Here is a 57671-nt window from a genome sequence, read left to right as displayed (position 1 = left end):
AATATTAACTTTAATTTTGTTGAATCATTAGAAATTCTAAAAAATTTAAAAAAAATTAATAGTGATTTTAATTTGAAAAATTTTTCTTTATTGTTAAAAATATATAAAATCTCTGATAATAATTTTTGATGTACTATTCATTATCATAACAATATTTTAAATAACAAAAATTATGAATTAAATAAATTAGAAGATATAAAAGATCTTAAAAATCTTAATTCTAGATTTTTCTCTTCACTTGTTGTTAATATAAATGAAAATATTTTAGATATTGAAAATAATTATGAATTAAATCAAATTTATTTTAATATTTTGTCTTTTCTAAAAATTTCTAGTAGAAAAGTTATTCTTACTAAATATGAAAATATACTATTAATTATTTTTAATAGAAATACTTTATTATCTTTAAAAGAAACCAGTAGAAAATTAATCAAAAAATTAAATCATTTAAATAGCAAATTTATTTTTAATGAATATATTGAAAGTGTTTCTATTATTGAAGAAAATAAATTTTTTAATAATAATGATGTAAATAATTTTATATCCAAAATATGTTTTTTAAATGCTAATTTAAGCAATTCTTTAACTAATAAAAATTATTTTTATTGGGGTATTAATGATTATGAATTCAAAAAAGAATTTGATGAATTTAACATTAAAATAGATGAATTTGAAAAAAGAAATAAAAATGAAGATTTTATTTCAGAAATAATTCCTATAAATATTATTAATAAAAGTAATAAACATATTTCAAACTTAAAACTATTAAAAATTCATCTTAATAGTTTTAATAAAAATGACTTTAATTTTTTTAAAAATGTTCCTTATTTAAAAAATAGATATGAATATTCTTGGGTAAAATATTTATTACAAAACATAAATAAAAATGATGTTACATTAATTAAATCTTCAAATTTAGATTTTTCAAAATTTAAATTTGATAATACTTCAAATCTTACTTTTTTAATTGCTAATGTAGAAAAAGATTTTAATATCAAAAAAATTTACAAAACAATTAATGAACTAAGCAAAAATGAAATTGGTATAGGTTTATATTTAAATGAAATTTCTAATAGAATGATTAGCTTTATTAAAACTACTAAACTATTCAATTTAATAATGATTGGTAATAATTTATCTAAAAACTTAACTTCAAATTCAGAAACATATTTAAGATTATTAAATTTAAGGAATGGTATAAGTAAAAATATAGAAATTATTTATGAAAATTTGCCTAATAACATTGATCCATACATTATTGAAAAATTAGACATAAAATACACTGTTAACAATAAATAAACTATAATAAATTACATATATGAAGGAGAAATTATGAAAAAACTTGGTATTATTTTAGATTCATTTTCTTGTATAGATAAAAAAACTGCTGATGAATATGAAATTGGTTTTTTGTCTTTGCAAAGTATTATAGATAACAAAACATATTTAGATGGTGTTGATATTTCATATGAAGAATTAATTAATCAAATTGAAGGTGCTAAAGAAATTAGAACTTCATTACCCATTTTAAGTCATATTGAAGAAACTATAGAATCAATGTCAAAAAAATATGAACATGTTATTTATTTAGGAATAAATGAAAATCTTTCTTCTTCAACAACAACTGCAAGTACTATTGCAAAAAACTATCCTAATGTTCACATTGTTCAAAATAATTTTTGTGGAAAAATGTTTTTAGACATTGCTCTATATATCCAAAATTTTTATGAAGTAAATAATGATATTAACTTAACATTAAAAGAATTAGATAAATATATTAAACAAACCACTATTTTTATTACTCCTTTTTCTTCTGAATACCTTGTACATGGTGGAAGAATGAAAGGATTGAAAAAATTCCTTATATCGGGTTTACAAAAACTTAGAATTTTTCCTATTGTAAAATATGAAGGCAAAGTTTCTTTTGCTGGACTTGCAACAAGTAAACAACATTCTATCAATAAAATTATTCAAAAGATTCTTCTTTTTATAGGGGGAAAAGAAAATATTGATAAATATGATTTTAGATTAATCCATGGAACAGATGAAACAAATAATAATATAGCAAGAGAAATAGCACAAAAAAATAACATCAATTTTACTTCTGAAGATTTTTCTAGTGGAATTATTGCTATTCATACAGGTCCTAAAGCTTTGGCTATTGGAGTTTCATTAAAAATTAATAAATAATAAAAATATTAGGCTCATTATTCGCCTAATATTTTTTAAAGCAATTCTTTATATCTCTTGATATAAAGATATTTTATTAATGATATAAATCCAATATAAATAAATAATAATAATGCTAATCAAGCATAAAAGATTGCTGGTAAAGGAGAAAGATGTAAAGCATTATTTAAAACCGGTATATAAGGTAAAGTATTTATAATTGCAATCCCTAATAAGGAAAACAAAGTAACTGGTCAAGAAGCTCTAGATTGAATAAAAGGAATTTTTTGAGTCCTAATAAAATGAATTACTAAACTTTGAGTTCACATTGAAATTACTAATCATCCTGCTCAAAAAGTTTGTTTAAATAATTGAGAATCAACATCAGTAATTATAGTTGGAATAATTGCGTATCTTAAAATAATAAAAGCTAAAATATCCACTATTGAAGAAACTGGAGCAAATCAAAACATAAAATTACGTACTGATTTTGGTTGCCATTTTCTTGGTTTTAGAATTTGTTCTTCATCAACTTTATCTCATGGTATGGCTCCACAAGTAAAATCATATATTAAATTCATTATCAATAATTGAACTGCTAACATTGGAATAAAAGGCAATAAAATAGTTGCTACTACCATGCTAAAAATATTACCTAAATTACTACTTGCTGTCATTTTGACATATTTATTCATATTTGAATATGTTTTTCTACCTTCAATGATTCCAGTAGCAAGAACACTCAAATCTTTTTCCAGCAAAATAATATTAGCTGATTCTTTTGCTATATCAACAGCTGTATCAACAGAAATTGATACATCTGCTACTTTCATAGCAGGAGCATCATTAATTCCATCCCCCATATAACCAACAACATTACCTTGTTTTCTTAAAGATAAAATTATTCTTGATTTTTGATCAGGACTTAATTTAGCAAAAATATTTGTATGTTTAACTGCTTCATCTAATTGTTCATCATTCATTTCCAAAATGTCTTTACCTAATAAAATATTATCTGAAACAATTCCTACTTTTTTACAAATTGCTTTAGTTACTCTGGCATTATCTCCGGTTAAAATTTTTACTTCTACTCCAAGATTGTGTAAATTTTCAATAGCTTTTTTAGTAGATTCTTTTGGAGGATCAAGAAACGCTAAATAACCAATTAATACCATTCCATGTTCATCTTTAACTCCAAATTTACCTTCACCTGAAGGATTAGATTTTCTAGCCACAGCTATTACTCTCATTCCTTCATCATTTAAGTTATCAACTTTTTCTAAAACTTCTTTTATATAATTTTCATTAATTGGTTGAACATCGCCTTCTTTTAATTCAATACGATCACAAATGGATAAAACTTCTTCTACTGCTCCTTTTGTTATCATTTGTAATTTTTTTGATTTTCCCCTTACTAATACAGACATTCTTTTTCTTTCAAAATCAAAAGGTATTTCATCTATTTTTTCATAATTTAAATCTAAATTTCTTAAATCTTTTTCTAAATCTGAAAGTTCTTCTGTTTTTTCAATAATAGATTTATCAAGTAAATTTTTTAATCCTGTTTGATATCAACTATTTAAAAAGGCATATTTTAAAACTCTTGAATCTTCTTTGCCCTGAATATTTAAATGTTTTTCTAAAACAACTTTATCTAAAGTTAAGGTTCCTGTTTTATCAGTGCAAAAAATATTCATTGCTCCAAAGTTTTGTATTGAATTAATATTTTTAACAATTGTTTGTTTCTTTGACATAGAAACAGCACCTTTTGCTAAAGTAGAAGTAATAATCATTGGCAACATTTCAGGGGTAAGTCCAATTGCAATACTAATTGCAAAGAAAATAGCATCTAATCAATAATTTATATCTTTAACATTTGCATGATTTTTTAAAATAAAAGGTTTTAAAATAGAAATTAATAAAACTAAAGGTACCATAACACACATTAATTTAATTAATAGTCATGAAATTGAACTAATACCTTTTTCAAAATCAGTTTTAATAGGTTTTTCATTTATTTTGTTAGCTATTTGACCTATGTAAGTACTATTACCAGTTACTATAACCATTGCTTGAGCTGATCCTGAAATAATATTGCTACCCATAAATGCTAAATTATTTCTATCCGTAATATTATCGAAATTACTTCTAGTATCAAGATAAGCATATTTTTCTATAGCATCAGATTCACCGGTTAAAGAAGATTGAGAAACAAACAAATCTTTTGCACTTAAAATTTTTACATCAGCAGGAATTATATCTCCTGCCGCTAATTCAACTATATCTCCAACTACAACTTCATTTAAAGGAATCTCATAGGCAATACCATTTCTTTTAATTCTAGTTGTTGTTTCAATCATTTTAACTAACTTTTCAGCACTAGAATTACTTTTTGATTCCTGAACAAAATGTACTATTCCAGAAATAATGACCATAGACATAATAATAATTAATGTAATTGGATCAGGAGATTTATCTTTAGGTTTTGCTATTATGGGATATAAAACATCTAAAGCAAAAGAAACTAAAGAAAGAATAATTAGAATAAGAGAAAAAGGATTAAAAAATGAACTAATTATTCTTTTTCAAACACCATTTTTACTTTTTTTGTCTAATTTATTAGACCCATATTTTTCTTTATTTTCTTCAATAATCTCATCTGTTAAAATACCATTAAGATTAGAATTATATAAAGAAAATAATTCTTCATTAGTAGCATTAGAAGCATTAATTAATCTATTTTTTATTTCATTTGTATTAATGATTGTTTTTTTCATAATTCTCTCCTTAATACAAATGGATTGGCAAATTATTTCTTTTTCAAAACTATGAATTGCATAATTTTTGAAAAATATTTAAGCTTTAACAAGCTATAATCACTACAATCCATATGTCTCCTAATATTAAATAAATATTTATATTTATTTTATATTAATTAAACTAAATTAGCCAATAAAATAACAAAAAAATGACCATCTTATATTTAATTAAATGGTCATTTTTTTGTTAACATTCATATTTATCTGGATGTTCTTTTTTCATTTTTTCTAAAAATTTTTCTTTTGGTAATTTACCATATTTATTCATTAATTCAATACATTCTTCTAATTCTTTATTAGATCATTCTAAACCTTCAAAACCTTCTACTTTTGTAATTCCAGGTTTTTTTCAATCTTTATAATGTGAAAAGAAATGTTCTACTGAATTAATTCATTCTTTTGGTAAATCTTCTAATTTTTCAATTTTATCTAAACGGTAATCATCAGCATGAACTGCTATTAATTTAGTGTCAGTTTCACCAGAATCAATCATTTTCATAGCACCAATAATTTTTGCTTTTAAAATAACTCCAGGTTGAAATTGTTCTTCAGTATAGAGAAGCACATCTAACTCATCACCATCTCAATCTAAAGCATTAGGTACGAAACCATACACACAAGGGTAAACAAAATCTCCTCTTAATATTCTGTCTACTTCAATATTTCCAGTAGCTCTATTATATTCATATTTAATTCTAGAATTCTTTTGAATTTCTACTTTCATTTCTACAATATTTTTCATATCCTTAAAATAATATCATTATATTTTTAAAATTTTATAAAACCTAAATGAGCAAAAACTAATATTTTTGATAAAAAATAAAAAAATTCCCAAAATTAAAATTAATTAAATTTTTTTAACTTATTTGCAAAAAATAGACATATTATAATCATTTTCTTCTGTTTTGTAATAACGTAAATCATCTTCATCACAATTTTTATGTTGATCTTTATCATTTAAAATTTTTGATAAGTCTTTTTCATTATATGCTAAATATTTAGCCATAATATCTCCTTCGAATTGAAGCTATATTAATTTTAATTAATAAATTAAAAATATGGGTATTGCTACCCATATTCATTTTTTATTAGTTTATTGTGCTAATTGTTCTTTTTTGTATTGATCATAAGCAGCAACTGAACCATATTTCTTTTTAGCATAAAGATCTTCAAATACAGTTGGTAAGAATGATAATCCAGCAAAGATTAATAATGTAATAATAAGCATTACTCTTGGAACTACAAGCTCTTTAACTAACACAGATTTATCAGCGCCTGCTAATAAGAATAAATCGATAACAGGAACTAAGATAGTAATAGCCATTGATACAAATACTGTGATAACAGAAATTCAAGCCATTGGTAAGAAGTAAGATTTTTTATCTTTAACTTCAACAAAGTTTTTCTTTCTATTAATAATTCCACCTAAAATAGCAGCTGCTATAAATCCAAAGGTGAATACAGCAGTTCAGTTAGCCATTAAGTCAGCAAAATTATATAGTTTAGCCATTCCTATTGAACCATAGTTAACTAAATAACTTTCTTTACCAACATAACCTAAAGCACCAATTAAAGTAAAGATAATAACAACTGGAACAGTAATTGCTAATGAGTAAATAACACCAACAATTGGGAAGTTAGCATTTAATTTACCTTTTACTTTTCTTCAGAAAGGTAATTCACCTTCTGCTAATAAATCTTCTACATAACGAGGAGCTCACATTGAAAAACCATTAATAATTCCTAATACCCCAATAGCAATCATTAAGTTCATAATACCTAATGTAATATTAGCAGCTTTTTTATCTTTAAATAATTTTTCTAAGTTTTCAGCCATACCGAAAACATCACCACCATTAATTGATAATGAAATAGCAATTAATAAGTAAATAATAGTAGTAATTCCTAAACCTATAAATAAAGCAATAGGAGTTTTTTTAGGTTCTTTCATTTCTGATTGAATACCAGAAGCAACATAGAAACCGTCATAAGCAAAGAAGATAGCAGCAACTGCAAGGAACATACCTAAACCTGCTCCTAAACCATAAATTTCTGCAATTCCTTTACCTTGTTTAATTGAATCAGCAAAAGAAGTTTTATCAGTAGTAATTTTTCCTCATGATAAATCTTTTGCGTTACTGTTTCCTGAAAAAGCAATTGCTAATCCTAAAACAATAACTAAAACAATAGGGATAAATTTAATTCCTAAAATTACTTTATTATGTCAATCCCCAACTTTTGATCATAAAGTAGGAATTGTTAAAAAGTAAATTGACATAGCTAAACAAATAACTGATCAAATAATTCAGTCAATATTAGTACCATTTACAACAGCACCAAAGGTATTTTTACCACTTGGAACTAATGAAGCTAATGCATCTTGAAGAGACATAAGCACATATAATGGCATAAATAAATAAGTTAATGGTAAATATACATAAACCATAAAGTTTTTAGAAGCCTTAGCTATGAAACGACTATTAAAAACTTTGTTTCATCCAATTAATGATAAGTTATCATTACGAACAGATGAGATTTCAATCAATGCTAAAGCCATTGCAATAACGGCAACTGAAGCAATGATTCAACATAGAATAGCTAAAAGCATACTACCTTGTGAATTTTCTTGAACAGCAGCAGCTTTAAAGAAAATTCCAGCACCAATAGATCCACCAATAACAATTAATAAGGCAGAAATAAAGGAAATTTTCTTTTTACTATCCATGTTAGATTGAACTTGTTTTTGTTCTTCTTCCATGTTTTTTCTCCTTGATTTTTAAATAGTTAATTACTATTTAGCAACAACTCTTGTTCCACTTTTTCCTGCAACCGCTTCTGCAAGTTTGTCTAAACTAGCAATAATAGCAATGTTTTTAGGATTTTCTTTTACAAAGTTGATAGCAGCTTGAACCTTAGGAAGCATACTTCCAGGAGCAAATTGTTTTTCTTCAATGTATTGTTCTAATTCTTTGATTGAAACTGTTTCTAGTTTCTTTTGATTTGGTTTATTGTAGTTAACATAAGCATATTCAACTGCGGTTAATACAATAAAGATATTAGCGTTAACTTTTGAAGCTAATTTTGATAAAGCAAAGTCTTTATCAATAACTCCATCAACACCTTGAATTTGATTATTTTCTACAATGGTAGGAATTCCACCACCACCACCTACAATCACAATGGTACCATTATCAAAATTCCTTTTAATAGAATTAATTCCTACAAAGTCTAATGGTAATGGAGAAGGAACAACTTTTCTAAATCCTCTTCCAGCATCTTCAATAATAGTTGAATTTGGATTATTTAATTCTGCTTCTTCTTTTGTGGTATAGAAAGGTCCAACAGGTTTAGTTGGGTTTTTAAAAGCTTTATCATTTTTATCAACTATAGTTTGAGTTAATAAATAGATAACATCTTTATCAATTTTATTATTTGTAAATTCATTAGTTAAAGCTGTTAACATATGATATCCAATATAACCTTGTGACATCCCACCAGCTTCAGCAAAAGGAACCATTGGAGTTTTAGCATTAATTTTTTTAGCGTCAGCAAATGCATTGTAAATCATTCCAACTTGTGGTCCATTACCATGACCTACTAAAACTTCATGTCCTTCTTTAACTAATTGAGCAATTTTTTGAGCAGGTAATTTTACTAATTCTTTTTGTTCTTGTGGGTTATTACCTAAAGCATTCCCACCTAATGCAACAACAATTTTAGCCATATTTCTCTTTTCTTAGATTATTAGTATCCTAAGGTAGCAAGAATAACTGCTTTAATTGAGTGCATTCTATTTCCTGCTTGTTCTATAGATTTATTATATTTTGATTGGAATACTTCATCTGTTACTTCCATAGCACCGGTAGCAACAACTGGATATTTTTTACCAAATTTTTCTTTAATTTCAGCTGAAAATTGAGTATGGTCATCATGGAAAGCTGGTAAACAATGCAAGAATAATACATCATCTTTAGCAGCTTTAATCATTTCCATATCAACTTGATATGCACCTAATTCTTTAATTCTTGGTTCAAACAATGAAAAGTCTTCACCTAATGATACTCAAACATCGGTATAAATGGCATCAGCATCTTTAGCAGCTTTAATTTTGTCATCTGAAAAGCTTACTGAACCACCATTTTGTTTAAATAGTTTTTGACAAGCATCATAAACTTCTTTATAACCTTTTCCGGTTTTTACTAATTCAGCTTGTGCTTTTGGTCCACATAATACTACATGCATACCTGTAAATGCTGCACCAATCATAATTGAACGAGCAACATTATTTTTAATATCACCAGCAAAAACAATTTTTTTGCCTTTTAGGTCGCCTTTAAATTCTTTAATGGTCATGTAATCAGCTAACATTTGGGTTGGATGTTCATCATCTGTTAAACCATTTCATACAGGAACACCAGAATATTTTACAAGGGCATCAACATCAGATTGTTTAAATCCTCTAAATTCAATACCATCATAAAATTGTCCTAAAACCATAGCAGTATCTTCTATTGATTCTTTTTTACCAAAGTTAGAACCTGCAGGCCCTATATATGTACAACTTGCTCCTAAATCAGCAGCAGCCACTTCAAAAGAACAACGAGTTCTTGTTGAATCTTTTTGGAACATAATAGCAATATTTTTTCCTACTAAAGGTCTATTGTTAGTATGTAATCCTTGCATTTTAGATTTTTTTAATTCTAAAGCTAAATCAATTAAGTAGTTAATTTCATCAGTTGTAAAGTTTAAAGCTGAATCTAAACTACGTCCTTTTAAATTTCTTGGCATAATTCTCCTTTGTTAATAAAAAAAATGAAATTTAATTTAAATTTTTAATTAAATAATTTTGTTTTATTCTAAATCTTCTCTTACTAAAGGCATAGACATACATCTTGCTGATCCCATACCTAAAGAAAGTTGGTTACCTTTGAAAGAAAGAACTTTTACACCAGCTTTTTCTAGAGCTTTTTCAGTTAATACATTTCTTGAATAACCAACTACAACACCTGGTTCAATGGTTAAATAATTTGTACCATCAAAGTGTGTTTCAATATCGATGCTTAATTGTGAAGCACCTTCACCAGCAATAGGAATTAAGATAGGATCTAATCCTGTAATACTTTTTAGCATTTCTGGTAAAGATTTTTCACATTCAACCATTTCAATATCTTTGGTTAAATCAATTTCTCAGAATTTCAATACTTTCATCATATTTGGTGAATATAAGAATTTATCTTTATCCATCATTGTCAATCAAGTATCTAAATGCATTAAGTTAGGCATTGGAGGAACATTAATAGCAACTATTCTTTCAAATTTTGCTTGATCATTATTTTTAATTTTGTTAGCAATTGTTAAAATAGCTTCTTTATTTGTTCTTTCACTAACACCTAATACTAAGGTTTTTTTATTGTAAATAAATACATCACCACCTTCAATATTTCCATTATCTAATCTATCAAATCAGTGTGGAGTATCTTTGTAATTGGGATGTATCTTAAAAACAAATTCAGAGAAAATAGTTTCTCTTTTTCTTGTTACATATTTCATATTATTTAATGAAATACCATTTCCAGCTGAAGCAAATGGATCACGAGTAAAGTATAAGTTAGGCATTGGATCAACAACTAAATCACGGTCTAATTCAACTCCTAATTCAGTTTTTAAAATACCTGCCATCATTATTCTGATCATTTTTTTGGTAGTTTTTTGTGAAAGTAAAAATGCTTTTACTTTTTTACGAAGTTCATCAGTTAAAACTGGTTCTGCTTCATCTAATCATTTTTCAATAAAAGCATCTCTTTGTTCTTCAGTAGCTTTTTTTCAAGTTTCAACAACTAAATCATCTAGCTGAATAACTTTAATACCTTTATCTAATAAAATTTGAACAAATCTTTTGTGTTCTTCTATAGCTTCATCAGCTTCCAAAATAGCTGAGAAAAGCAATTCATCTAAACGAGCCGGCGCAACACGCCTGATTTCGTCTCCAGGGGTGTGAACTAGGACTTCTTTAAGTTTACCTATTTCACTATAAACATTAATTTTATTCATATTTAAGTACCTTTCAAAATAAATAAATATATAGATAACATATTAAATAAATTAATAAGTTATCTTAATTAATATTATATATTCATATGCTAATAAGGAAAATGGAAACATTACCAAATTTATATTTTAATTGTTAAAATGGAAATGTTTCACATATATAGAGTAAAATTTATATGGTGTAAAAAAGTTAAAGCTATGAAAGAAAAATATGAAATACACAACTAAAAAATGAATAGAAAACATCATCTTTTGTTTTGTTATGGTGTTTGCTATTATTTTTTATGTGAATGCTATTCAAATTTAGTGAAACCAAAAAATACAATTTAAAATTTATATTTATAAGCATCGCTATAGACCGAGTATATGAAAGTACATATTTAATTTTTGGTTTTAGTTTTTATTATTGATTTATTTGAATTTCCAATATTTCAAAAACTAATAAAATAAATATTTCTATATTTATATCCTTAAATTTGATATGAAAATTATCTTGATTTTTAATATTTATTATTGTGGAAAAAACAAATTATATTGAAGTAATTAACACAGGTAATATGTGTTTATTTATGTCTCACTTTCATTTACTAGTAATAATTTATGATTTTTATTACAAAATAAAAGAAATTATTTTATACAAACAAAATTCTAAATATTTTGAAATAAAAAATTAAATTAATTCTTCATTTTGAATTATTTAGTAACAAAACAAATTTCTTTCTATATGTCTCTTCATTTTCAAAAAATAAAGATATTGCAAATTTAGAAATATTAAACAAAATAAAATGCCTAACATCGTCATAAATTTAAAGATTTAAAAATCAATATGCCTACTTTACTAGATATATTGATTTTTAATAAAATTAAATATAAAAGTTTTTAAAAAATTCCTCTAATTTATTTAAAACATTTTGTTTTTTGATTGCTCTATCTTCACCTGCACCAGAAAATCTTGAAATTGGAGGCAAAATGTTTGCTATTTCTGTACCTGTTCTTTTTATTTCCCCTCTTTCAAAAGAATCCTGCATAAATTTTAATGTTAATTCTTTATTCAATTTTTCGGTATCAATAATTTCATTTAATTTTTCTTCTTTTTCTTCTGTATAAAATGCTTTCCATTCATCTAAAACATTAACTTCTTTATTATCAATACGTTTAATAAAATTTAAAATTAATTGTTTTTTACTTCTTAATTCAGGTGAAGAAGAAATAGCAAATCATATGTCTTTTTCTAAAATTTCTACATCTTTAGTATTTTTGTCATGCATTTCTTCAATTAACATCAAAATATAGTCTATATTAACTTCCATTTGTTTCAATAATTCAGTTTCAAAAACAACATCTTCATTAATGGTAACTAATTCACTTTTTTCATAATTTTTAATTTCATCTTTTATATCTTGATATTTACTTGAATAATCTTGAAATTCTCTCATAGTCAAAATTTCTTTACCTTCAAATTCATCAAAAGATAAAAGAATATTTCTTAATTTTAAAATTTGACTAAACAAATGAATAAAATTCTTATTTTCTGTTTCACTTTTAATTTTAAGATTTCAATTAGATAAAGGAAATTTTTTAGTTAATTGAGATATATATTCTTTATAACCAGTATGATAAACTTTAAGTAAATCATAATATCCGTTGTAATATTCTTTAAAATTTCTTATTAAAATAAGACCACTTGCTTCACTATCTCCAAAAATGGATATAGCATCTTTGGTATTTTTTTCTAAGTTTCTAAAACAAACAATATTCCCATGTGTTTTAATAGAATTTAAAATTCTATTAGTTCTGGAAAAAGCTTGAATAAGACCATGTTCTTTTAAATTTTTATCTACTCATAAAGTATTTAAAACTTGAGCATCAAACCCTGTTAAAAACATATTTACTACTATGAGAATATCAAGTTCTTTATTTTTTAATCTTAATGAAACATCTTTATAGTAGTTTTGAAATCTTTCAGCAGAAGTATCATATGAAGTATTAAACATTTTATTGTAATCTTTGATTGCTTCATCTAAAAATTCTCTACTTGATTTATCTAAAGCTTCGGTATCATCACTATTTTCTTCATCTAAAAGACCATCAAAATCTTCTTCATTAACTCCATATGAATAAATTAATCCTACTTTTAGATTATGTTCTGAATTGGCTGCAATTTGTTTTTTAAATTCTAAATAATATTTTTTTGCCATTTCAATAGAAGAAACTGCAAAAATAGAATTAAATCCATTGATATTTTTGTGTTCTTTAATTTCTTTAAAATTGTAATTAGATTTATTTGCAACCACTGAATTAATGCTACTTAATACCAAATGTCTATAAATTCTAGTTTTATCATTTCTATATGTTTTTTGATTAAAATGTTCCAATATATATTTGGTAACTAATTCAATTCTTCTTGGATCTAAAAACACACTTTCTCTATCAATATCTCAAACCATTTCATCTTTAATATAACTTGGTAAATCAATGGTTTTTACATAGTCAAATTTAAAAGGTAAAACATTTTTATCTTGAATTGCATTTACTATTGTATAAGTATGTAATTTTTGCCCAAAAGTTTGTTCTGTTGTTTTGGTTATACCTTTATTATGACTTTTATTAATGGCAAAAATAGGTGTACCTGTAAAACCAAAAATATAATAATTTTTAAAATTTTTAACTATAGCATCATGCATAACCCCAAATTGTGAACGATGACATTCATCAAAAATAAGTACAATATGTTTAGCAAAAGTACTATGACCTTTGTTTTTATTTATAAATAAAGATAATTTTTGAATAGTAGTAATAATAATTTTGCTTTTATCATCTTTTAATTGTTTTTCTAACACATGAATTGATTTATTAGAATTAGCTGCGCCTTTTTCAAATTTGTCATATTCTCTCATTGTTTGATAATCTAAATCTTTTCTATCAACTACAAAAATAACTTTATCAATAAAAGATAATGAAGTTGCTAATTTAGCTGTTTTAAAAGAAGTTAAAGTTTTACCACTTCCAGTTGTATGTCATACATATCCGCCAGCTTCAATAGAACCATATTTTTTATAATTATTAGCAATTTTTATCTTGTTAATAACTTTTTCTGTTGCAACAATTTGATAAGGTCTCATAACCAATAACATTTTTTCAGAAGTAAAAACACAATATTTACTCAAAATATTTAAAATTGTGTGTTTTGAGAAAAAAGTTCTTGTGAAATCAATTAAATCAGAAATAATTATATTTTTTGCATCAGCCCAAAAATTAGTAAATTCAAAAGAATTACTTTTTTTAGTGTTATTACTTGTATTATAGGTTTTTTTAATATGATAAAATCTTGTGGTATTTGAATAATATTTTGTATGAGTTCCATTTGAAATTACAAATATTTGGACATAATCATATAGACCATTACTTGCTCAAAATGAATCATTTTGGTATCTATTTATTTGATTAAAAGCTTCTTTAATTGCTATTCCTCTTCTTTTTAATTCAACATGGACTAGAGGTAAACCATTTACCAAAATGGTTACATCATATCTATTTTTGTATTTTCCATTTTCTTCTTCATATTGATTTATAACTTGAAGTTTATTATTATGAATATTAGTTTTATCAATTAAAGTAATATTTTTAATTGATCCATCTTCTCTTTCTAAAAGTTGACGGTAATCTTCCTGAATAATTCTTGTTTTTTCTTCAATTGAAAAATTAGGGTTAGCAATTTTATTATGAAAAAATACTTTTCATTCTTTATCACTAAACTTCATTTTATTTAATTGTTCTAGTTGTTTTCTTAAATTCAAAATTAAGTCTTCTTCATTATGAATATTCACATATTCATATGATTGTTCTTTTAACATTTTTATAAATTCTTTTTCTAAATCTTGTTCAGATTGATATGCGGTAGATTTGTTTAGAAGTGGTTTATATTCTGAAACAACTGTTTCATCATTAGTTTCTGCTATAACACTAAAATCTTTCATTTTTCTCCTCTACTAATATTCATCAATTTGTTCATAATAATAAGAATAATCAATGCCTTTCATTATTATTTCTCTATTATTTGTATCATTAGATAATGATAATTTAATTAAATTTAATATTTTAGTTGGATTATTTGGGCTAGTTATCATAGCATCAAAATAATCTTGTTTATTTATTTTGCTTCAATCTACACAAAGATTTAAATTCTTTTTTAATATTTGATCCAATCAAATTCTTGTACTTCTGCCATTTCCTTCCATAAATGGATGTACTATATTCATTTCAATATATTTATTTATTATTTGTTCTAGTGAGTTTTCAGACATTTTTTCTATTTTACTCAAATTTTCTTGTAAATATTTAACAGGGGCAAAAACAAAATCACCTTTCGAAATATTTAAAGTTCTAATTTTTCCTGCAAAATCATATAATCCACCAAAAATATAACTATGAATTTGTTGTAAACCTTTAACTGTTCCAACTTCTATATTTTCAATAAATCCCGTTTCAAATAATTCATATGCCTTTAATTTACTTTTTTCATCAAGTGAAGTTTTCATATTTTTTATTCATTTTAAAAATATTTCACTTTTATTGCTAGAAATAATAAGTAAAAGAATATTTAAACCATTTTCATCAATTACATCAGTCTCATAAAATTTTCCATCTCGTGCTTTTGATTTCAGTTGTCTACAAATTGAAGACAACTCTTTTTTTCTTAATTTTAAATTATTTCAATATTTTCTTGCATTACTAGGTTTTATAATTGCTTCAACTATATCAGAAGCACAAAAATATCATCTAGAATTATCATTATTTCAAACTGCACGTATTGGAATATTTTCAAAAAACCTAATTGATGTTTTGTTCATAACAATTTATTTCTCCTTATCAAAGGTTAAAAGTTTATTTTTATAATATTCATATTGTTTTTGTCTTTGTTCAATTTCAAGAGGAAGTCCTGTTTTTATATCTTTTGAATAATTTTCTAATTTATCAAGAATGTTAACAATTTTTTGTTGAACTTCAAGAGATGGGATGGGGATTTGAATATCTAAAATATTTTTCATATTTGGGTGTTTAATAGATGAACCTATATAGTGTTCTTCTATTTTTGTTTTGATATTCATTAATGAATAAAAAATAAATTTTAAGTTATAAAGATTAATATTTTTTGAAACCATTAAAATATTTAAACTATCTATAAAATAACCATTTCAATATTTTATTATTGGAGAACCACCTGTTGGAATAGAAATAATTTCTCCATAATTTATATTTTTGTCATTTTTAACATAATTGGTAAAACCATCATAATTACCTGTTGAAAGTAATTTAACTTCTCCATCTTTAATGTTTTGATACATTTTTAATTGTTTAGCTGAAATATGTTTAAAATTTACTATTTCTTTTTGTTTATCTTTTTTTACATTTTTAAATTTTTTATCAAAAATAAGAATTTCATTTATTGATTTAATATCAATAGAAAATAGTAATATTTGTTTTAATTCATTTAGTAAATTAATATAATTTTTATCTAAATCCCCCCCCGGAATTTTTCAAAGTCTAATAACATATTTCTGTAATATTCATATTGTTTTTGCCTTTGTTCAATTTCAAGAGGAAGTCCGGTTTTGATATCTTTTGAATAATTTTCTAATTTGTCGAGAATGTTAACAATTTTTTGTTGAACTTCAAGAGATGGGATGGGGATTTCAATTTGTTCCATTAAAGTAGTTGTAAACATAGGAATTGTTTGATTCTTATCAATATTTTTTATTCTATTTGTTGATAATAAAAAATATAAAAATTTATTTAGTAATAAATTTGAATTATTTGAATTTAAAATTCCACAATGTGTTGTAATAGAAAATTTTCCTTTTCTATAAAATGTTGTTCCAGCATAAATTCCATCTGTTGTCCAAGTTACATATTCGCCATCATAATCATATGTATTAATTTTTCCTAATTCACCATTATTCAATGTTTGTGAAGAATAAAGTGGATATTCTCCTTTATGTTCTTTTATATATGATTTTGTATATGCTTTACCTCTAGAAATGGTACAAACATCCTTTATTTTTTTATATTCAATAGTAAATAATAATTTTTCTTCTAATTCATTTAGTAAATTAATATAATTTTTATCTAAATCCCCCCCCGGAATTTTTCAAAGTCTAATAACATATTTCTGTAATATTCATATTGTTTTTGCCTTTGTTCAATTTCAAGAGGAAGTCCGGTTTTGATATCTTTTGAATAATTTTCTAATTTATCAAGAATGTTGACAATTTTTTGTTGAATTTCAAGCGATGGGATGGGGATTAATAAATTTTCAACTTGTTCTTTCGATAAATTTGTTTGATTAATTAAATCATCATATTTAAGTAAATTCAAATTCCTATTCAATACATAAAACAAATATTTTGGATTAATTTTGTTTAAATCAATAATAGATAACTTACAAATTCGTTGATTTATTGCATATCTATCATTTTCATTTATTAAAAAACATTTAGCAAGTGCTTTGCCATTAGGCAAATCACTTAAAACCATTGCAATTTCATTTTTATTTGCTGTTATTAGACATTTATTTACAAATTTATAATCATTTCCATTTGAAGAAATAAATTTTGCATTAATTAAAATATATTTTCCTAATTTATTAACAAATTTCTCATGACCTTTCCCATTTTGATAAATACAAACATCCTTTATTTTTTTATATTCAATTTTTTTATTATTACTATTCATTAGTTTTTCTAATAAATTTTTATTATTAGAAAAATCTAAAAGTTTACTTTTATAGTAATCAAATTGTTTATCTCTTGCTGTAAGCTCTGCTGTAAGCTCTGCTGTAAGCTCTGCTGTAAGCTCTGAAAATTTATCTAATATTTTTACTATTTCATTTTGAATTTCTAACGGAGGAATTGGGACTTCAATTTCTAAAATCTTAGACATATCTGGATGTTTAACACCTGCTCCTCTATAACAAGTTTGAATAAAATCAATTTTTGTTAACAAAAAATAATAAATAAATTTTAAATTATATTTTTCCAAATTAGAGGAAATACATAAAATATTTAAACTATCAACAAATTTTCCATAGTAATATTTTAACTTTGCTGATCCTCCAGAAGGTATAGCTATAACTTCATCATTGTTAAGAATGTCCAAAACATTTTCTTCATTTGTTCTTCCATCAAAATCACCGGTTGATAATAATTTAACATTTCCATCATTTTTATTTAATAATTTTAATTCATTAGCAGAAATATGATGAAACTTAACTACTGTAGGTTGTTTAAATTTTTCTACATTTTTAAATTTTTTATCTAAATAAGTTACTTCTCATATTTTTTTATACTCAACACCATCAGGACATAATTTTTGAATCAATTCATTAATCTTATTCATTTTCAATATCCTTAATAATTAAATCAATTTCTTTTCTCAAAATATCATTTTTAGCAACAATATCTCCTATTTGTTTGTTAAGTACTTTAATATCAATAATTTCTTTTGTATTTTCAGTTTTTAAATATGTAGAAACTGAAAGATTAAAATCATTTTCCTTAATTTGATCAATGTTTGCTAATTTGCTAATATATTCAATATTTTTTCTTTGTTCATAATAATTAACAATATTTAAAATATTTTTCTCACTTAATTTATTGTTGTTGGTTGATTTTAAATATTCTTTAGAAGCATCTATAAATAAAACATCATTATTAGTTTTTGATTTTTTCAATACCATAATGCAAGTTGAAATTTGAGTTTTAAAAAATAAATTTTTAGGTAGTTGAATAATTGAATCTACAAAATTATTTTCAACTAGATATTGTCTGATTTTTTGTTCATCACTACCTCTAAACATAATCCCATTGGCACAAACAATAGAAGCAACTCCATTAGGTGATAATCAAGAAAGAGAATGCATTATAAAGGCTAAATCTGCATAAGATTTTGGAGCTAAAACTCCAGCTGGAGAAAATCTTGAATCATTTATTAATAATGGATTATCATCACCTTCTCATTTTATAGAATAAGGTGGATTAGAAACAATAACATCAAAAGGTTCATCATCTCAGTGTTTGGGAGAAATTAAGGTATCTTCACATTCAATTTTAAATTTATCAAAATCAATGTTATTTAAAAACATATTTATTCTACAAAGATTAAATGTAGTTAAATTTTTTTCTTGTCCATAAAAACCTTGTTTAATATTTTCCTTACCTAAAACTTTTATTGCTTGCAAAAGCAATGAACCGGAACCACAAGCAGGGTCATAAACTTTATTAACTTCTTTTTTACCTAAAACTGCAATTCTTGTAAGTAATTCAGAAACTTCTTGAGGAGTGAAAAATTCTCCCGCTACTTTTCCAGCATTTGATGCATACATACTCATTAAATATTCATAAGCATCACCAAAAGCATCTATAGAATTTTCTTCATAATTTCCCAATTTCATAGATGCTATTTTAGTTAATATAATTGCTAATTTTTTATTTCTTTTATCAACAGTAGATCCTAGTCTATTAGAATTAACATCGATATCATTAAAAAGACCAGTAAAATCATTTTCACTTAAATGGCCTCTTGCAGATTGTTCAATATTATTAAATATTCGTCCTAAAGTTTCATTCAAATTTTCATTTTGATAAGCATTTTTTTGAACATTAACAAATAATTCTGAAGGTAAAATAAAAAAACCTTTTTCCTCAATTAAGTCATTTTTTATCTTGTTTGCTTCTTCATCTGAAACAAGTGCATAATCAAATTCCTTATTTCCCAATTTATGTTCACCTTTATTGATATAAACTGTTAGATTTTCAGAAATATATCTATAAAACATTATGATTAAAATATATTGTTTAAAATCTCATCCATCAACAGCGCCACGTAATTCATTAGCAATGTTTCAAATGGATTTATGTAATTCATCTCTTTCTTGATTATTTACAAACATTTTTCTCCTTTGTTTTAGTTAAAAATAAACTAATATAATTTTAATAAAATAACAACTAAATAAGTTATACAATAAGTTGTTATTTTATACTTATTTATAGATAATTAAAATAAAAAAACCTATAACTAAATTACAAGTTTTTAGATTATTCATAACCAAATTTTTTTAAAGTTTTTTTATCATCAATTCATTTTGGAGCAATCTTTACTTTTGTAAATAAATTGATTTTTTTACCAAATTGGACATTCATTAATTTTCTTGCTTCCATTCCTATTTTCTTTATTTTAGAACCGTTAGCTCCAATTACCATTCCTTTTTGCGAAGCTTTTTTTACAAATATCGTTGATTCAATTTCTATTAAATCATCATCCTCACTAAATCTTTCAATTTCAATAGCAATTGAATGGGGTAATTCTTCAAATAATTCATTAATAGCAGCTTGACGAATAATTTCTTTTGCTAAAAATCTCATTGATTTATCTGTTAAAGAATCCTCATCATAATAAGGATTAGATTCATAAGCATAAGTTTTAATATAAGTAATTAAATCATCTATAGATTTAGAATTTTTAGTAGAAACTCCTAAAACTTTTTCAAAACCATATTTTTTTAACTCTTCTTGTTTATCTAATAAAATTTTGGGATCTTTAACTAAATCTAATTTGGTAATAAGACCAATTTTATTTTTAAAATTTTTTATTTTTTCAATAATCATTTGATCACCAGTACTAATCATTTCATTCACTGGACTCAAAAACAAAATTAAATCTGTATCTTTTGTAGAAGAGTAAGCATTTTTATTCAAAATTTGACCTAATTCTGATTCAGGTTTATGAATTCCAGGAGTATCAGTAAAAATTATTTGATATCCCTCTTCATTGTAAACACCTACTATTTGATCTCTTGTAGTTTGTGCTACATTAGAAACAATAGCAACATTGTAATTTAAAATGTTATTTAATAAAGATGATTTACCTACATTTGGTCTGCCAAGAATAGAAACAAAACAAACTTTCATTATTTAATTTGTTCTCCACGAATAGCAAAAGGTATTAACTCTGCAACAGTATTAACTCTAATGGTTTTACCATCACCTGAATATTGATAAATTTTCGCATTATCTTGCATAAATTCTGTCATAACTTGTCTACAACCAGCACAAGGCGAAATAATACCTTCACCTGATGAAATAATATGAATTTCTTTAAAATTTCCTACTTTAGCTCCGTAAGCTACTGATCCAAATAACGCAGATCTTTCAGCACATAAACCTGATGGAAAAGCAGCGTTTTCTACATTAACTCCATAATGTTCTTTACCTTCACTGTCTATAGCGATAGCTGCTACTTTAAAATGTGATCAAGGTGCATATGAATATTTTAATAAATCTTGTAATTTTTTAATTTCCATAATTAATTCTCCCTAGTGATATTTAATGGTTCTAAAATTTTGTCAACTATATTATTCATCTCTATTCTTTCATCTTCACTTTCATGATCATATCCCATTAAATGAACAAGACCATGAGTGAACAAATATGAATATTCTCTTCTTTCTGAATGATTAAATTCTTTTGCTTGTTGAATAATTTTTTCAGGACAAATAACTAATTCACCAAGTGGTAAAAAAGGTATATCTTCATAAATATCTTCATGTCCAAAATCAAAAGATAAAATATCAGTTACATAATCTTTATGACGATATTCTTTATTTAACTTTTGTATTTCTTCAGGATCTACAAAGGTTATATCTACTAAAACATCTTTATTTAGATTAAAAAATTGTTTAAAAGAATCAAAAATTTGTTCATATTCTTTTTCATAAATAAAATCATAACAGGTCTCATTTGAATAATTAAGTTGTTCCATAAATTAAATTATATATAACTGCTTATTTTCTACCTTTATATTTTGATAAAATTAATGTTATGAAACTTTGAAAAGAAAGAATTATTCCTGGACTAATTTTTGGATTTGTTTGATTAGCAATATTCGTTCCATCTTCTTTTTTTGGCAATAAATTAGATAATACTGGATTAACATTTAGAATTATTCTTATTGTTGCTATGATGTTTACTATATCTTGCTTGGTATATGAATTATTTTATGCTTTTGGTATTAAAAAAAGATATTCCTGAATGTTAGCTATCCCTTTTTCAATGATTGTTTTTGCACCTTTTGATAATATTGAAAATTATTTTAATTTATCTAATTTACATATAAAAGATGATTTTTATCTTAAATATTTTGTTCAAAAAGTTGCTACAGATTATCAAGGATTAATTTTTATTTTAATATTTGCTTTAATCTTTTTTATTATTGAATTAACAACAAATTTTTATAACACTAAAAAAGATAAAATCAATAGGTTCTTATTTATTTTATTTACTCTATATTTTATTTCCATAGCTACAAGGGCATTATTGTACTTTACCATTTTCCATTACACATATTGAATTTTTGGAATATTGCTTTCTGCTATATGCGATATTGCTGCTTATATCTTTGGAATGAAATTAGGAAGAAAATTTATAAAAGTGGACTTTGCCCCAAAAATCTCTCCTAAAAAATCATGAGAAGGGGCTATAGGAGGCTACATTATTACTTTTATTTTTGCAATTACATTTATGTATGCATCTATAAAAGGTGATAACACTTTTTCTTTTTTTAATAATAACCATATTGCAATTGTTCTGGCTTCATTGCTTTTACCTATTGTTTCAATGTATGGAGATTTATATTTTTCTCTACTAAAAAGAATTAATTTTATTAAAGATTATTCAAGAATTTTAAAAGGTCATGGTGGTATTTTAGATAGATTAGATAGTCATATTTTTGTTTTCTTTACTATCTTCTTTATTTTCTTTTCAACCCTATAAAATAGACAAATAAAGAAAAATAGTCCTCAATAAAAAGGACTATTTTTTAACCTTGATTTCTAAATCTTTCTCTAATTTCATCAATATATTTATGAGGCACAAAATTATAATTAGTATTATTTAAATTTTCTTGTGTAAGAATATGTTCTGGCAAAGGGAAGTAATCATCATTAAACATATTTCTAACATAATTAATATATCTAATATATAAAGTAATAATTCTATCTTTAATAGTATTTAAATCTGTATAAATTAAATTGCTATGATGAAAGGGGAGAATCTTATCAGAATACATTTCGCTAATTTTTATATTATTTAATTTTGCTTCTTCATATTTAATATTATCTGTTCAAATTAAATCAACATATTTTAAAGCTTTATTTTCTTCATCATAAACATTATTTCAAGCATGCTACTCTTGACCTACATTACCCATAATATAACCAGATTTTATATTTGCAAACATTGCAAACAATAAAAATAATATTGCATATGTTTCGCAAACCCCTTTATCTTTAAATTGTTTAAGTGTTGAATCATTAACTATTTCTTCTGTCAAAGCATAAGGATTTCTAATATTTCAATTAGTTTGATTTTTATCTTGATAATATTCTTCTCAAACGTAATTAATTCTATGCATTATTCAATTAAAAATAGCTCTTACTTTTCTTTTAGTTGAAAATTTTTTAAAAATAATTTTAGTTAAATTTTCAACAACCATTTTTCTAATAGAAGCATATTGTTCTTTTTCATATCTATTAGGAGTATTCATTGATTTTAATAAAGTTTGATTTTTATTATTTGTTTCTACATATTTATTTTTATAAGTTTAATTATATTTACCGTTTACTTCAAAATAATGATTTTAGAATAATAAGCCATCCAAAATTTTTTCAGTATTGGAATTTGCTGATGAACTAAAAAATCCTCACCATCTTAAATAATCAGTTGAAAATTTATAGTAAGAAGCAAAAATTTTTGATTCTTCATCATTTCCATCTTTAATATTTTCATTAATTACTTTGTATACATTTCTATAATATTCAGCACGTTCTTATTTTTTAAAATCAATATTCGCATAACCTGCTCTTAGAAGAGTTTTTCTTATAGATTTTATATCATCATTCTTTGCTTCTTTTACATAAAGTAAATCATCATCGGAATTTAAGGTATAAGCTTCACTAGAATCAAAAACTAAATCTCTACCACTTAGTTGATAATTTATGAATCTTATAACTTCATCCATTTTTTGTTTAGCAAATTTTATTACACCTGAGCTAGTATTATAATCATTTGCAATAGTAGAATTCACATTATTAATATGCAAAAATAAATCCTTAAAATATATATCTGTTATTCCATTAGAATATAAGCCTTCTTGTTGATTCAAAAATTCATTAAGACTTAAATGATAATATTTTGCATCAGCTGATGATTTATAAAAATCATAGTTATATTTAAAAATATTTTTCAATCTATTAAAAACAGTATGAATTTTTTCATATAAATTTTTTTGTTCATTAGAAGAATTTTTTTCAATATTACCAATTCTTTTATTTATTTTTTCTAATACCGCATCTTCTGTATCAATTGCATTATGGTATTAGGATTATTGTTCTCATTGTTTTGATTGGGTTCATTTTTTGGGATATTACCATTATTCTCATTTTGTTGAGAATTATTTTTATCTTTGTTTTGGTTATTTTCTTCTGGTTTTGTTTGTTCGCCATTATTTTCTTTTTTTGGTTTATTTTCTTCAATTTGTGGTTTTTTGTTTTTATTCTCATTTGAAGTTAAATTATTTTTTGATTTATTATTTTTTACTTTTTTATCTAAATTATCTTTATTTATAACATATGAAGTAGAAATAAAAATACTATTAACTAATAAATAGGTAAAGAATTAAAAAATAATTTTTTTGATTTTCTTATTTTTTATCAAAAAATATTATAAATAATATGTAATTATTGATTAAATAAAAAAAATAGCATGAACATAATGTTATTAGTTATATGAATATTCAAATTGTTCTTCTTTAGAAAATATTTTTTCTTTATTTAAATAATCTTTTTCTGTTAATAAAGTTGAATCATATTCATAAATTTTTAAATTAAAAATAATTTTTTTATTAGCTTTATCAATATTTATAGAATCCTTATCTATAAATATTTTTAATTTTGGATTTCTAATTAAAATATTTTTAACAATATTTTCTTTTGTAAGGTTACTTTCATTTGTAAAAACTTCTTTGTCTATATAAATATCTTTTAATGATTTTTTAACTTCATTATTTAATCACACTTGAGAATGATTATAATTTATAACATTTTGAAAAATCATTTTGATATGTTTTTTCTTGTCCCCATAAAACAAATCAAATTCCATTTTTAAATAATCTAAAAATTTATCTTTATAAAAGTTATTTATTCTCAAATATTTAAAAATATTTTTATCTATAAAATGTTTTTCTAAGTAATTTAAAACCGTTTGTTCATCTATTGAATCAGATATATTTATATCTCCTTCTTCTAAATAAAAGGTATTATTTGCATATTGTGCAATTTCATTAAATTTATTTTCATTTAATGTTTCTTGATGTGGTCTACTAAAATTATTCATTTTATATAAGCCATAAAAAATATGGTTTTCAACAATAAATTTATATACAAAGGCAATTTCATTATTATTTATGTAATAATGAATAATATTTAAATTTTCATTTGCGAATAAATTTTTAAATGAAAATTTGCTAGTAAAAATATTTTTACTATTAACAAAATTAAAACTAAAATTTTCTTGTTTTTCCTTTGCTAAGGATAATAAAATTTCATACTTTAAATCAATAATTTTATAAAACAAATCAACAAAATTTTTATCCAAAGTATTTAATTGATTAGCATACAATTCTATTTTTTTATTAATAGATTTTTTTAATTGATCAGATTTTAATTTTAATGTTAACAATTTTAATTCTTCTATTTCTTTATTATTTTTTGTTGCTAAAAGAGGAATTGTTTTTGATGTAATATTTCTTAAAAAATCAAGAATATTTTTATATTCTTCATAAAATTTTCTTTTAATAAAAAAATTAGAATTATCTATATTATTTTGTTCATAAAAATCATTTAATTTAAAAAAAGAATTTTTTAAATAATCATATAAGTAAGGTGTATGTATTTTTACTAAAAATTCATTATTTTCAAATAAATTACTAATTTCTTTCCTTATATTTTTTAATTCATTATCATCTTCAATATTAGAAATAGCTTCTAAATATAATTTTTCTAGTTCTTGAATTTTTAAGGGTAATCAATCATTTGGAGAAATATTAAGAAATTCTTTAACGATGAAATTTATTATATTTTCATAATTTTTTTCTTCAGCAAATTTTAAAATTTTTAAAACTTGTTTCATATGTGAAGTATAAAAATTTTCTGTTATTTTTAATGAATAAGTTCATTTAATTTTTAGTAAGCTTGAAGCTTTTAAATTATTATTTTGTAAATTTAAAAATATATCCCAATATGTAAAAATACCATCTATTTTAGAATTAAAATTTATAGAATTTTGTTTATTTAAATTGTCTAAATAAGTTAATTTGTCTTTTATTTTATATTCATTATTATTTTTGTTTTTACCTATAAAATAGGTTAAAAAGTAAAATGAAAAATTATTTTTACTTAAAACATCATAGTTAAAAATTAAATTTTCATTAGGAATATTAGATAAATATTCTTCATTGATTTTTGTCTTATTAGAAATAAAATTTAAATATTTAACTTGATTTTTGTCTTTAATTCTTGAATAAAATTCAAGTTTTTTATTTTTTATAATTTCCAATATTTTAAAAATATATGTTTTAAATTTTTCTACTTCAGCTTGATTTGTAAAATTTAAATTTCCATCTTGTATTTTTTTAAAAATATAATTTATATATTCTATTTCATCTTTATTAAAATTAAAATCTAATTTAGAAAATATATTTGTTTCTTTTTGAATATTTAAATAAACAATTAAGAGAACAAAAATTTCTTTTGTAATATTAAAATTAGATTCTTCTATTTCATGTTTAATTTTCTTCTTACTTTCATAGTAAGAATTATTAATTAAAAAAGTAAATAAATCTTCTTTTTGATTTAAAAAATCATCAAAATTTTTACTAGCATAATTAAAATCATCTTTTAAAAAATATTTATTAAAAAAAGTTTTTTTATTTGTTTTAAATAAATTTCAATCGATTTTTTCTAAACTATTTTTTTTGATGTAAGCATCATTAAAAAAATAAGAATTTATTTTCTTTTGATTGATATTGTAATTAAAAGAATCATAATTTCTTTTCGCCATTATTAAATAATTTTCAAATTGGTTTTTATATTCTTTATTAAATTTAATGTTGGAATATATTTTTGCATATGCTATTCTGTATAAATTATTCAATTCATTAGTAATGTTTAGTTGTTTAAATTCTTCTTTAAATAAAAAATAAAAAAATTGACATAATTCCCTATTTTTAGTTAATTCTTTATTTTTTATTCAATCTTTTGTATTCAAAGATCATTGCTTTCAAAGATTATTAGTGAAAAATAAATCTTTTTTTAAATTTTCTACTTCTAACCCTAATTTAACTAAATTATTAAATATATCTATATTATTTTTATTTATTATTTCTTGATCTATTTCTTGATTTCCTTGATTAATATTTTCAACTAAATGATTTTTAAAAATAGTAAAAGTTTTAAAATCAATTTTATTTTCATTTTCAACTTCTTTTTTTAATTGTTTAAACATTTTATTTACTTCATTTTTAATACTTTGATTAACAAATTGGTTTTCAGCAGAAGCATAAAGGTTTTTAATTAAAGATAAGAATTTAATAGGATGTATTAAATACTCAAGGGCATTATCATCAAAATTTATTATTTGATTTATTAATTGATTGTATTTTTCTTTTGAAAAATCATATTTTTCATTTAAATTAAATTTTTTAATTGATTCTAAAAACGTTTCTAAACTATATTTAGTAGTTTCATCTATATTATTTTTTAATGCTGTAAAAATTCTTTCTTCAAGATATTTTTTTCTAAAATTAAATAATTTAAAAAATGTTAAATTATCTTGTTCTTGAATATTTTTTAACCTTTTTTCTTTTATTTTTCTTCCAATTTTTTCTACAATGAATTTTCCTATAGAATCCATTTTTTGAATTTGCTTTAAATCTTCAATATTTTCATAGGTAAATTCTTCTAAACTAGAATCAATATCTTTATATAAATTAGCTAATGAAATATTTTCTAAATATTTTAATTGAATGTTTTTATCATATTGAATATCTTTTAATTTAGATGAATCATTTGGAATAATAGTTTTTTGTAATAAAAAAGGAACAACTCCAAGAGTTGCTATTCCTAATAAAAAATATTTATGTTTTTTATTACTTTTATCTTTATTCATATTTTTTTAATTATAAATAAAATTAAAATAATTTCATTTGGTCAGTTTCATCAATATTTTTAAAAATATTCATTCTTTCCATTTCTTTAATTAAAGTACTATTAGTAGAAGTTCTTTTTATAAAATCTTCTTTAGAAATAAACATTTTTTCATTTCTTGCTTGAACAATTTTTTCAGCAGCAATTTCTCCTAAACCAGATAATGCTGAAAAAGGAGGTATTAAAGATTTATTTTTCTTATTTACTAATCATTCTTTTGCTAATGAATTTTCTAAATCAATATTTTCTATATAAAAACCCCTAGCATAAAATTCTTGAGCCAATTTTAAAATGGAAATATAGTTTTCTTCTTTAGTAGATAACTTTTCAATTTTTTTCTTATTTTCTAATTCATGAATTCTATTAGTGACTTTTTTACCATACTTAATATCAATCATATTTTCTAAATCAAAATCAGTTGATCTAGTTGAGAAAAAGGTGGCATAGTATTCTAACGGATAATAAATTTTAAATCATCCTATTCTTCAAGCCATTAATACATAAGCAGTAGCATGAGCTTTAGGAAACATATATTCTATTTTTCTCATACTTTCTATGTATCACATAGGAACATTGTTTTTTAATAAAATATCTGCTTCTTCATCAGTAACACCTTTACCTTTTCTTACTTTTTCCATAATTTTAAAAGCAAGTGCTGCATCAATACCGTATTTTATTAAGGTAATCATAATATCATCCCTACATGAAATAACATCTTTAATTGTTAATCCTTTTTTAGAAATTAAATATTCAGCATTATTATTTCAAACATTGGTCCCATGACTAATACCAGATAAAGAAATTAAATCAGCAAAAGTTTTAGGTTTAGTGGCCTTTAACATATTTCTAACAAAATCAGTACCAAATTCTGGTAGTCCTAAAGCTCCTGTTGATTCTCCATCTATATCTTTAGGTTGAATATTAAGAGCTTCTGTTGAAGAAAATAAACTAATAACTTTTGGATCTTGATGTGGAATATCCTTAGAATGAACATTTGTTAATCTTTCAAGCATAATTAAAGCGGTCGGATCATCGTGTCCTAAAATATCAAATTTTAAGACATTATCGTGAATAGATCTAAATTCAAAATGAGTAGTTAATCAATCATCTTCAGTATCATTAGCTGCATAATTTATAGGAGTAAAATCAAAAACATCATATTCATTTGGAATAATAATTACTCCTCCTGCATGTTTACCAGTAGTTCTTTTAATACCTTGTAATTTTTTACCTAAATAATCAGCATAAGTATTTGATATAAATTCATGGGTTTCATCAGCATAAGCTTTCGCATAACCAAACCCTGTTTTTTCTGCAATTGTAGAAATAGTCCCGGCTCTAAATGTATGTTTTTCCCCAAATAATCTTTTTAGTTCATTATGAACTTCTTTTTGATATTCACCAGGAAAATTTAAATCAATATCAGGAACCTTATCTGCATTAAATCCTAAAAAAGTTTCAAAAGGAATTCCTTGTCCTTCTTTAATTAAAAGAGTATTGCATTTTGGACATTTTTTATCTGGTAAGTCAAATCCAGAAGTTATTTCAGGAATATTAGCTATTTCAAAATACTTACATTTTGAACAAAGATAGTGAGGAACTAAAGGATTAACTTCTGTAATTCCGGCCATAGTTGCCACAAAAGATGAACCTACAGAACCCCTAGAACCTACAATATAACCATCATTTTCAGTCTTTTGAACAATCTTATGGCTTATTCAATAAATAACATCATAACCATATTTCATAATAGGTTGAATTTCTTTTTCAATTCTTTCTGTAATTATGGTTGGCAAATTTTCACCATATTTTTCATGTGCTGTTTTATAAACTAATTCATATAATTTATCTTTAGAATTATCTAAGGTTGGGGTATATAATTTATCTTTTACCACTTGTATATCTTCGACTAATTCTGCTAATTTATAGGTGTTTTCAACAACTATATCATCTATTAATTTTTCATCTTTTAAGAAACTAAAAGCTTCTTTCATTTCACTAGTTGAAAGTAAATGTGCTTCTGGTAAAACTAAAGAATTGGACTTAGCTTTTTCATAATTAAATAAATAGTGTCTTATTCCTTTTACCCCTTTGGAGTAAACTAAAATCTTATAAGCAATTTCATCAATTTTACTAATATATTTTGCATCCGAAACCGCAACAACTATTTTGTTGTATTTGCTAGCATAATCAATTAATTCTTTAATTCCTTGATGGATTGTTTCAATAGTAATATCATTATCTAAAATGTGTTTAAAAGCACCGGGATGAGGAATTTCAACATAATCAACTTTTTTTAAAATTTCTAAAAATTTAACTTTTGATCTAAAGAAAAACGCTTCTAACAATGCACCTCTTAAAGTTGAAGAACCTATCAATAAATCTGGATCATTAATAGGTAAATCCTCAACAAAAACCTTTGGGCCATCAAAATAATTAGTAGTTAAAGAATTAGATACTATTTGAAATAATTTTTTTAATCCATTTTGATTTTTAGCAATAATTGCATATTCATCAGAAAAGGCTCTTTCATATAAACTGTTGCTTTTATATTCACTTAATTTTTTAAGATTACTAATATTTAATTTTGTTCTTAATCTGCCTTGTAAGGAAACTCAAACTTGTGCTAAAACTTTAGCATCATAATCAGCACGGTGTGCTTCATTTTCTGTATATTCTATACTAAAACGATTAGCTAAATTTTGTAATCTAAATCTTCTTGCATCATCAAAAATCATTCTACCAACAATAAGAGAATCAACATAAATTGTGTTTGGTGCTTCTAATCCATATTGACTATATTTTTCTATTAATCAATTCATATCAAAATTAGCATTATGGGCAATAGCAACTTTGTTATTCAAAATTTCATATATTTTTTTAAGGCCTTCAACTTGTGTTAAACCTTTTTTTTGCAAAATTTCATCAGTAATATTTGTTAAATTAATAGTGAAATCGCTTAATTTATGATCCGTTTTTAAAAAGAATTGATGAACTTCTTTTAATTTACTATTAAATATTGCTTGTGAACCAAATTCTATAATATCTCCATATCTTGGTGATAAGCTTGTAGTTTCTAAATCAAAAGAAACAAATTCAATTTGGGAAAAATCTATGTCATTTATATTTCCATAAACTGATTGGTTATTTTTTGAAATGGTTGAAAAAGTAGCTCCAAATATTGCTTTAAAATTTTTGTTATTTTTTGCTTCATTATAAAATTTAGGAAAAGAATGTACACCATTTAAATCAACAATAGCTCCGCCCAAAATTTTGTAATGTTCAGAAGCATTTATTAAATCTTGTGGCTCTATCAAACCATCCATTGTATTCATTTTTGAAGAAATATGAAATTCATATCTACCTTTTTTAGATAGATCATCTTTAATAGGAAATAAATCATCAATTTTTTCTATTTTGTCAATATTTAATTGTTTTTCTCCATTTCTAGTAACAATTATTTTTCCAAAAACTTTTAAACTAATCCCATCTGGTAATTCATTTTCTTCAAATTTTGTATTAGAAAATTGTTGACAATCAATAGCATTAGCATTATCTGTAATACTAATTTTTCTAATAAATCATTGACTTTTAGTAGTTATTATTTCTTGTTTAAAAACAATACCTTTAATAACTACATAATCATTTTCATACATACTATCAATATCATTTATTTTTCTTTCTATGTATGCTATATTTCTTAATTTTGATTTGTTAATTTTATTATTTAAAGAATTTGTAAACTTTGAAAAATTAGTTTCTTTTGTTGGAGATAATACATTGTTTAAATGATTTTTAATTTCAATATTTGAGATATCTTTTTTTTCTTTTTCTTCTATTTTATAGTTATTTTCAATCATTTCAATATTTACATAAGAAACATTTATTTTGGTAAAACCATATTTTTTTAAATTTTTTTCAATTGAAGGAATTAAATCTATTAAATCATTTTTTAATTCATCCATAGGTAAATGGAAAACTAAATTTATACCATTTTCAATTGCTAAATTTGTTTCAAAATCAAAACTATTTAACTTTCTATATTTTGTTTTATTTTGAAACAAAAATTTTAAATATGAAATAACTAATTGTTTATCATAAGCAATAACATTAAATAGAAATTTAACTTTTATATCATAATTAGTTTGATTTTTAATAGTTCATAATAAATCAAAAAAATCATTAACATTTGGTATAGATTTAAAAGTTATTAAAAAAGTAATATCATTTTTTTCATTTTTATTTTCTAATGCTGACATTTCTGCATCAATCATTGTTTCTGTTTTTTTAAATTTAATTTCATCACAAAATTTTTTAAATATCTTCTTATTTCTTTCCATAATCTTTTTAATTATATGTATTAAAAAATCATTTTATTTTTATATTTTGATATTTGAAAATATTTTTTAATTCCTATTTTTTAAATTTAAATTTCTATTTAAAAAAATTATCAAAATTAAATACACACGGACAAATTGCTATATAATAAAACCACTATATTTTTTATTTGTTTTATATTAATAATATATAGTCATCAAAAATAACAAAATGAAAGGAATTTATTGATATGCCTACAACAAATCAATTGATTAGTAAAGGTCGTCAAAATAAAGTTAAAAAACAAAATGCTCCTGCATTAAGTTTTTCTTACAATACTTTACTAAAAGAACCACGTCGTATGGCTTCGCCATTTAAACGTGGTGTATGTACTCGTGTGGGTACATTAACCCCAAAAAAACCTAACTCAGCATTGCGTAAATACGCTCGTGTTAAGTTATCGAATGGAATGGAAGTAAATGCTTATATTGGTGGAGAAGGTCACAACCTTCAAGAACACTCTGTTGTATTAATTCGTGGAGGACGTGTTAAGGATCTTCCTGGTATGAGATATCACATTGTTCGTGGTACTCAAGATACAGCTGGTGTTGCTAAAAGAATGCAAGGTCGTAGCTTATACGGTGCTAAAAAACCAAAGAACTAATAATAACTTGCTAATTTAATTAAAAAATTACTTAAGGAGAAAATTATGTCAAGAAAAAAGAGTGCACCTATTAGAGAAGTTTTATCAGACCCAATCTTTTCATCAACACTTATTACTAAATTAATTAATACAATAATGTTAGATGGTAAAAAATCTATTGCTCAAGAAATCTTATATAAAGCATTCCAAATTGTTGAAGAAAAAACTAACAAAAAAGCTATCGATGTTTTCATGCAAGCTATTGAAAACGTTACCCCACAATTAGAAGTTAGAACAAGAAGAATTGGTGGAACTAACTACCAAGTTCCTACAGAAGTTTCTAAACGTAGACAACAATCATTATCATTAAGATGATTAGTACAATATGCTCGTTTAAGAAATGAAAAAACTATGGAAGTTCGTTTAGCAAACGAAATTATTGATGCATCAAACAAAACAGGTGGAGCTATTAAAAAACGTGAAGATACTCATAAAATGGCTGAAGCAAACCGTGCTTTTGCTCACTTCCGTTGATAATAGAAATTATTTATGAGTAGACAATTTTTATTAAAAGATTACCGTAATATCGGTATTATGGCTCACATTGATGCAGGTAAAACTACAACTACTGAACGTATTTTGTTACATACAGGTAAAATTCATAAATTAGGTGAAACCCATGATGGTGCTAGTCAAATGGACTGAATGGAACAAGAACAAGAACGTGGTATTACCATTACTTCTGCTGCTACCACAGCTTTTTGAAATAATAAAAGAATAAATATTATTGATACCCCAGGACACGTTGACTTTACCGTTGAAGTTGAACGTTCATTAAGAGTTTTAGATGGAGCTGTTGCAGTTCTTGATGCTCAATCAGGGGTTGAACCTCAAACCGAAACTGTTTGAAGACAAGCAACCAATTATAAAGTTCCACGTATTGTTTATGTAAACAAGATGGATAAAGCAGGGGCAGATTTCTTTGCTGCTGTTAAATCATGCCACAGCCGTTTAAATGCTAATGCTGTTGCTATCCAAATTCCAATTGGTTCAGAAGCACATTTTAGAGGTATTGTTGACCTTGTTGAAATGAGAGCTTTTGAATATGATGGAAAACCAGAAGAAAATGCTAAAGAAATTGGTATTCCTACTGATTTACAAGATGAAGCTAAACTAAGACGTCAAGAATTATTAGAAGCAGTTGCTACTTATGATGATGAATTAATGATGAAAGTTCTTGAAGGAAAAGAAGTATCAATTCCTGAATTAAAAGCTGCTATCCGTAAAGCAACCTTAACCGCTGACTTTTTCCCAGCAGTTTGTGGTACATCATTCAAAAACAAAGGCGTTAAGAAAATGCTTGATGCAGTTGTTGATTATTTACCATCTCCTTTAGATGTTCCTCCTATTAAAGCTCATCTAGATGATAAAGTTATTGAAATTCCTTCTACAGATGATCATAACTTTGCTGCTTTAGCATTTAAAGTTATGACCGACCCATTTGTTGGTTCTTTAACTTTCTTCCGTGTTTATGCTGGGGTTTTACAAAAAGGTAGTTATGTATATAACTCAACTAAAGATACAAAAGAACGTATTGGTCGTTTAATTCAAATGCATGCTAATTCAAGAAATGAAATTGATGAATGTTTTGCTGGTGATATAGCTGCTGCCGTTGGATTAAAAAGTACTACCACCGGTGATACTTTAGTTGCTGAAAAATCGCCTAAATTTATTTTAGAAAAAATGGTATTCCCAGAACCTGTTATTTCACAAGCTTTAGAACCTGAATCAAAAGATGCAGTTGAAAAATTAAGTTTAGGCTTGCAAAAATTAGCTGCTGAAGATCCTACTTTTAGAACTTGAACAGATGAAGAAACAGGACAAACCATTATTGCTGGTATGGGTGAATTACACCTTGATATTATTGTTGATCGTTTAAAACGTGAATTTAATGTTAAAGCTAAAGTTGGTGCTCCTCAAGTTTCATATCGTGAAACCATTACTAAAACTGCAGAAGTTGAAGGTAAACACATTAAACAATCTGGTGGTAAAGGTCAATATGGACATGTTTGAATTAAATTTGAACCTAACCATGATAAAGGTTTTGAATTTGTAGATAAAATTGTTGGTGGAAAAATTCCTAAAGAATACATTAAACCAATTCAAAAAGGTCTTGAAGAAAAAATGGCTGCTGGTATTTTAGCAGGATATCCTATGATTGATATTAAAGCAACTTTATTTGATGGTTCTTACCATGAAGTCGACTCTTCAGAATTAGCATATAAAATTGCTGCTTCTAAAGCCTTAACTAAAGCAAAAGATGATTTAGGTACTGTTTTATTAGAACCTATTATGGAAGTTTCTGTTGTTATTCCTGAAGATTACTTTGGTGATGTTATGGGTGATTTAAACCGTCGTCGTGGACAAATAACTGATAATGAAACTCGTTCAGATGGAGCACATGTTATTAAATCATTAGTTCCATTGGCTCAAATGTTCGGTTATGCTACTGATTTAAGAAGTATGACTGCTGGACGTGGAACTTATCAAATGCAATTTGATCACTATGAAAAATGTCCTAAATCTATCTCAGATGAAATAATCAAAAGAAGAAATATCCAAGTTAAAAATGATGACTAAAAAAATGAGCTTCGGCTTATTTTTATATTTCAAAAATATTTATTCAACCATAAAAATGGTATGTAATAAAAAATAACATTTTTCCTTATTTACCTATAAAATAGGGAGAAATGTTATTTTTAAATTTTTAACTTGGAAAGTTAACAAAGAATTATTTATTATTTTTATATTAAATAAACCAAACTATTAAACTAACAGTAATGAGAATCAAACCAATAAAAATTGATAAATATGTTAAAAAATTTGCTTTTGTAACATATTTATTTTCATATTTTTTTTCTATTAGTTTTATTTCTAAATCTTGTTTTTTTCTTAATTCTTCTTTTTCTTTTGGTTTAACTGCTAACGCAATTTTTTGATTATATCTTGCTTTGGATATTTGAATTTTATTTTCCTTTTTTTTACTTCTTAAAGGATTAAAAAAACCCGATTGATAAATCAATATTAAAACATAAACGAGAATTAAATAAATCCCGGGTATGGAAATTGCATCTACTCTTGCTTTTTTAATTAAATTAGAAACTTTTTTTTCTACAAAAAAAGCAACTATTCCAAAAACTAAAGCAATTATTGCGTTTAAAATATACACAATAATTGCTTTTATATTAAAACTTTCTTTTAAATATAACTTAAAATTCATTTTATTTTTTTGTTGTTTTCTTTGTAGATTTTTTAGTTTTTGGTTTTTCTAAATCTTCAAAATTAAAATCATTTATTTCCATAGCGACAGTTTTACCTAAATCTAATACTTGTGTATAATCAACATCATCATTAGAAAGATTTGTTCCCCCATCATAAGGAAGATGTTTATCAATCAAATCTTTATCTATATCATTAGGATTTATTCTTTCAATTTTGAATTTTTCTCTATCATTTTTAGTTCATTCTTCTACTTGTTTTTCTGTTCCATAAACATAATGATTAGTTTCAATTTTGAAATAATATGGAATGTTAGGGAATATTTGTTCATTTAAATAATCTAATTCAAAATTAATATTTTCAAATTTTTCATTAGCATTAGAAATTTTAGGAATTGCTTTAAATAAATTAATAGTGTATGGATGAACTGGATTGCTATAAATAGTTTCAGTTTCTCCACTTTCAACTATTTTACCTAAATGCATAATTTCTACTCTATCTGCTATATATTCAATCATACTTAAATCATGCGCAATAAATACCATACCAATATTTTTTTCTTTACATAATTTTTTAAGTAAATTAACAACTTGAGCTTGAATAGAAATGTCTAATGAAGCTATAGGTTCATCAGCTACAATAACTTTAGGTTCAGTTATTAATGCTCTAGCAATAACAATTCTTTGACGTTGTCCACCTGAAAACTCATGAGGATAACGGTAAGCAAATTGTTTTAATAATCCAACTTCTTCTAAAGATTTATAAATTTTTGTTTTAGTTAATAAATTAAATAATTTTTTTCTAATTATTAATTTAAGTAAAAAGTTTTTAATAAATTTATGAGGTAATTTAACAATAAATTTAATAAATTTATTACCTTGAATACCCAATAAAAATTTAAGAACTTTAATATCTTGTTTTAAATATTTATTTTCATAATTAAAATATAATAAAGTTTTTTGTTTTTGACTAACTCTTTCTTTATATTGATTAATCAAAATTTTCATTTCTTTAATTTTCGATTTGTCTTTTTCTTTTTTTAATTCTTCATATTTTTCTGATAAATGAGAAATAAAATCTTTAAAACCTTGTTCAAATCCTTGGTTAGTAAAAGTTTGTTTAGATTTTAAATTTTCATAAAGTTTATGTGCTTCTTCTATTTGATCTTTTAAATTAGAAATGCTATCTTTTTGTTGAGAAATAAACTTTGTTAAAGCATCTTTATGCTTTTTAGCAGCTTCTTCTAATTCTGTTTCTGCTATTTCTAAATCTTCTTTAGTAGCACCTGGTTGATTAAAATTCTTTGCTAATAATTGTTTTTCTAAAATTTGTTTTTTATAGTTTTCTATTTTTTCTTCAAAATAATTATTATTTTCTAAATTTAATACTAAATATTTATTAGAATCAAAAGCAAATTTTTCTTTTACAATTTGTTTTAATTTTTTACCAATTTTGCTATTTGATAGTGGAATATTAAAAAATTCTTTATAAAAATCTTCTTTATATTTTTCTAAATCTTTAATAAATTCTTTGATTTGTTCAAGAGATAAAAATTTAAAATTCTTTCTAGCTGTTTTAATAACTTTTAAAAGTTCTATATTTAAAATTTTTTGTTTTAAATTAAAAAATCAATAATCTAAATTAAAAGATGAATTCTTTGAAATATTATTTAATTTTATTTCATTTAAATATTCATTAATGTAATTGAAAAAAGCACTTTTATTAGTGATTAAAAATTCATTTTTTTCTTTTTTTAACTCTTTAAAGTCTTTAACTAAAATATCTATTTCCTGAAAAGCTTCATAAGTTGTTTTAGACATTAAAGTCAACTTATAGACTTTATTATATTCTTCAGTTTTTTGCAATAATTGAGTTTCATCTATATCAAGATTTTTTTCTCTATATGATTTTTGATTTTCAAAATAAAAATTAATAATTTTATTTATGTTTGAGTACATATTATTGATAATTTCAGATTCTATATTTTGTTTTTCTTCTAAATAATCATACAAATTATTAAAATTATCTTCATAATTTAATGCTTCATCATATTGAAAATTTTTAAATTTTTCTTCTCATTCACCAAAAAATTCTTTTGATAAATCATTGATAATATTTAAATTTTCAAATTCTAATCTAAGTACTTTTTCATAAAAGGTATAGTGAAACATATCTTTAACTTCACTTCAATCAACAAAAATATCTTTAATTTGTTTAGAAATAATTTTGTTTACAATCAAAGGTTCAGCAAGAATAGAATAAATATTTTTTTGTCCATTTAAAGCAGCATGAGGATCTTGAAAAATCATTTGAATGTTTTTTCTTAAAAATTTTCTATTATCAGAAGATATTTTTTTACCACTAATAATTTTGTTATCTAATTTTACAAAACCATTATAGTCTTCATAAAGTCTCATCAAAGATCTACCAACTGTTGTTTTACCTGAACCTGATTCACCAATTAAACCTACTATTTCACCTTCATTAACATTAAAAGAAACATTATGAACAGCTTTATTAATAAAACCATTATTAATAAAGTATTTTTTTAAATTTTCAATTTGCAATATAGGTTTTTTATTTTTCATTTTCAAACACTTTCCTAAATAATTCTAATTTATTTTGAAGGTTAGGATCTAATTCAATTTTGGGAGCATCAGGGTGTAGCAATCAAGTGGCGGCAGCATGTGAATTTGAAATTTCCACTAAAGGAGGTTCTTTATGAAAATCAATTTCTAAAGCATATTCATTTCTTGGGGCAAAAGGATCACCTAATGGTAAATTAGACATATCAGGAGGAGTCCCTTTAATAGAATAAAGTTTATCTTCTCTATTTTCTGGAATAGCTGAAATCAAAGCTCAAGTATAAGGATGAGCCGGATAAGCAAAAATATCTTTTTTGGTCCCTCTTTCAACTATTTTACCAGCATACATTACATATATGTAATCACAAAACTTAGCAACAACTGAAATATTATGAGATATTAAAATAATAGATATTCCCATTTTACTTCTGATTTCTTCAAATAAAGCTAAAACAGAAGCTTGAACAGTTGGGTCTAAAGCAGTAGTTGGTTCATCCGCAATAATTAAACTTGGTTTTAAGGCAACAACCATAGTAATAACTACTCTTTGTTTCATTCCACCAGATAAGGTGTGTGGATAACGATAGAAAATTTGATCTGCATCTCTTATTCCAAATTGTTTTAAAAGAGAAATTAAATATTCTCTTTTTTCAACATATGAACGGTTTTTTCATTCAGGGTTTATATTTAAAGCATCTAAAAGTTGCTTACCTATTTTTCTTGTTGGATTTAAAGAAGTTAAAGGATCTTGAGGAATATATCCAATTTTATGGCCTCTTATTTTTAATCAATCCTTTTCTTTTTTACATTTAGTTAAATCTTCACCATCAATTATCATTTGATCAGCTTTAGTTAAAGTATTTGTATTAACGTTAATTAACGCTTTAGAAGTCACTGATTTACCAGAACCTGATTCACCTACTAGACCAACTATTTCAGCTTTTTTAATAAATAAATCAATTCCACGAACAATAGTTAAATAATTATTTTTTGACATTTTAAAACTTACTTGAAGGTTTTTAACTGTTAGTAAAAAATCTTCATTTTCAGGTTTTAATGTTAAATCAGTATCTAAAATACGATTTTTACTTTCTTTAATATCAGTTATATTTATATCCATAAAATTCCTTAATAATTATTTTTTGTTCGTCATAACTCTAGGGTCAAGTGAATCATGAACACCTAATGAAATAAAGTGTAATGATAATGAAATTGATAATAAAATGAAACAAGGTAAGGCTAAGGTTCAAATATTATTTTCAGCAGATGAATTTGCATCAATTAATACTTGGCCTAAATTAGCACTATCTGATTTGAAAAATCCTAAAAAGCTTAATGAAGCAACTGACATTATAATAGTAGGAATACTTCTTACATAACTAGTAGCTATTTTTCCTAAAATAGCAGGTAAAGCATGAAGGAAGATTAATCTTCCTTTTCTAGCACCCACTGATTTAGAAGCAATAATATATTCTTCATCTTTTACAGTAATAATAAACATTCTAGTTCTACTTACAGGGCCAGCTCATCCAACAAAAATTAAAGAAATAATTAATGTTAAATCACTTGTTCCTAAAATAGTTACAAATAATAATAATCAAACAATTGATGGAGGTGATAAGAATATTTCAATAATTCTCATTACAACTGTATCAATTCATTTTCCAGCATGAAAACCTAAAAACGCACCAACTGCTACCCCAATAATGGTTTCAAATGTAGCGACAATTAAAGCAATTTTAATTGAATTTCATGTTGAATATCAAGAAGTAGTTCATATATCATGTCCATTTTCATCAGTACCTAAAATAGGTCTTTTGAAAACAATTCCATTAAATATTTGAGTTACTTGATCTAAACTTAAGTTTTGTCCTTGTTCTTTAGCTTCTATAATTTGTTGTCAAACTTTAGAAATCTTAAAATAATTTACATAATCATAGCTAATTCGATATGTATTAGCATTTAACATCTTTTCTTCATAATTTAACAAGGATTTAAAATAATCTCCATAAATAGGGTCTGAAATCCAAGTATTAATATTTTTGTAATATTCATTATCTGCTAATTCAGCAGGGGTTAAAGTTAAAACTTTAGTTTTAACATAAAAAGGAGGTAAGTCTTTAATATTAGCTATATTACCATCATAGATAACTTTTTTCGCTAAGTAAGGACTTAATAAAGGAACAATAATACCCATTAGTATAATAGTAAAAAATAAGATTACTGAAATAGAAGAAACTGGATTTTTAAAAAATCTTTTAGTTGCTTCTTTTCACATTTTTTTAGGTTCACCAGCAATAGCAGTTTTAAAATCACCATTATTGTTTTTTCTTTTTAAGAATTTAGTAAGTTTAGGAGATAATGAATATTTTTTATTAAACTGTTCACTATTCATTATTACCTCCTTGTTGTGCTTGGGTATTTTCTAATGCTATTTTTTTAAATAATTTTTTTCTATATAAATAAGCAGTAAGTCAAAGTTTTAAGTTATTTCCACTATTTTCAGCATATTTAATTCTTGGATCAAGGATAACATATGAAACATCAACCAAGATTTCAGTAAATAAAGATAAAGTGGTAAAAAAAATAGTTGAAAACATAATTAAATTAATTTCCCCATTAGGAAATGATTGAGAAAGTATGGTAGAAGTACCTGGTACTTGTCAATAAATTTCTATAATAATACTTCCTGAAAGGAGACCTATATAAGAAGGTATCAACATTGCCGCTAAAGGAATAGAAATGTTTCTTAACACATATTTAAAGAAAATAGTTGTATTAGATAAACCCTTGGTTTTAGCAATTAAAACATAATTAGAAGTTAAAACAGTAATAACTTGGTTTCTAGTGTAAATAGTATAACCAGCTAATGATCCTAAAGTAATAACTAAAATAGGGTTAATCAATGAAAGAATAATTGTAGTAATAGGTTGGTTATTATTCTTATCATAAAAGTCAAAAACTTTATGAGGCAATCCTATTTTTTTACCAATGTTAATAAAAATAGGAGCTATAACAAATGAAGGTAATGCAATAAAAATTAAAATAAAAGTATTAATTGAGGTATCAATAATTTTTCCTCTTTTATAACCCGAAAAGGTTCCTAAAGCAATTCCAAAAATAGCTGAAATAATAAAAGCAGGAAGAGAAATAATAATTGAATATTTCAAAGGCTTAAAAAACAATTCTGGAATAGTTTTTGCTTCACTACTTTGAAATGTTCAAGTTTGACCTCAATCACCTGAAAACACATTTTTTAAATATTTGAAAAAAGCAACTAAAACTGGTTGTCCAAAACCAGCATCTAGTAATTTTTGTTTTTGCTCCTCAGGACTATATTTAGTTCAGTTATCTAAATTAGCTGCTTTAACTGGGTTGGGAGCAAATTTATAAACTAGTGTATAAACAAAAATAATTATAACTAGCAGAGCAAGAAATGCAAATGCAATTCTTTTACCTAAATATTTAAACATAACTAATAACTATTATTTAAGAATTTTTGCATCTTCAAATGTTAAAGTAGAATCACTAGGTGAAGTAGGGATTTCATAATGTGGATTAATTAATTTTTCTGTAAAACCAGGAGAAGTAAAGAATTTAGTATCAGGTGTAAAACCAATGTAGTTTGATAATTCTTGAGTTAATTTAATTAAATGATCATTTTTATGTGCACTTTGATATGCGAATCAGAAGTTTGAAGAAAATTCCATAGGATCAAAAGTTTGGCTTGCTGATTCATTAACTACAACTTTACCATTTTCATATTTAGCCTTAGATAAATAATCAGCATAATCATTAACATATTTATTTGGCAATAAATGTCAGTATTTTAAATCAAGATTTGGAGTAAATTTCAAGCCTTTTCCATTAGTGTTATCTTCATATCATTTTTCTAAATAATCAGCTAAAGTTTTAATAGTAGGGAAAGCTTTATATAGATTTTTAACTTCTTCACTATCTTTGTTAGCAATTAAATAAGATAATGTTGGCATTAAATGACCTAAGTTTCATGACATTCCATCAAGACCTGAACTAATACCGTTATAGTCATATCCTCAACCTGAATAGTTATAATTTACTTTACCATAAAATCTATAGTTGAAAATATCATTTCTTTGAGTTGATTGTAAAAAGTTAACTTTTAATCTTGGATCTAAATCTTGTACTGCTTTAATATAGTTAGCATACATTTGTGCATAATTAGTTGAAATATTTGAATATGGTCAATAAACTGATCATTCAATTTTTTGGTTTGCATCTAAGTTATTTTCTGTATAGAAATCATCCAATAATTTTTTAAGTTCTTCTTTTACAGTATTAAAAATAGGAGTTCTTCATGGATTATCAGCGTGGTTTTGAATATATTCAGAAGAAGTTTTATTAGTTATAGCTTCTGTTTGTGAATAATCATTTTTAATTCCATAGTATCTGTTAATTTGTTCATCTACTTCTTTAGGAGTTTGAGGTCCTTTGTTAATTTTTGAATGGGTAGCAACTTTTGCTAATCAAGCTTCATATTTAGGGTTTACTGTACGAGCTAAATAATTAAAGTTAATTCCAGCATTAACTAAAGTTCTGAATCTTAAACCTTTACCACCTAAAAATTCTTTTGAAATAGAAGAAATATTACCTGAAATAACATCAGTTAAAGATTTTCCATATAACAATTTAACATAATTATCATTGTATCCATACAATTTGGGATCAGTAATAATTTCTTGGTTTTTATTTGCATCAACAAATGGAGCTGGTGTAGGTAATAAAGCATATTCATTTAAAAATGAACTTGTGTTATATTCTTTTCCATAACCTAAACCATATTTTTCTGGATTAGCATTAACTAATTGTTTTTGAGCATCGGTTAAAGCGGCATATCTATAAAATGCTGTTAAACCTTTTTCATAGTCATCTCATTGTTGTTTATCATAGATTTTAGGATCAAGAATAGAAGAAGTATGTTTTACTGAAATAGTTTCAATTTTGTCTTCTCTTTTAAGAAATTCTTTATCTCAAAAATGTTTATTATAAGTTAAAGTTTGTTCTTTTAAATTAGTTTTAGAAGCATCATAAATATATGCTCCACTAAATAAAGTAGTTCCTAAATGGTTACCATATCAATAAGCACCAAATTCTTTTGCTTTACCTGTTGCTTTTTTAATTTCTTCATTAGCTTTAGCTAAATCTTCATTAGTTCCACCAATTTTTTGTACATCTAATGGATTATCAGCATGTTCTTTAATATATTCACTAGGAGCAGGAATAAATTCTTGTGAATTACTAATAATTTTATCTAATAAAGTTATTCAGTCAGAAGCCCTTGATTCTGATTTTTGAACAAAATTAACGGTTTCTCTTTCTACACCATTAACAGTTGATTTACCAGTAAATTCTTCTTCTTTGTCAAATTTATCAGCATCAACATTAGCTAATGAAAATAAATAAGCATTAGGAAATGAATGTTTTGCAGTAAATAAAGTAGATTTAGGTTCTAAAACTTTACCAATTGCTTTATCTATATCTTCAGTTCCCCCATTACTTAATCTAACAGATTTAGTTAATAATCTAGTTCTTCATCATGAGTAGTAAAAATCTTTAGCAGTTACTTTATATTTAGTTTTTTCATTTTTAGCATTTACTCAATTAACATTTTGTCTAACTAAAAATTTAATTGATTTAACTTGACCACTAGTTAATAATTCTTCAAATTTTTTACTGTTAATTGATTTTTCATCATTTGAAAATGCTTGCATAGAGGTTAATGAATAATATCCATCAGCACCTTTTTCAGGAGCGATTTCATGTTTGTCATTATCAAAAACTTCTTGAGTTCCATCTTTTTTTTCAACTAAAATACCATCTGCTAAACCCAACTTTCTAAATCATTGAGTAGGTTTCTTAACAACATGTTTTTTAGTTTTTAAATCATATACAACTTCAGATTTTCCTTCAACTTTAGTTCTAATCAAAGTTTCAACAGTAGAACGTCCTTCTTGATGTAAAGTTTCTTGTGAACCATAACCAGCTGAGTTATCATATTCAAAAGCTCTTGGAGAAAGAGGAGAATTATATGATACAGTTAATTTCTTTTGTTGATAATCAGTAACAATACTGTTTTTGTTATAACATCTTGAAGATAATCCAACAAATCCTGTTAACATAGCAACAGAAGTTAGAGAACTTAAAGTAAATAATACTTTTGCTTTTTTCATTTTTTCCTTTCATCTACTTAAATAAAACATCTAAATAGATTTATATAAAAATTATAATTTATTATATTAATATGAATTAAGTAGAAATAATTTTTCCACTAACTAAAATTATTTGATTTTAAAAATCTTTTTACCTAGATTTATTCATTGATTAATTAACTCATCAACAAATTTAAATCCATTTTCATAATATGTTTCATCATTTAAATCAATTCCATTATTTTTTAAAATATCAAGTGGTTTTTGTGAACAACCAGCGGATAAAAAATTATGAATATATTCTTGTAAGAAATTATCATTTTCTTTATATTTCATAAAAAAATAATTAGCGCTTAATTGTCCAATTGCATATTTATAAACATAAAAATGATAATAATAATGTGGAACATCAATAGAAGCAATTAATTCAAAAGGTTTGTATATTATCTTTTTATTTGAATATTTTTTAGCATTTTCAAAATATATTTTGCTAATAGCATCATAAGAAGAAGCGGGTTCGCCTTTTTCTATGGCCTTATATAAATCAAATTCATAATTTGCTCATTCAACTTGTCTCATTACTGTACCCATAAACCCTTCGATCATTGAAGTTAAAATTTTAAACTTAAAATGATCATCTTTTGAGGTTTTTAACAAATAATCATATAGCATAAGTTCATTATAAATAGAAGCAATTTCAGCTAAAAAAATTGGATATTGTGAATTTTCTATTGGTTGGTTTTTATCAGAAAAATAAGAATGCATTGAATGCCCTAATTCATGAGCTAAAGTTTCTACCGATCTTAAATCACCATCAAAATTCATTAATATATATTTTTTATTAAGACCATAACTTTCACCAATAGAATAAGCGCCAGATTGTTTATGATCGACACTCATATAATCTATTCACCTATTATTGATAGCTTCTTTTATTTTTTCGCTATATTCTTGACCATATGGTTTTAATGCTTCAATAACAATGTTTTGCATCTCTTCAATGGTATAAGAAGATTTAATTTTAGTTAAGTCCCTATATGCATCAGTTTTTTCATCATATTTTTCTTTATATTTTTTACTATAAAAAACTTTGTAATATTGATTAAATTTTTTAAAAATTATTTTTTGCTTAGAGACATTGTTAAACAATTTTTGCAATAACTCTTTTGATACTTCGTCTTCTTTAGTTAGCATTTCTACAGTAGAAGGATATTTTCTAGTTTTAGCAATAGTTACCAAATAATTAAAATGTTGATAAAGAATTTGTGCTAAACTTTCTCGATGATCATAAATTGCTTTAATTCAATTATGTCTAACATTTTTTCTTAAAACTTTATCATTAGATTTCATTAATGAAATTCGGTTAGCGCGATTTAATGGATGTTTTTTCTTTTTAGAATCTAATGGAAAGCCATAATCCATCTCACTATCAGTAATTATTTCAAAAATGGATTCTAAATCAGGAACACCAATAGCTGATTCAATTAAATATTCTTCAACTTTATCATCTAATTTATGTTCATATTCTTTGATATTATTTTCAATTTGAATCTTATAAGTTTTTAATCTAGGATCTTCTTTTCAAATTTTTATTTTTTCAATATTTTGATAAAACCTATTAATATCAGAACCATACCTTATTGATAATTCATTATCAATTAATTCAAATTTTTGTATTAAAGCTAGAATTTCAGGATCAATTAAATTTGCATTATGTTTGTTTGAAAGATAATTTGAAATCCGATTACTAATAATAGTTATTTTTTTATTAATTTCTATATCTTCCAAATATTTTTCAATAGTTTCATACTTAGAAAATTTATTTTGAATCATAATTTCATATAAATTTTTATATTCATTTATTAAATCATCTATGTTTTTTCCTTCAAGGATATTTTCTAAATCAAATCTATACTGTTCCGGAACTTCTTCATATTTTTTAAATTGCTTAACTTTCATAAAATCTCCCTTATATAAAACAAGACTATAGAAAGCTATAGTCTTATAAATTAATAATTATTATTAAATTCATTTCCTATAGCACCAATAGATAAATCTATTGAGTAGTAATCTTTTATGTTTTACTACCGTCGTTAATCTTTGCATAATTAACAACTCGGCTTTTGTAACCTTTTTATAGTTTTATCGCATGCCTGCTCCACTATATACTTTTTTCAAAAGCTCCTCTATAGATTAAAAGCAGGTTCATTACATTAACACCTGCTTTTATAATATTCAAATTAAATAAACAGGTTTAATGAAAAATAATCATCGAAATAATATTTTTAGCGATGATATTTTTATTAAAACAAATGTTCATTCAATTTCTTTTTGCTAACATAATAATAAAATTATAAACATTTTTAATAATTATGATAAAAATTTTATAATGGCTCAGTTTATATAAAATTTTTAAATTTTTTATTCATTAAATAATTTTTATAAATAAAAAACTATAACTAAATTTAGTTATAGTTTTCATATATTAAATTATTGAGATTTATATTTTTTAATGTCTTTAGTGTGAAATGATTTAAGCATTTTGATATCTGCTTTTATTTCTTTTATATCATTTTCAATAGCATCTAATCTATTTTCAATGGGTTTGATTTTTTCATCAAATTTTTTATCAAAAATGTCACTAATAATATCAGTTAGTTGTTTGATTGTTATATTTCCAAGAGTATTCATATTGGGTTCCTTTGGTGGTTTAGGAACTTTTAAATTTCTCAAATCACAAAGTGCCTTGCATTCCACTAATTTTAAATCTTTTATATATTTAATTGTAAACTGTGGATTTACAAATTCACCAATTTTTTTATAAAATTTTTGTTTAGTAACAATAATTTCTTCGGTTTCATTGTCTATTAGCAATTTTGCCTCCTTTCTAGGATATGTTTTATCCCACTTATATATGTCTATTTTTTGTAAAAAAGTCAAAAAATTTTTAATTAATTTTAATTTTAGGAATTTTTTTAAATTAATTAAAAAACTTACAATCTAAAATGATTGTAAGTATTATTTTTAGTATAGATTTTTATAATTAGCAATTATTTATTATTCAATAATTACTTCTTCATCATCAGAAGTTGGTTCTTCTTGAACTGGTTCTTCATCCATTGAAGAAGAAGGGTTTTCAGCAGCATCTGCCATAGTAGCAATTAAGCTTTCAAATTGAGAAATTTTATCCCTTAATTCATCAATAGATTTACTTTTAATAAGTGCTTTAATGTCATCAAGTTCTTTTTTAGCTTCTTCTTTTTGTTCATCTGTTAATTTATCATCATATTCTTTTATCATTTTTTCCATTTGGTTAACCAATGATTCAGCACGAACAATAATTTCAACTTCTTCTTTACGTTTTTCATCAGCTTCACGGTTAACTTCAGCATCTTTAATCATTCTTTGGATTTCAGCTTCTGAAAGTTTTGATGAATTCTTAATAGTAATAGTTTGTTCTTTACCAGTATCTACATCTTTTGCAGTAACTTTAGTAATACCGTTAGCATCAATGCTAAAACTTACTTCGATTTGTGGTTCTCCACGACGAGCACGTCTAATTCCACCTAAATTAAATTGACCTAATAATTTATTATCTCTTGCCATAGGTCTTTCACCTTGAACTACACGAATAGTAACTTCTGTTTGGAAATCTGCAGCAGTAGTGAAAATTTGTGATTTTGTAACGGGAATAGTTGTATTTCTATCAATTAAAGGAGTTGAAACACCACCAGCAGTTTCAATACCTAATGTTAAAGGAGTAACATCTAATAAAAGAATATCTTTAACATCACCAGCTAAAACCCCACCTTGGATAGCAGCACCCATAGCAACAACTTCATCAGGGTTAACTGTATGGTTAGGTTTTTTACCAATAACTTTTTCAACTAATTCTTGAACTGCTGGAATACGAGTTGATCCACCAACAAGTAATACTTCTTGAATGTCACCGATTTTTAATTTAGCTTCTTTTAAAGCATCAATAATAGGTTTTTTAGTTCTTTCTACTAAAGGTGCAGTCATTTTTTCAAATTCACTACGTTTTAATTCTAATTCAACGTTAATTGGTTCTCCTGATTCAGCAACAGCTAAGAAAGGAAGTGAAATAGTAGTAACTGATTGTGAAGAAAGATCAATTTTAGCTTTTTCAGCAGCTTCTTTTAATCTAGCCATAGACATTTTATTTTTAGAAGCATCATATTTAAATTCATCTTTAATTTTTTCGATTAATCATTTAACAATTTCATTATCTCAATCATCTCCACCTAAGTGGTTATCTCCTGAGGTTGAAAGAACTTCAAAAGTTCCACCTTCTAATTCAAGAATAGAAACATCGAATGTACCACCACCAAGGTCATATACAAGAACCTTAGATGCTTTATCAGAAATTTTATCAATACCAAAAGATAAAGCGGCAGCAGTAGGTTCATTAATAATACGCATAACTTCTAATCCAGCAATACGTCCGGCATTTTTGGTAGCTTCACGTTCTGCATTATCAAAGTATGCAGGAACAGTAATAACTGCTTTGTTCACAGTTTTACCAATTTTCTTTTCTGCATATTCTTTTAAATGTTGAAGAATTAAAGCAGAAATTTCTTCTGGTTTGTAATCTCTTCCATTAGCATGTACAGTTTTACTTGTACCCATTAATCTTTTAATAGATGCTATAGCATCAGGGTTGGTTTCAATTTGTCTTTTAGCAACTTCACCAACTGTAACTTCACCATTTTTAAAACTTACAACTGATGGAGTAGTTCTTTTACCATTCAAGTTTTCTAAAACAATAGGTTGACCGTTTTCAATAACAGAAACACAAGAGTTAGTAGTTCCTAAGTCAATACCTAAAATAACTTCTTTTGCCATGTAATCTCCTTATAACAAAAATTTTTATAAATTTATACTATATAAATATACCACATTTTAGCACTCTACCAATAAAAGTGCTAAATTATTTTTTTATATATAAAATCACAAAACATATGTGGTTTAAAAATGTTTTGTGATTTTAGTTTTTAGTTTTATAGATTAATCTAAATACCCTTCTTTAAATAATTTAGCAATCATTACAATGTTTGAAATTTGGGCACCATCACTATATTTTGGATTTTTAGAACCAGTTAAATTTGAATAATACATATAGTAACCTCATCAATCAGATTCATATCTATTATGAGATCAATTATTATATGATGAATTTCTTGCGCCTTTAATTCCACTAAAGAAATATTTATTGGCAGTTAAATTATTACCATTATTAATTCCAATAGTTTTAAACAATAAAGAATCATAATTTGCTTTAATTTTATCTTTTATTTCACTTGATAAAGCAGAATTTAATGAATCTTCTATAGCACTAAATAAATTATTAACAGCAACTGACATTGCAGCACTAGCACCAAAATTAATATTTTGGTCTATATTAAACATTGCTATTTGACAAATAAATGCTTGCATTCTAACAAAAGCTTGATATGAATAAGTCATTTTAACTTGTTTTAAATCAGTAAATTTATTATTAGAAATAGTTTCTCAATATGCTTTGCTTAAAGGAGTGAATAACGCCTGAATAATACTTTTTATTTTATCTAATCCCTTTACTAAACTTAAAATATCTCCCATTTCAAATTTAATTTCTAATTTCTTTTCAGCAGGTGTTGAAACAGGATTTTGAACTTGTCTTGCTAAATCTAAAATATTATTAGACAAACTAGTTGATCTCATTTTTCAAGCTTTATTTTCTTCATCTAGTTTTTTAAGTTCTTCAATGTGTTTTCCAATTTCTGATTTATGTTTAGCTGTTTGGAACAAAATTTTGTAAACACCTTGAAAATCATGAATATGAGTATATCTAAACATAAAATTAATTACTCTAGCAAATGCTTCCGGATTTACTTCATCAAATATTTTTTGAATTCTGTTATTTTCCTTTAATCCACTTAATAATTTATCTAATTTAATGGTTTGTCCATCTGCTATAAATTTAATTGCTCCTTCAATAGCAGAAACTTTTAAATCTGATAGATATGCTTCTAAATTCTTTTGTTTTGGATCTAATGATTTTATAGCGTCAAAAATATTTGTACTAATAACATCTATTAAATCAGTTTTTGTTATTCCTTTTAAGAAAGAATCTATCAAAGTGGCAAAATATGGTTTGATATTTGTAATAGGTTCCGCTCCAATACCCATAGAACTAAATGAATCTGGTAATTGATAACCTAACATCAATCCTAAAAATTTGGATTCACTTAATGCTTTAGGAACTATATGTTTCATAGCATTAGGAATTGCTTGTTTTCCTAAATCAGAATTAAAGAATTTATGTAAAGCCTGTGATCATAAATCTTTAGATAAATATTCATCATTTTTATTGATTAATTCTTCAAAAAACGCTAACAATACTTGTTCTAAATGATCGCTAGAAGTAATTGCTTTTAATAATTTGGACATTTCTTCTTTAGCACTTGGAATATGATTAAATTTATCTGCTAAATGGAATTTTTCAATTAATTTATCAATAGTATCGGGTTTTGATTTTAAAGTATTAGCAACTTTTGTTAAATCTGCTTTAACAGTATCTTTATTATTTTTAATTGCATCTATTCCTAACAATTGAATAATTTTTTTGTAATCTTTATAATCAAATAAATTAGGTAATAAAGCTTTTATTTTAGTAATCATTTCAGAAAATGCATCTAAACTATTAATACTATTTTTAACTGTATCAACTACTTTATCTGTAATACCAAAAATATTTAAAACATTTGGAACATCTTTTGTTAAATCTTTAAATAATTTTTTGTTTTGTCCATCATCAAAATCAAATCCATAACCTTTAATAAATTTAATAATTGCTGATGAAACAGTTTCTCCAACTTCATCATATTCACAAATAGTTTTAATTAAAGTTTTAATTTTGTCATTTAAATTAAATGTAGTGTTTTTTTCTAAAAAGATTTTTAGTAAATCTTGAATGTTTTTAGCTGAAACATAATATTCATTATGTTCTAATAAATCTTTTATTAATGGGTCGACAATTGCATATAAATTAGGTTCTGAAACTAATTTAGAAAGAATAGTTTTTAAGTTATCTTCGCTTAAATATTCTTTAACTACCTCTGGTAATTTACCGTAAACTTTAGAAGCAAAATTTAATTTTTCATTTAATAAAACAATGATATTTTTGATTAAAGTTGGTAATTCATCAGCAGTTTGTTTCATATGTGGTTTTGATGTTAAAACTTTTAATAGTTTAATACCATCTTCAATTGAAGAAACTTTTGATTTTACATTAGTAATTAATTCTTGAATAGCAGAAGTAAAGTCAATATCTTTTCCATTTTCTACAAAAGAATTTAAAACTGATTTTAAAAACTTAGCTAAGAAATTATTATCTAGATCTTTATCAAATTCAACAATACCTAAAACTAAATTAGTTGCTAAAGGAGCTAATTTATCTTCGGTTATGTCTGTATCTAATTTGAATTTTTTCATTAAAGCAACAATAATATCTTTAATTTCTTGTTTATTTGTTAAGTTTGAAACTATTTTTTCAATTAATTCATAAATATTGTTGTGTTCAAACACTTTAGAAATCAATTCTTGTAAAGCATTTACATTTTCATATTGTGAAGCATTTGTAATTAATGCTTTTAATACAAAATCAATAAGTTCTTTATAATTATTTTCTTCTAAAATTGCTTTAACTAATTTGGTAATTTGTTCATCTTCTAAATAAGATGAAGCTATACCTTTAAGTTTTTGGATAACCACATCTTCTACATCAAATTTAGTAATCATCATTTTTGTAACATTGGTTAAAATAGTTTTTAAAGTATCTTTTTCAGTTTGTAACTCATTGTCTTTTGCAACTAATTTAAATGTTGATAATATAAAGTCTTTTGTAAATTCTTTGTTAGCAAATTTTGTTTGTAATCCATTAACCAATTCATTTTTAAATTCATTAAAATTAAAAGCAACCCCATTTTTAGAAATATTTTTCATTGTTGTGCTTGTTAATAATGAAACAACTTGCAATTTATTTTCTAATTGGTGAAAATCTTTTAAGAAAGCTTTTAATAATGTTTTTACTTTGGTTTCATCTGTTGAACTTAATACATCAGCATATTTTTCTTTAAGAGTTTTGTAAATAACATTTACTAAAATTTCTTTAACTTCATCTTTTGCTAATAATGATTGGAACAATTCATTTACTTTAGTTGAAAGTTCAGTTTGAATATTATTTTTACCTAAAGTAGTTTTAATCAAATCAGAATAAGTTTTTACATCTTTCAATTCTTCTTTTGTAAATGAAGAAATAGATAATTCTAATGTTTTAACTAATAAATCTTTAACTTTATTTTCTTGTAATAAAATTTCAGTTAATTTTTCTAATTGATTTTGATCTACATAGCCTTGTGCTAAAGGTAAAACTTTTTCATTTATTAATGCTTTAATCTTAGTTTTAATATCTCCTTGAGATAAATATTTATCATATAAATTAGAAGTAAATTTTGTTATTGCTTGAACATTTTGTTTTAGCGAATCATTAGATAAAACAAATTTAGTAAAATCAACTATTTTTTCTTCTTTATTAAATTTTTCTTTAAATGAATTTAATAATTCAGTTAAAGCATTTTTAACATCAAAATTTGTTCCTTGTTCTGAATATCCTAATAAAATTTTCTTTAATGAAGGATTAATAATTTGCTCTTTTTTATCAAATTCAAAAACAAATGATACTAATGCTTCTGTCAATTTATTAATTTCTTCATCAGATAAATTAGTTATTAAACCTTGTTTAGTTAATAAAGCTTTTACTATTGATTTAGTTTCATCATATTTGGTAACTTTACTAAATAAATTATTTAATAAAGTATTAAAATCATTTTCTGAATCATTAAGAATTTTTTCTACTAAATCCTTTAAATTTGTAGCAGAAGCATATTTATTACCTCTTTTAATTAGAACATCGGCTAAATAACTAATTAAAGTTTCTCTTAAATCTTTCTTAAATAAAATTTCATTTAAATTAGATATTTGACTTTCTTCTAAATAATTTGATAATTTAGGTTTAAGCATATCAAAAGATTTTGTTTTCAATTCAAATTGGGTAATAGCAAAATCTAAACCATTATTTAAGATGGTTTTAATTGTATCTGCTTGACTAGCTAATGCTGGATTGTTAACAAGTAATTGCAATAAATCAAAACTTGTTTGTTTAATTGCATTAAAATCAGCGAATTTAGTTTTTAAAGAAGCAAAAATTTCTTTTTGAACCTCTTCAAAATTAATTGACATTCCATTTGTTTTTAATTGTTTCATTAAAGCATCAAAAACAACGCTATAAATTCCTAATTTATTATTTAAAGTTTCAATTTTATTAAATAAAGCGGCAAAAGCTAATTTAGCATTGTCTTTAGTTACATTATTAAATAAATTAATGTTTTGTCCTTGAGCATAAAGAATTTCAAAAATAACTTCTTGTGCTACAGGATTTTTAATTAAATCTAAAGTAAATTTCTTAACAAAATCTTTTAATTCATTTTGAATATTTACGTCACTAAATAATAATTTTATTAAATCATTATAGTTATTAATTGCTTCAATTTTAGATTTTTCTAATGAAAGAATATCTTTAATTGCTTTTTGTAAAATTGATTTTAAATCTTGATTATTTAATAATAAATTAACTACTTTATCAAAATTATCTTTAGATATATATTCTTTAACTTTGTCATATGAAACAGAACCAATTCCATTAGTAATTTGTTGTTTTAATGATTCTTGTGATAAAACAAAATCATAAATATTGCTGATAAATTTAGATAATACTTCTGGTTTATTTCTTAATTTATCATTGGTTAAAACATTTTTAACCAATTTAATTTGTTCTTCTACTTGAGTTAAATTAGCAAATTTAATTTTTAAAGCTTCTTGTAATTTAGAAAAATCAAATTTAGTAAATTTATCTTGCACTAATGAAGTTAAACTAGTTTTTACTAAAGTACTTAATAAATCATAATTATTATCTTGTTCAAAAATAAAGTCAAATAAATTAGTAATTAATGCTTTAAATTCTTCATCTTGAATGTCTTTGTTTAAATTGTATTTTTTAGCTAAAGAAAGTAACAATTTTTGTGTTTCTTCATATGAAAGAATTTGTTTGCTTAATTTTTCTAAAAATTTATTAACACTAGTATTATTTGATTTATCAAATAGTTTATTTACTAAATCTTCAAATGAATTTGCATTATTGTAAATATCAGTATTATTAACAGTTAAGTTTGTTAAATAATCAATTAAAGTATCAATATTTTCTGATTTAAAAGTGATATCTGCTAAAAGTTTAATTTCTTCTTCAGTTAAAAATTTAGAAGTATTTTGTTTTAAAACTTCAATCAATTTATTTTTAGCATCAAATTTACTAATAGTTAAATTAAGAACATTAGAACCTAATTTTTTGAAAGTTGGTGCCGATTCTTTTAATTCTTGACTATTAGCAATTGCTTTACCAACTTCTAAAATAGATTGACCTAAATCAAGTTGATGTAATTTTTCTTTAATTTTAGTTAGCAATTTTGATGTAAAGGTATTTAAATTAAAATTCAAACCATTATTTGCTAATTCTTGGAAAAAAGTTTGAAATAAAGTCGGGAAAAGATCTATTTTTTCAATAATGGTTGGAGATAAATTAATAAGTCCCATTACCAATTGTTTAAATTTATCATTTTCAATATCTTTAATAAATTCAGGATATTTTTTAGTAACTATATCTTGAACTGTTCTAACTAAAACAGGTTTAACTTCATTGTCTCTAAGAAGTTCTAATATAAGAGCTTTTAAATTGGTAGTTAATTCGGGAAAATTATCAAAATTAGCAAAAACTAATTTCAATAAATCTTGAAAATTAGATATTTGCTTAAATGCATCTGGTTTTTGATTTTTTAATGACAAGAAGGCATCAATTAATGATTTTAAAATTTTAGGAATTTCATTTGATTTTATTGTTTTTAACAATAATGTTTTTAAATCTTTTTTACTTATATATTCACTTACACTAGCAGGTAAATATTTTTCAATAGCAAAAGTTAATAATTCTTCAACTTTTGGATTTTTTACCAATGAACCTAAGAAATTTGATAAAGCATCTGAAAAATCATTATGTCCTTGAGTGGCAAAATCAGAAGCTAACATTTCTTTAATAAAATTAAATAATTCATTAATAGTAAAAATTTCACCAAAAGCTTGTTTTAAATATTCAGGTTTAAGTTTTTTAGCACCTGGTTTACCATCATTATCTCAATCTTTTGTAGTCAAAAGTTTTTGTGCTTTGTTTAAAATTTTAGCTAAATAACCACTTCCTTTTAATCAATCAACTAATAAAGCGGCATTTTTACCGTTATCTTTGGTAAAGAATTTTGATAAATGACCTTCTGGATCAATTTCTTTATATTTTTGACTTTCAAAAATAGTTACAATAGTTGATTTTAAACCAACAAAAAGTCCTAATACAGAATCATCATTCATTCTTTTACCAAAATTATCTTCGCTAAATTTATCTTTTAATGGCGTTCTTAATTCATCTTCACCATAAAGATATTTTAAGAAATCATCGCCAAATAATTTTTTATAAGTAACATCAGCATCTTTATCAGGAAGTTCCATTATATAATTGCTAATATCTTTTTTAGTTTCATCTTTTTCAACAAAGTGTTCTTTTGAAAAACCATATTTTTTAGCAGTAGCATATGTAAAGGTTTTACCAGCTGAAATTTTCATTAAAAATTCAGCAGCCATTTTTTTATAACCATAAGTTGATGGGTGAATATCAAAAATCATATTAGTTAATTTTTCTTGATGTTCACTTCAGAAATTATCATCATATAAATTAACAAAATTAAGACCTGCTTTTCTAGCAACAGCATCTTGAATTTTTTGAATCATTATGTTATTAAATAAAAAATTAATATTTAAGTTAGGAGAAAAATTAGGTAGTAATTCATTTACCATTAAAAGTAATCTTTGCATTGGCATTGGATAACTACCAAAAACAATATTAGCATTAGGATTAACTGCTTTAATTCATTTACCAAAAGCTTCTAAACGACTTTCTAAAACATTTCTTACTACACCAATTAAATCTAAAAATTTAGTTCCTAATTCTGCAAAGTTAATTTGATTACCATTCAAATAATCATTTAGATATTTTGCAAAATCGAATTCAGTAAGTAAAGAAACTAACAATTTGATTACATCATTAGCTCCTAAAGTTAAAGAAATTAAATTAGCATTTTTAATTTGTTT

The 57671-nt window shown here is 24.1% G+C and carries 38 protein-coding genes and 1 riboswitch (2 of these 39 cut by a window edge); of the genes, 7 read left to right on the top strand and 31 right to left on the bottom strand.

Annotated elements, in window-relative coordinates:
- Together ACJA27_RS00400 and ACJA27_RS00395 are read left to right on the top strand one after the other, a co-directional pair.
- Positions 1-1299, top strand: the 3' portion of a protein-coding gene (locus ACJA27_RS00400; RefSeq protein WP_406618030.1) for an MHO_4530 family protein. Its footprint begins 333 nt before the window's first position; 1299 of the gene's 1632 nt are visible here — the last part of the coding sequence; its start codon lies off the left edge, out of view; its stop codon occupies positions 1297-1299.
- Between the two features lie 33 nt (positions 1300-1332).
- Positions 1333-2190 (top strand): DegV family protein, encoded by an 858-nt coding sequence (locus tag ACJA27_RS00395; protein ID WP_406618029.1) that lies wholly within the window; start codon positions 1333-1335, stop codon positions 2188-2190.
- A gap of 35 nt (positions 2191-2225) precedes the next feature.
- On the opposite strand, the gene mgtA is transcribed toward ACJA27_RS00395, so the two are convergent.
- The 16 genes from mgtA to ybeY all read right to left on the bottom strand — a co-directional run bounded on the left by mgtA (position 2226) and on the right by ybeY (position 21851).
- Positions 2226-4946: a magnesium-translocating P-type ATPase gene (gene mgtA / locus ACJA27_RS00390; protein WP_406618028.1), complete on the bottom strand. Its 2721-nt coding sequence runs from the start codon at positions 4944-4946 to the stop codon at positions 2226-2228.
- Between the two features lie 229 nt (positions 4947-5175).
- Positions 5176-5730, bottom strand: coding sequence for an inorganic diphosphatase (locus ACJA27_RS00385; protein WP_406618027.1), 555 nt, complete (start codon positions 5728-5730; stop codon positions 5176-5178).
- A gap of 120 nt (positions 5731-5850) precedes the next feature.
- Entirely contained in the window at positions 5851-5994 is a 144-nt protein-coding gene (locus tag ACJA27_RS00380) for a hypothetical protein (RefSeq protein WP_406618026.1), read from the bottom strand.
- Positions 5995-6081: 87 nt separating this feature from the next.
- Positions 6082-7746, bottom strand: a complete 1665-nt coding sequence (locus ACJA27_RS00375; protein WP_406618025.1) for an APC family permease — start codon at positions 7744-7746, stop codon at positions 6082-6084.
- A 33-nt stretch (positions 7747-7779) separates the two neighbouring features.
- Entirely contained in the window at positions 7780-8712 is a 933-nt protein-coding gene (gene arcC, locus ACJA27_RS00370) for a carbamate kinase (RefSeq protein WP_406618024.1), read from the bottom strand.
- A 20-nt stretch (positions 8713-8732) separates the two neighbouring features.
- Positions 8733-9776, bottom strand: coding sequence for an ornithine carbamoyltransferase (argF, locus tag ACJA27_RS00365; RefSeq protein WP_406618023.1), 1044 nt, complete (start codon positions 9774-9776; stop codon positions 8733-8735).
- A gap of 63 nt (positions 9777-9839) precedes the next feature.
- A complete protein-coding gene (locus ACJA27_RS00360) occupies positions 9840-11039 on the bottom strand; it encodes an arginine deiminase family protein (protein WP_406618022.1) in 1200 nt (399 codons plus the stop codon).
- Positions 11040-11899: 860 nt separating this feature from the next.
- Positions 11900-15013 (bottom strand): type I restriction endonuclease subunit R, encoded by a 3114-nt coding sequence (locus ACJA27_RS00355; protein ID WP_406618021.1) that lies wholly within the window; start codon positions 15011-15013, stop codon positions 11900-11902.
- A 12-nt stretch (positions 15014-15025) separates the two neighbouring features.
- Positions 15026-15574, bottom strand: coding sequence for a protein adenylyltransferase Fic (gene fic, locus ACJA27_RS00350; RefSeq protein ID WP_406618285.1), 549 nt, complete (start codon positions 15572-15574; stop codon positions 15026-15028).
- A gap of 318 nt (positions 15575-15892) precedes the next feature.
- Positions 15893-16468 (bottom strand): restriction endonuclease subunit S, encoded by a 576-nt coding sequence (locus tag ACJA27_RS00345; RefSeq protein WP_406618284.1) that lies wholly within the window; start codon positions 16466-16468, stop codon positions 15893-15895.
- 83 nt (positions 16469-16551) lie between these two features.
- Positions 16552-17094: a restriction endonuclease subunit S gene (locus tag ACJA27_RS00340; protein ID WP_406618283.1), complete on the bottom strand. Its 543-nt coding sequence runs from the start codon at positions 17092-17094 to the stop codon at positions 16552-16554.
- 68 nt (positions 17095-17162) lie between these two features.
- The gene (locus ACJA27_RS00335) at positions 17163-18431 is read right to left on the bottom strand and encodes a restriction endonuclease subunit S (protein WP_406618020.1); all 1269 of its coding nucleotides are present in this window, start codon (positions 18429-18431) and stop codon (positions 17163-17165) included.
- On the bottom strand, positions 18424-19983 hold the full coding sequence (locus ACJA27_RS00330) for a type I restriction-modification system subunit M (protein ID WP_406618019.1): 1560 nt from the start codon (positions 19981-19983) through the stop codon (positions 18424-18426). The genes ACJA27_RS00335 and ACJA27_RS00330 overlap by 8 nt, the downstream gene beginning before the upstream one ends.
- Positions 19984-20128: 145 nt before the next feature.
- The gene (gene era, locus ACJA27_RS00325; protein ID WP_406618018.1) at positions 20129-21001 is read right to left on the bottom strand and encodes a GTPase Era; all 873 of its coding nucleotides are present in this window, start codon (positions 20999-21001) and stop codon (positions 20129-20131) included.
- Positions 21001-21393 (bottom strand): cytidine deaminase, encoded by a 393-nt coding sequence (cdd, locus tag ACJA27_RS00320; protein ID WP_406618017.1) that lies wholly within the window; start codon positions 21391-21393, stop codon positions 21001-21003. The genes era and cdd overlap by 1 nt, the downstream gene beginning before the upstream one ends.
- 2 nt (positions 21394-21395) lie before the next feature.
- The gene (gene ybeY / locus ACJA27_RS00315) at positions 21396-21851 is read right to left on the bottom strand and encodes an rRNA maturation RNase YbeY (RefSeq protein ID WP_406618016.1); all 456 of its coding nucleotides are present in this window, start codon (positions 21849-21851) and stop codon (positions 21396-21398) included.
- Positions 21852-21910: 59 nt separating this feature from the next.
- On the opposite strand from ybeY, the gene ACJA27_RS00310 reads away from it, so the two are divergent.
- Positions 21911-22861 carry a phosphatidate cytidylyltransferase gene (locus ACJA27_RS00310; protein ID WP_406618015.1) on the top strand — a complete coding sequence of 317 codons (951 nt, stop codon included), beginning with the start codon at positions 21911-21913 and terminating at the stop codon, positions 22859-22861.
- Positions 22862-22907: 46 nt separating this feature from the next.
- Here the strand turns inward: ACJA27_RS00310 and ACJA27_RS00305 are convergent, their stop codons facing one another.
- The 3 genes from ACJA27_RS00305 to ACJA27_RS00295 all read right to left on the bottom strand — a co-directional run bounded on the left by ACJA27_RS00305 (position 22908) and on the right by ACJA27_RS00295 (position 24335).
- On the bottom strand, positions 22908-23156 hold the full coding sequence (locus ACJA27_RS00305) for a hypothetical protein (RefSeq protein ID WP_406618014.1): 249 nt from the start codon (positions 23154-23156) through the stop codon (positions 22908-22910).
- A gap of 117 nt (positions 23157-23273) precedes the next feature.
- Complete coding sequence (locus tag ACJA27_RS00300; protein WP_406618013.1) at positions 23274-23633, bottom strand: transglutaminase-like domain-containing protein; 360 nt, start codon at positions 23631-23633, stop codon at positions 23274-23276.
- A 282-nt stretch (positions 23634-23915) separates the two neighbouring features.
- Positions 23916-24335, bottom strand: a complete 420-nt coding sequence (locus tag ACJA27_RS00295; RefSeq protein WP_406618012.1) for a hypothetical protein — start codon at positions 24333-24335, stop codon at positions 23916-23918.
- A 123-nt stretch (positions 24336-24458) separates the two neighbouring features.
- Here ACJA27_RS00295 and ACJA27_RS00290 point away from each other — a divergent pair, with 123 nt between their 5' ends.
- Positions 24459-24755 carry a hypothetical protein gene (locus tag ACJA27_RS00290; protein ID WP_406618011.1) on the top strand — a complete coding sequence of 99 codons (297 nt, stop codon included), beginning with the start codon at positions 24459-24461 and terminating at the stop codon, positions 24753-24755.
- Positions 24756-24865: 110 nt separating this feature from the next.
- Here ACJA27_RS00290 and ACJA27_RS00285 read toward each other — a convergent pair whose 3' ends face one another.
- Together ACJA27_RS00285 and ACJA27_RS00280 are read right to left on the bottom strand one after the other, a co-directional pair.
- Positions 24866-28312: a hypothetical protein gene (locus ACJA27_RS00285; protein ID WP_406618010.1), complete on the bottom strand. Its 3447-nt coding sequence runs from the start codon at positions 28310-28312 to the stop codon at positions 24866-24868.
- Between the two features lie 22 nt (positions 28313-28334).
- Complete coding sequence (locus ACJA27_RS00280) at positions 28335-32690, bottom strand: PolC-type DNA polymerase III (RefSeq protein ID WP_406618009.1); 4356 nt, start codon at positions 32688-32690, stop codon at positions 28335-28337.
- 227 nt (positions 32691-32917) lie between these two features.
- Here ACJA27_RS00280 and rpsL point away from each other — a divergent pair, with 227 nt between their 5' ends.
- The 3 genes from rpsL to fusA are packed head-to-tail and all read left to right on the top strand — an operon-like array spanning position 32918 to position 35950.
- Entirely contained in the window at positions 32918-33331 is a 414-nt protein-coding gene (rpsL, locus tag ACJA27_RS00275; RefSeq protein WP_406618008.1) for a 30S ribosomal protein S12, read from the top strand.
- Between the two features lie 45 nt (positions 33332-33376).
- The gene (gene rpsG / locus ACJA27_RS00270) at positions 33377-33847 is read left to right on the top strand and encodes a 30S ribosomal protein S7 (RefSeq protein ID WP_406618007.1); all 471 of its coding nucleotides are present in this window, start codon (positions 33377-33379) and stop codon (positions 33845-33847) included.
- A 12-nt stretch (positions 33848-33859) separates the two neighbouring features.
- Positions 33860-35950: an elongation factor G gene (gene fusA, locus ACJA27_RS00265; RefSeq protein ID WP_406618006.1), complete on the top strand. Its 2091-nt coding sequence runs from the start codon at positions 33860-33862 to the stop codon at positions 35948-35950.
- A gap of 169 nt (positions 35951-36119) precedes the next feature.
- Here fusA and ACJA27_RS00260 read toward each other — a convergent pair whose 3' ends face one another.
- The 10 genes from ACJA27_RS00260 to ACJA27_RS00215 all read right to left on the bottom strand — a co-directional run.
- Positions 36120-36590, bottom strand: a complete 471-nt coding sequence (locus tag ACJA27_RS00260) for a DUF3899 domain-containing protein (RefSeq protein WP_406618005.1) — start codon at positions 36588-36590, stop codon at positions 36120-36122.
- A 1-nt stretch (position 36591) separates the two neighbouring features.
- A complete protein-coding gene (locus ACJA27_RS00255; RefSeq protein ID WP_406618004.1) occupies positions 36592-39177 on the bottom strand; it encodes an ATP-binding cassette domain-containing protein in 2586 nt (861 codons plus the stop codon).
- Positions 39167-40294: an ABC transporter ATP-binding protein gene (locus ACJA27_RS00250; protein ID WP_406618003.1), complete on the bottom strand. Its 1128-nt coding sequence runs from the start codon at positions 40292-40294 to the stop codon at positions 39167-39169. The genes ACJA27_RS00255 and ACJA27_RS00250 overlap by 11 nt, the downstream gene beginning before the upstream one ends.
- 15 nt (positions 40295-40309) lie before the next feature.
- Positions 40310-41569 (bottom strand): ABC transporter permease, encoded by a 1260-nt coding sequence (locus tag ACJA27_RS00245; RefSeq protein WP_406618002.1) that lies wholly within the window; start codon positions 41567-41569, stop codon positions 40310-40312.
- Entirely contained in the window at positions 41562-42647 is a 1086-nt protein-coding gene (locus ACJA27_RS00240) for an ABC transporter permease (protein ID WP_406618001.1), read from the bottom strand. The genes ACJA27_RS00245 and ACJA27_RS00240 overlap by 8 nt, the downstream gene beginning before the upstream one ends.
- Positions 42648-42659: 12 nt before the next feature.
- The gene (locus tag ACJA27_RS00235) at positions 42660-45383 is read right to left on the bottom strand and encodes an OppA family ABC transporter substrate-binding lipoprotein (protein WP_406618000.1); all 2724 of its coding nucleotides are present in this window, start codon (positions 45381-45383) and stop codon (positions 42660-42662) included.
- 108 nt (positions 45384-45491) lie between these two features.
- Entirely contained in the window at positions 45492-47321 is a 1830-nt protein-coding gene (locus ACJA27_RS00230; RefSeq protein ID WP_406617999.1) for a M3 family oligoendopeptidase, read from the bottom strand.
- Between the two features lie 71 nt (positions 47322-47392).
- Positions 47393-47559, bottom strand: a riboswitch (Lysine riboswitch).
- 293 nt (positions 47560-47852) lie between these two features.
- Entirely contained in the window at positions 47853-48236 is a 384-nt protein-coding gene (locus ACJA27_RS00225; RefSeq protein ID WP_406617998.1) for a hypothetical protein, read from the bottom strand.
- A 183-nt stretch (positions 48237-48419) separates the two neighbouring features.
- Positions 48420-50228, bottom strand: coding sequence for a molecular chaperone DnaK (gene dnaK / locus ACJA27_RS00220; protein ID WP_406617997.1), 1809 nt, complete (start codon positions 50226-50228; stop codon positions 48420-48422).
- 162 nt (positions 50229-50390) lie between these two features.
- A protein-coding gene (locus tag ACJA27_RS00215) for an SGNH/GDSL hydrolase family protein (protein ID WP_406617996.1) crosses the window boundary here: on the bottom strand, positions 50391-57671 show its 3' portion. Its footprint extends 645 nt past the window's final position; only the last 7281 of its 7926 coding nucleotides appear in the window; the start codon falls outside the window, past its right edge — the gene reads right to left on this strand; its stop codon occupies positions 50391-50393.

The organism is Mycoplasmopsis lipophila, assembly GCF_045276895.1.
Lineage (GTDB): Bacteria > Bacillota_I > Bacilli_A > Mycoplasmatales > Metamycoplasmataceae > Mycoplasmopsis > Mycoplasmopsis lipophila.
Note: the sequence above shows the minus strand (reverse complement) of the source record. Positions and strands in the feature narration are given on the sequence as shown.